This window comes from Streptomyces sp. Tue6028 (assembly GCF_002300165.1).
GTDB classification, from domain to species: domain Bacteria; phylum Actinomycetota; class Actinomycetes; order Streptomycetales; family Streptomycetaceae; genus Streptomyces; species Streptomyces siamensis.
In genome coordinates this window covers 1-57,097 of sequence record NZ_MLCE01000018.1, presented here as the reverse complement: position 1 = coordinate 57,097, position 57,097 = coordinate 1, and the positions used below count along the sequence as shown (strand labels likewise).

Sequence of the window (57,097 nt, the reverse complement as noted above, 5' to 3'; positions counted from 1 at the left end):
TGGGGACCTTGTAGGCCCAGGTGAAGTAGGAGAAGGGCTGGCCGTGCGAGGCGACGGCGAGGATGTCGCCGTCGGGGGACCAGCCGCAGACCTTGGTGTCCGAGCTGCCCCAGTAGGTGAGCCGTCTGCCGGGGCCGCCGGCGACCGGCGCCAGGTGGATCTCCGGCACGAGGCTGCGCCAGCTCGTGTACGCGATGTGCCGGCCGTCGGGGGAGAAGCGGGGGTGGCCGACCTTGGTGCGGTCGACGGTGACCCGCCAGGCGCGGCCGGGACTGTCGAGGGGCGCCACCCACAGGTCGTCCTCGGCGACGAAACAGAGCAGGTCGCCGCTGATGTGCGGAAAGCGCAGGTAGCCGGGCGCGTTGCCGTCCGGGGCCGACGTCTGGGACTGGTCCTCGTACTCGTCGCTCACGTCCCCATGCTTTTCCGCTCGGCGACCCCCGGCAACTCGTGCAATCGGAGACGTGACCCAGCACACGTACGAAACGGTTTCGTTTCGCTTGCGTTGAGGGTATCTTCATGGACGTACACAGAAGATGTACGCGCAGTCTTTCGGAGCAGGGAAGGTGAGTGGGATGGCTGAAGCCGCGACGGTGCGCCGCAGTCGGATCACGCCGGAGCGCGAGGCCGAGCTGTACGGCGCCGTGCTCGACCTGCTCCGCGAGGTCGGCTACGACGCCCTCACCATGGACGCCGTGGCCTCCCGCACCCGGTCCAGCAAGGCCACCCTCTACCGTCAGTGGGGCGGAAAGGCCGAGCTCGTCGCCAAGGCGATCCGGCACATGAAGACGTCTGCCGGCGATGTCGACACCGGGTCCCTGCGGGGCGACTTCCACGCGATGGTGACGCGTGAGGACGACTGTCAGATGGAGCAGAACTCCGCGCTCATGCGGGGCCTGGCCATGGCACTGCACGGAAACCCCGATCTCCTGCAGGCCTTCCGGGAGCTCATCATCGATCCCGAGACCGAGGAACTGCGCGCGGTACTGCGGCGCGCCGTCCAGCGCGGCGAGATCCGCCCGGACAACCCCGCGCAGGACTACGTGCTGCACATGCTGATCGGTGCCTTCGCGGTCCGCGGAATCATCGACCAGCGACCGCCCACCCAGGAGTTCCTCGCCTCCTACGTCGACGCCGTGATCCTCCCCGCTCTCGGCGCCTGACTCACCACTTACCGATCTGTCCCTGCCAGCGCACCTGACGCGACCGCTCACGTCGTCGGGCTGATCACCCCTGCCCCACCGGGCGATCACACCAGCCCCTGCCATCCCACGACCTGACCGGGAGAACGCCCTCGTGGCCACGTTCCTCTACAAACTCGGCCGACTCGCCTTCCGGCGACGGCACTTCGTCGCCCTGATCTGGGTGGCGCTGCTGACGCTCGCGGGCGTCGGCGCCGCCTCCGCGCCCGCACCGGGCCCGTCCTCCTTCTCGATCCCCGGCACCGAGGCGCAGAAGGCCTTCGACCTGCTGGAGAACCGCTTCCCCGGCATGAGCGCCGACGGAGCGACCGCGCGCGTCGTCTTCAAGGCGCCGAGCGGCGAGAAGATGACGGACAAGGCCAACAAGGCCACCGTCAAGAAGACCGTCAAGGAGCTCGCGAGCGGTTCCGAGGTCACCTCGGTCGCCGACCCGTTCAAGGCGAAGGCCGTGAGCAAGGACGGCTCGGTCGCCTATGCGGCGGTGAAGTACACGGTCTCCGGCATGGAGCTGAAGGACTCCTCGAAGGACGCCCTGGAAACGGCCGCGCAGGACGCGCGGCACGCCGGGCTGACCGTCGAGGTGGGCGGTGACGCCCTGCAGGCGACGCCCGAGACCGGGTCCACCGAGATCATCGGCATCGCGATCGCCGCGGTCGTCCTCGTCATCACCTTCGGTTCGCTGATCGCGGCCGGACTGCCGCTGCTGACCGCGCTGATCGGCGTGGGCATCGGCGTCTCCACCATCGCCGCCCTCGCGAACGCCCTCGACCTGGGCACCACCACGTCGACCCTGGCCATGATGATCGGCCTCGCCGTCGGCATCGACTACGCCCTCTTCATCGTCTCCCGCTACCGGGCCGAACTGGCCGAGGGCCGCGAGCGCGAGGAGGCGGCGGGACGGGCCGTCGGCACCGCGGGCTCCGCGGTGGTCTTCGCGGGCCTGACGGTCGTGATCGCGCTGGTCGGCCTGTCGGTCGTCAACATCCCGATGCTGACGAAGATGGGTGTCGCGGCGGCGGGCACGGTCGCCATCGCCGTGCTCATCGCGCTGACGATGATCCCCGCACTGCTCGGATACGCGGGCAGGAAGGTGCAGCCCGCGGGCAAGAAGAGCAGGCTGCTCGGTGGCGGGCGCGCCGCCAGGAAGGCGCCCCGGCCGAACATGGGCACCCGCTGGGCGAGCTTCGTGGTGCGCCGTCCGCTCGCCGTGCTGCTCCTCGGCGTCGTGGGCCTGGGTGCGGCGGCGGTCCCGGCGACCTCCCTCGAACTGGGTCTGCCCGACGACGGCTCGCAGCCGACGTCGACCACCCAGCGCCGCGCGTACGACCTGCTGTCGGACGGCTTCGGCCCCGGCTTCAACGGCCCGCTGATGGTCGTCGTCGACGCCAAGTCCAGCGACTCCCCGAAGTCGGCCGTCGACGAGGTGTCCGACAAGGTCAAGGACCTCAAGGGCGTCGTGACGGTGACCCCGGCGGCGTACAACAAGGCCGGCGACACCGCGACGATCACCGTGATCCCCGACACCAAGCCGTCCTCGGTCAAGACCGAGGACCTGGTGCACTCCATCCGTGACGCGGGCGGCGAGATCAAGGCGGACACCGACGCCAGCGTCCTGGTCACCGGCTCGACGGCGATGAACATCGACTTCTCGCAGAAGCTCAACGACGCGCTGGTGCCGTATCTGGCGCTGGTGGTCGGCCTGGCCTTCCTGCTGCTGATCGTGGTGTTCCGCTCGGTCCTGGTCCCGCTGAAGGCGGCCCTCGGCTTCCTGCTCAGCGTCATGGCGGCCCTCGGCGCGGTCGTCGCGGTCTTCCAGTGGGGCTGGCTGTCCGGCCTCATGGGCGTAGAGGAGACCGGCCCGATCATGTCGATGATGCCGATCTTCATGGTGGGCGTGGTCTTCGGTCTGGCGATGGACTACGAGGTCTTCCTCGTCACGCGGATGCGTGAGGCGTTCGTCCACGGGGAGAAGCCGAGCCAGGCGATCGTGACCGGCTTCAAGCACGGCGCGCGGGTCGTCACGGCGGCCGCGGTCATCATGATCGCCGTCTTCTCCGGCTTCATCGGCTCCAGCGAGTCGATGATCAAGATGATCGGCTTCGGTCTCGCGATCGCCGTCTTCTTCGACGCGTTCATCGTGCGCATGGCGATCGTGCCGGCGGTCCTGGCGCTGCTGGGCAAGCGCGCCTGGTGGCTGCCGAAGTGGCTCGACCGCTCGCTGCCCAACGTGGACGTGGAGGGCGAGGGCCTGCGCGACCTCGACGGCGGACGCCGCGACGAGGACGACGACCGGGCGCTGGCCCGGGTCTGATCACCGGTCACCGTCGGGCGGGACGTGTCCCGCGACGGCCTACGGCTGCCGGGCCCACCCCCGTGGTGGGCCCGGCAGCGCGGCTTCTCAGTGGGCGACCGGGGTGCCGGCGACCGTGTAGGTGCGGCGCAGGAAGCGCAGCAGTGCCTTCGAGTCGACCTGCACGAGTGCCACGCCCTTCGCCGAGTGGAACTCCATCACCGCCTGCACCCGGCCGCAGGGCCACACGCGGACGTCGCCGCTGGTGACGGGTCCCCGCAGGCCCTGCTCCAGCAGCTCGCGCTCGAACGTCCACTCATGGGGGCCGGGCAGCGTGATGTGCACCTGGCGGGGGTCGTCCTCGGGGTCGTAGCGCAGGGCCACCGGGACGGTCCGGCGTTCGTCGTCGAGGGAGTCGGCGGTATCGGTGACGATGTGGGCGCGGGCGTACTGTTCAACGGCGTGCATGGACCGACTCCTTACGCTGCGTGCTCGTGAGCGGAATGTGTGAATCCGCCACCACTCCAATGTGCCACATCTCACGGAAATCGCTCTCTGGAGATCCTTGACGGATAGGTTCCGGGAGCGTAAAAGCAGGTCCGCGTTATTCGAGAGTACATCGCTCTTGCAAGCGATTCGCAACAAGGCACTATCATCGAACGGTGCATGTACCTGACGGATTCATCAACGCCCCGGTCTCCGCGGTCACCGGAGTGGTCGCCGCCGGTGCCGTCGCCGTGAGCCTGCGCGGCGCCCGCCGTGAGCTCGACGAGCGGACCGCGCCGCTCGCCGGCCTGGTCGCGGCCTTCATCTTCGCCGTGCAGATGCTGAACTTCCCGGTCGCCGCCGGGACCAGCGGACACCTGCTCGGCGGTGCCCTGGCCGCGATCCTCGTGGGTCCCTTCACAGGGGTCCTCTGCGTCTCCGTCGTCCTGCTGATGCAGGGCATCCTCTTCGCCGACGGCGGTCTCACCGCGCTCGGCGTCAACATCACGGACATGGCGATCGTCACGACGGTCGTCTCCTACGCCGCCTTCCGCGGCCTGGTGAAGGTGCTGCCCCGCAAGCGGCGGTCCGTGACCGTCGCCGCCTTCGTCTCCGCGCTGCTGTCCGTCCCGGCCGCCGCCGTGGCCTTCACGCTCATCTACGCGGTCGGCGGCACCACCGACGTCCCGATCGCCAAGGTCGCCACCGCCATGATCGGCGTGCACGTCCTCATCGGCATCGGCGAGGCGGCGATCACCGCGCTGACCGTCGGCGCCGTCATCGCCGTACGGCCCGACCTCGTGCACGGCGCGCGCGGGCTCCAGCAGCGGCTCAGGCTGCGGGTGAACGGGGAGCTCGTGGACGCCCCGGCCGCCACCCCCGCCCCGGCGGCCGCCCGCTCCTCGCACCGCAAGGTGTGGATCACCGGCCTGGTCACCTCCCTCGTCCTCGCCGGGTTCGTCAGCTTCTACGCCTCCGCGAGCCCCGACGGCCTGGAGAAGGTCGCCAAGGACAAGGGCATCGACACGAGGACCGAGAAGCACGCGACGGAGGACTCCCCGCTCGCCGGATACGGCGTCAAGGACGTCTCCGACGCCCGGATCTCCGGCGGTCTCGCGGGCGTGATCGGCGTCGGCGTCACCGTCGTCGCGGGCAGCGCGGTCTTCTGGGCGGTCCGCAGACGCCGTACGTCCGACGGCGTGTCCCCCTCGTCCACCTCCCAGGTGGCCTGACGTGGGCGCGGGGCACGCACACCGCCTCTACCGCCACGGGCACTCGCCCGTGCACACACTGCCTCCGCACACCAAGCTCGCGGCGTGCTTCGCCTTCGTGGTCGTGGTCGTCTCCACCCCGCGCGAGGCGATGTGGGCGTTCGCGCTGTACGCCGTGCTCCTCGCGGCCGTCGCGTACGCGGCGCGCGTGCCCGCCGGGTTCCTGCTGAAGCGGCTGCTGATCGAGATCCCTTTCGTCGCCTTCGCGGTGCTGATGCCGTTCGTCGCCGAGGGCGAGCGGGTGGACGTCCTCGGGCTGTCGCTGAGCGTGAACGGCCTGTGGGGCGCGTGGAACGTCCTGGCCAAGGGCACGCTGGGCGTCGCCGCCTCCGTGCTGCTGGCCTCGACCACCGAGCTGCGCGAGCTGCTGCTCGGCCTCCAGCGGCTCAAGCTCCCGCCGCTCCTCGTGCAGATCGCCTCCTTCATGATCCGGTACGGCGACGTCATCACCGACGAGATGCGGCGGATGCGCATCGCGCGGGAGTCGCGCGGCTTCGAGGCCCGTGGCGTGCGGCACTGGGGTGTGCTCGCCAAGTCGGCGGGCGCGCTCTTCATCCGGTCCTACGAGCGGGGCGAGCGCGTGCACCTCGCCATGGTGAGCCGCGGCTATGCCGGCTCCATGCCGGTCATCGACGAGGTGACCGCGTCCCGGGCGCAGTGGTCCCACGCGCTCGCCCTGCCGTTCGCCGCCCTCGTCGTATGTCTGCTGGGATGGACGCTGTGACAGCTTCTCTGGAGGTCTCCGGCCTCGCCTTCGCCTACCCCGACGGCCACCAGGCCCTGTTCGGCGTGGACTTCCGCATCGGGCGCGGCGAACGCGTCGCGCTGCTCGGCCCGAACGGCGCCGGCAAGACCACGCTCGTCCTCCACCTCAACGGCATTCTGACCGGCGGCGCCGGCACGGTGACCGTGGCCGGTCTCCCCGTCGACAAGCGGAACATGGCGGAGATCCGCCGCAAGGTCGGCATCGTGTTCCAGGACCCGGACGACCAGCTGTTCATGCCGACGGTGCGCGAGGACGTCGCCTTCGGCCCGGCCGCGGCCGGGATCAAGGGAGCCGAGCTGGAGGAACGGGTCCGCACGGCGCTGGAACTGGTCGGCATGGCGGCGTTCGCCGACCGCCCCCCGCACCACCTGTCGTTCGGACAGCGGCGCCGGGTGGCGGTCGCGACCGTCCTCGCGATGGAGCCGGAGATCCTCGTCCTGGACGAGCCCTCCTCCAATCTCGACCCGGCCTCCCGGCGCGAACTCGCCGACATCCTGCGCTCGTTGGACGTCACCGTCCTCATGGTCACGCACGATCTGCCCTACGCCCTCGAACTGTGCCCCCGCGCGCTCGTCCTGAGCGAGGGCGTGATCGCCGCCGACGGGAGGACCGGCGAACTGCTCGGTGACGACGAGCTGATGCGCACACACCGCCTGGAGCTGCCCTTCGGGTTCGACCCGCGCTCCGTGACAATGGGCGCGTGACGAATCGACAGGACCCCGAGGCAGCAGCGCCCGCAGCGCCCACCGGGTCCCTGCTGCTCGGCGACCAGCTGTGCTTCGCGTTGTACGCCGCGCAGCGGGCGGTGACCGCCGCGTACCGTCCGCTGCTCGACGAACTCGGCCTCACCTACCCGCAGTACCTGGTGATGCTCCTGCTGTGGGAGCACGGCGAGGTCACCGTGAAGGAGCTGGCGACCGCGCTGCACCTCGACTACGGCACGGTGTCGCCGCTCCTCAAGCGTCTGGAGTCGGCGGGGCTGCTGCGCCGCGAGCGTTCGGAGCGCGACGAACGCTCCGTGCTCGTCGCCCTCACCGGGCGTGGGGAGATGCTCCGGGAACGTGCTGCGGACGTGCCGCAGGCGCTGCTGGAGGCCACGGGGCTGTGCGGCGCGGAGGCCGGGCGGCTCCGGGAAGAGCTGGGCCACCTGGCGGAGCGGGCCGGGAAGGCGGCGCGGGCTCGCTGATCCCGGCGGTCGCCCGCCGGGGTGCGGCGCCGTGATCCCGGTGATCGCTCCGCCGGGCCCCGGCACGTGCCGGGTTACCCGCGGTTTCCACCCCCTGGCGGCACGCCATGGCCTACCGGTCGGTATCTTGTGCGCGATGCATTTGTGCGCAGCTGTATTGCCTGCCATGACGCCTGCCCCGCTGCCCGGCGTCGTGCCCGCCGTGTCGCCCGTCGTGTCGTAAACGCTCAGGGGGAGGTCCCGCGATGATCGATGGCAGCGCTGTCGACACCCGCCCGACGAAGATCATGTACGTCGCCGAGGCCACCGCCCACGGTGGCCGCAACGGCTATGTGACCAGCCAGGACGGCCAACTCGACCTGAAGGTCGCGATGCCTCCTGCCCTCGGCGGCGACGGCGACGGAACGAACCCGGAGCAGCTGTTCGCGGCCGGTTTCAGCGCCTGCTTCCACAACGCGCTGGTCCTGGTGGGCCGCCGCGCCGGATACGACCTCTCCGGCTCCACGGTCGCCGCGAAGGTCGGCATCGGCCCGAACAAGCAGCGGGGCTACGGACTCGCGGTCGCCCTGAGCGTCTCGCTCCCCGTCGTCGACCAGGAACTCGCGACGAAGCTCGTCGACGCGGCCCACGAGGTCTGCCCGTACTCGAACGCCACCCGCGGCAACATCGAGGTCACGATCCTGCTCGGCTAGGACGCCGAGCGCCCGGCCCAGGAATCGGAGCCGGTACGTGCGTGTTGCACTCACCGTCGGCAGTGGTACGAGTGGGTGACAGGAGCGCGGGCGTGGACGTGAACGGCACAGTGGCCGAGGGCTTCGAGCCGGTCAGGGAGGCGTTCGTACGCAACTTCGAACTCCTCGGGGACCGGGGCGCCGCCGTCGCCGTGTACCGCGACGGCCGGCGCGTGGTCGACCTGTGGGGCGGCACCCGCGACGTCGACGGCACCGAACCCTGGCAGCACGGCACCGCGCAGATCGTGCGCTCCGCGACGAAGGGCGTCGCCGCCGCCGTACTGCTGCTGCTCGCCCAGCGCGGCGAGCTCGACCTGGACGCCCCCGTCGGCCACTACTGGCCGGAGTACAAGGCGCACGGCAAGGAGCACACGCTCGTCCGGCACCTGCTCGCGCACCGGGCCGGGGTGCCCGTCCTCGACCGCCCGCTCACCCCCGCCGAGGCCGGCGACCCGGACCTCGCCGCCGCGGCCGTGGCCCGGCAGGCACCGGCGTGGGAGCCGGGGGCGGAGCACGGCTACCACGCCCAGACCTACAGCTGGCTGACCGGCGAACTGGTCCGGCGGGTGACCGGGCGCACGATCGGCGCGTGGATCGCGGACGAGATCGCCGGGCCGCTGGGGCTGGACCTGTGGGTCGGGCTGCCGGACGCGGAGACCGGACGGGTCGGGCGGGTCGCGCAGGTCGCGGCCCCACCGGCGCCGGGCGGCCTGCGGACCCGCCCCAAGCGGGCCGTCTCCGAGGCGTACGCCGACCCGGAGAGCCTCACGAGCAGGGCCTTCACGGCCATCACCCCGCTGCCGGACGAGAACGCCCCGGCCTACCGGGCGGCGGTGCTGCCCGCCTCGAACGGCATCGCCACGGCGGACGGCCTGGCCCGTTTCCACGCCGCGCTGATCGGCGAGGTGGACGGCGTCGGGCTGTTCTCCCCGGACACGGTGTCGGCCGCGCGCACGGAACAATCGGCGGGCCCCGACCGTGTCCTGGTCGTGGGCACCCGCTTCGGCCTCGGCTACATGCTGCACGGCTCGGCCTCGCCCCTGCTGTCCCCGGGATCCTTCGGCCACCCCGGCCGCGGCGGACCCCTCGGCTTCGCCGACCCCGAGTCGGGCATCGCGTTCGGCTACGTCACCAACGGCTTCCGCAAGAGCGTGACCGCGGACGCGCGGGCACAGGCACTGGTCCGGGCGGTCCGCGCGTCGATCGACGCCTGACGCCCCAGGGGCGCGCGCCCCGGCCGGGTCCTCGTGGGCCCTAACCGGTGTGCAGCATCAGGCCGATGCCCACGACCAGCAGACCGGCCGCCGCGATCCGGGGCGCCCCGAACCGCTCCTTGAAGAAGACGGCGCCGATGGCCGCGCCCACGATGATCGAGGACTCCCGCAGAGCGGCGATCGGCGCGAGCTCCGCGCGGGTCTGCGCCCACAGGACCAGTCCGTACGCCGCGACGGAGAGCGCCGCGCCGAGGAAGCCGACCGCCGCGAACGGCCGCAGCACGGAGACGAGTTCGCCGCGCCAGCGGTGGAGGGCGTACGCCGGGATCACCACGCCCTCGATGGCCATCAGCCAGGCGATGTACGCGAGGGAGGAGCCCGAGGCACGCACGCCCAGACCGTCCACGACGGTGTACGCGGCGATCGACGCGCCCGTCGCCAACGCCGCCCCGATCGCCGCCCAGTTGGGCCGGCGCCCGCGCAGCCCCCACAGGGCCACACCCGTCAGTCCCGCGCAGGACAGCGCGATGCCCGCCGCCGCCCAGCCGTCCGGCACCTCGTGCGCGAAGACCGCCGCGAGCGCGGTGACGATCAGCGGGGCGGTGCCGCGGGCGATCGGATAGGCCTGCCCGAAGTCACCGAGCCGGAACGAGCGCATCAGCAGCACGTAGTACGCGACATGGATCACGGCCGACGCGATCAGGTACGGCCAGGCCCCGGACGCGGGGAACGGCACGAACGGCACCAGGGCGAGGCCGATCAGCATGCCGCCGCCCGCGATCAGGGTGAAGCCGACGAGCTTGTCGCTGATGCGGTGCGCGATCGCGTTCCAGCAGGCGTGGGTGACCGCGGCGAGCAGGACGGCCGCGGTGACGACAGGGGTCACGCGGTCTGCTCGCGCACGTCCGCCAGCGTGGCCCCGGCGTGTGCGACCAGGCTCTCGGGGTCCATCGGGAAGACGACGTACGGGGTGCCCGCAGCGGCCCACACCGTGTCGTGGGCGAGCAGCGAACGGTCGGCCAGGACACGGGTCCTGGTGCGGTGGCCGAACGGCGGTACGCCGCCGATCGCGTACCCCGTGGTCTCCCGCACCACGGCGGCCTGGGCCCGGGTCACCTTCTCGGCTCCGAGCTCCTTGCGGACGAGCTCCACGTCGACCCGGGACGCGCCGTCCATGAGCACGAGCACCGGCACGCCGTCCGCCGCGAAGATCAGCGACTTGCAGATCTGGCTCAGCTCGCAGCCGATCGCGGCGGCCGCCTCGGTGGCGGTACGGGTCGCGTCGGGGAAGCGGCGGATGCGTGCGTTCAGCTCGTCCAGCCCCAGCTCCGTGAGGGCCTCGGCGAAACGTGGGTGGGCGGCGTTGTCTTCCGTGGCGGTCATGAGCAGCACGCTAGCGGTCGGTGTACGCGGCACGCGAACGACTTCCGGCCGCCCCCGTGTGCGGACCGGGCCGCACCGGGGCCCGGTCCGTCGCCGGGCAGACGGGAACGGTCGGACAGGGCCTAGTCCCACCAGAAACGCCACAGCGGGGCGCCGACGAGGGACTGCGCGTACCGGGGGAACGGCGTCGGCGGATCGTCCACGATGTTGTCGGCCGTGGTCAGGAGGTGTTCCAGGGCGACGCGATCGGCCTGTTCCCGGGTGCGCGGCGGGCTCGCCACGGAGACGTACAGCGTCGCCCCCACCAGGGTGAGGACCCGGGCCCCGAAGCGGTCCTCCCAGCTGCGCAGCAGGGCGCACAGCAAGGTCTTCGGAGCGCCGCCGTACCAGTCGAGGAGCGCGGGGATGTCGGCGCTCCGCTCCGCGGCGACCAGACCGAGGCGGGCTTCGGTCAGCGCGTACGGGTCGTCGTCCACGAGGTGCGCGAAGGCGGCCCGGGCGGCCTCGTCCGGGTCGACGCCGCTGCCGGGCAGGGTGGCCGGGGCGAGTCCCGGCCACTGCTCGAAGGGCGGGCCGGGGTCGTCCTCCCACGGCTCGACGTCCTCGGGGCAGTCGAACGGCTCCGGCGGCACGTCGGGCACCGCGAACCTGCGCCGCCGGTACTCGGCCCAGTTCTTGGCCAGTTCGCCTTCGAGGTCGAAGGCGTCGACGTCCGCGGGGTCGAAGGGGGTCGGGCGGACGTCGGAGTAGCAGAGGACCGGCAGCAGACCAGTGGCGGCCTGCTGACGCTGGTGGCCGGTCCAGGCCGCATACGGGTCGGCCGGGGGTCTCTCGGAGCACCACAGGACCGGGGTGCCGTCCGGGGTGCCTATCAGGCGGCCGGCGGGCAGTCCGTCGGGGAGCGGGAACGTCATGCCCGGAGCGTAGGGCCGGCCACTGACAGCGCTCTTCAGGCCGGTCTAGCTTCCGCTCTTGAGCAGGGCCGCCACGATCGGTCCGGCCGTGTCGCCGCCGTGCCCGCCCTGCTGCACGACGCCCGCCGCCGCGAGGTCGCCCTTCCATGCGGTGAACCAGCCGTTCGGCTTCTTCTGGCCGTCCACCTCGGCGGAGCCGGTCTTGGCGCCGTAGTCCGGGCCGAGGCCGGACATCGCCTCCGCGGCGGTGCCGTACCCCGCTGTGTACTGCATGACCTCGCGCAGCTGCGAGAGGGTCGAGGCGGACATGGTGCGGCTCGCCTTGGCCAGCGTGCGGTGGTCCACCGACGGGGCGACCAGGTAGGGCTGGTGGAAGGTGCCGGCCTTGACGGTCGACGCGATCGAGGCCATGTTCAGCGGGTTCATCCGGACGCCGCCCTGGCCCATCAGCTCGGCCGCCATCTGCGCGGCGCTCTGCACCGGCACGGCGCCGTCGAAGGACGGCACACCGATGGACCAGTTGTTCAGCCCGATCCCGAAGACCTGTTGGGCCTGCTTGGTCAGGTCGTCGTTCTCCAGCTCCTTCGCCTGGGTGATGAAGGCCGTGTTGCAGGACCGCGCGAAGCTCGCCTTGAACGTGCCGTTCTTGATCTCGAAGTCGTCGTCGTTGTGGAACTTCCAGCCGCCGTACGTCGCGGTCTTGGGGCACGGGTGCGGCTTGTCGGCGGAGGCGAGCCCCTTGTCGAACAGCAGCGATGCCGTGATGACCTTCATCGTGGAGCCGGGTGCGAGGGAGCCCTGGAAGGCGGTGTTGAAGCCGTGACTCGTGTTCGCGACGGCGAGGATCTCACCCGTCGACGGGCGCATCACGACCACCGACGCCTTCTCCTTGGCGGCCACCTGGCGCTCGGCGGCCGACTGGAGGGCCGGGCTGAGCGTCGTCTCCACGGTGCCCGGCGTGCCCTCGCTCAGCGTCAGCAGGGTCTTGTCGGGGGTCTTCTGCGTGCCCTTCTTCGCGGCCTTGCGGACCACGCGCAGCTCGATGCCCGCCTTGCCGCCGGCCGTCTTGCCGTACTTCTCGCGCAGCCCGTCGAGGACGGTGCCCAGCGAGGGGTACTTCGCGGCGGTCAGCTCCTTGCCCTCACGGTCGAGGGCCCTGACCGGGGGCGTGCCCGACTCGCCGGTGACGAGCCGGTCGCCGTCCTGGAGGTCCGGGTGGACGACGGACGACGCCCAGCCGACCAGCGGAACGCCGTCCTTGGCGCGCCGCACGACCGTCAGTTTCGACTCGTACGCGAGGGGCTTGGTCTTGCCCTTGTAGGTGACGGTGGCCTTGACGGAGAACGGGACGGCGGCGCCCGACCGCGTGCCGCCGGTCAGCGTCACACCGGTGATGTGCGCCTCCTTGGCGTAGCCGGTCAGCGTGGTGGCCGCGGAGGCAGAGTCGTCGGTGGCCGCGGCGGCCTTCGCGACGTCGCCGCTCTGCCAGGCGGTGAGGAAGGCCGTCGAGGCCTTGTGCACCTCGGCCGCCGACAGCGGGCCCGTCTTCACGGCCTTGCGGGTGGTGGCCTGCGATCCCTCGTCGGCCGCCGCTCCGCCGTCGTACAGGCTGTAGACGCCGAACGCCCCGCCGACCACGACGACGGCGATCACCCCGCCGAGCACGGCGGGCTGCTTCGTCTTCCGCCGCTCGGCGACGCGTCTTCTCTTGCCCACAGCTACTCGTCCTCCGCTGAATACCCTGGTGCCCCCGTGGCCTCATGTTTCCAACGATGACCACCACCCTAGGGTCCCGCTCCGTCCGGGGTGACTTCAGCCACCGGTTCGTAGCACAGCTGCGACGATCGGACCGGCGGCGTCGCCCCCGTGACCGCCCTCCTGGGTCATGGCGGCCGCCGCGACGTCGTTGCGGTAGCCGGTGAACCAGCTGTTCGACTTCGCCTGGCCGTCGACCTCGGCGGAACCGGTCTTGGCGCCGTAGTTCGGGCCGAGCCCGGCCATCACCTGGGCGGCGGTGCCGCTGATCGCGGTGCGGTTCATCATGGCCCGCAGCTGGGCGACCGTGCCCGCGGACAGGCCCTTGGCCTTGGCCAGCTCACGGTCGTCGAGGGCGCGCGGCACGATGACCGGCTGCCGGAAGACGCCCGTCACGGCGGTGGCCGTCACCGACGCCATGTTCAGCGGCGACATCTGGACCTGACCCTGGCCGATCAGGTTGGCGGCCGTGTCCGGGCCCCCGGAGGCGGGGACGGAGCCGTCGAAGGACGGGATCCCGGTCTTCCAGTTGTTCTGGCCGAGGCCGAAGTTCTGCTGCGCCTCGTTCGTGAGCCAGTCGACCTTGAGATCGTCCGCGTACTTCACGAACGCCGTGTTGCAGGAGCGCGCGAACGATTCGGACAGCGTGGCGTTCTCGTTGGGCGGCATGTTCTTCAGGTTGTGGAAGGTCTGGCTCTGCCACACGGCCTCGGGCGGGCAGGGCGCGGGACCGGTCGCCGTCGTGACGCCGCGGTCGATGAACATGGCGGCGCTGATGATCTTCATCGTGGAGCCGGGGGCGAGCTTGCCGAGGAAGGCCGCGTTGAAGCCGTCCTCGCGGTGGTTGGCGACCGCGAGGACCTCGCCGGTGCTCGGCTTCACCGCCACCACCGACGACTCGTCGTACTGGCGGACGGCCTTCTCCGCGGCGGCCTGCGCGTTCGCGCTGAGCGTGGTGCGGACCTTGCCCGCGCGCCCCTTCGCGAGCGTCACCAGCGGGGTGTCCGGGCTCTGGTCGCCGTGCCGGACGGCCAGTTCGATCCCGGGCGAACCGCCCGCCGTGTCACCGTACTTGTCGCGCAGCGCGTCCAGGATCGGCCCCAGAGAGGGGTACTTCTCCTTCGTCAGGACAACGTTGTTCCGGTCCACGGCCTCGATCGCCGGGCTCGCCGACTCGCCCGTGACCAGCGTGTCCCCGTCCTTCAGCTCGGGGTGCACGACGGACGGCTTCCAGCCGACCAGCGCCTTCCCCGTCGTCTCGCCCCGCACGACGCTCAGTTCGGAGTCGTACGAGAAGGGCTTGCTCTTCCCCTCGTACGACACCGTCGCGCTCACCGAGAACGGCACGGTCGTGCCGGACGGCGTGCCCGGTGTGATCCGTACCTTCGTCAGGTGGGCCTCGGCGCTGTAGGAGGCCAGCAGCGACTCGGCCGCCGTCGCGTAGTTGGTGTACCGCGCCGCCTTGGCCGCGTCGCCCTTCTCCCAGGCCGCGAAGAAGGCGCGGCTGGTCTCCTTGACCTCCGCGCCGCTCGGCGGGCCGGTCTTCACGGGTGCCGGCCCGGCCGTGCCCCCGTCCCCGCTGACCGCGGTCACCAGGTTGTACGCGCCGTACCCGGCGCCCCCCACCATCACCGTGAACACGCTGCCGATGACGACAGCCTTCGCCCCTCTGCGCATTGCGCCGCCCCTCCCCGTAAGCCTTCGCACTGTAGGCCCGGGCAGTGACGGCCGTGACCGGAGTTTCCAGATGTTGTCCGAAGAGAGATCAGAAACAGGACCGAACCGGACAACGGGCCACAACCTTGAACGCTGTTCATTCATGGGTTTGTGCGAACGGTGCGAGAGCGCGGCGGTTCGCCGCGCCCTCGCACCGGGTCGGAGAGTCGGAGGGTCGGGGGTGAGGGACGGATCATCCGCCGCCGGCCGGCTGCACCGCGCCCGGGGCGGGTTCGCGCCCGCCCGCGTCCAGCCGGAACGGCGGGTACCGGTCGGTCATGAGGAACACGTAGACGATCACGCGCAGCATCCAGCGCACCAGGCCCATGAGGAGATCGAACAGGCCGCGCGGGTAGGTCCCGGTGAACGCCAGGATCACCGCCGCGATCAGGGAGAGCAGGCCGATGACTCCGAAGGAGAGGGGGCCGTAGTGCTGTAGGTACCGGTAGGTGGTCAGACCGCCGCCCACCAGGACCGCGATCACCAGGAACTGCGGGATGGCCAGCAGCCACTTGACCAGGACCAGCCCGCGTGAGAGCCGCGCGGGATAGGCGACGTCGACGTGGACCGGGTAGCCGGGCACGTCCTTGAGCGTGAACGGCGGGTACTCGTCCGTGCCGAGCACCACGGAGGCGTAGTAGTCGACGCGCGTTTTCCAGCGTATGACCCCGACGTTGAAGTCGAAGAGCGGCCGGGGATAGCGCCCGGTGATGAGGATGCTGAAGAACGCGACGACGCTCACCAGCAGGAACGCGATCTGCAGGAAGAACAGGACGACGTAGTGCGGGACGGCGAGGAGCCACTTCACCAGCCACATCCATCGGGTGAGCCGGGGGTCCAGCGTCGCTTCGACGCGCAGGGGGTGGGGGGAAGCTGGGGGCATGACAGCCACCGCCTTTCGTGCGGGGGAGGGGGAACGCGTCCCGTGCGCCGCATCGCCGAGGCTGTGCCGGACGGTGCGGGCGGGCCACTTGCTCCGTATGAGCCGTATGACCCATTAGCACCCGCTGTGCGGAGATCGTCATGCCCCGTGATCGCGTGGCAGGGGAACCCGTGACTTGACGGACCGCGGCGCACCGGTGGCTGCGCGTCCGCAGCCCGGCCGGTGATCGCCGGCGCCCCCAACTCGCCCGCGCCTCCGGACGATTGGCCGGCCGAGTCGCCCTCGCCGGACCGGGGGACGGAGGGTCGTGGCTGTGATGCGACTGTGACGTACGGTGGTGCCGCTCGATGCCATGCTGCGCACATGTCTGATGAATCAGTCGACGGCGGGGTCGCTCCGCCGCCTGCCTCGGCGCCGGCACGGCCCGGGCCCACACGGGGGCGTCGGTTCCGGGGCGCCCTGGTGGCGTCGGCGGCTGCCGGGCTCGTGGTCGGTTCGGGTGCCGTCGCGCTGGCATGGAATCTGTCCGGATCCGACGACGACCGGCCGTTCACGCTGGTGGGACAGGCACGCGCCAAGGGCAACCCCGGAGCCACGGGGTCCTGCGTAGGGAGTCACGAGTTGAGCGACATCGACAAGGGCGCACTGGTGACCGTCTACGACTCGGCGGGCCGGGTCGTCGCGACCGGGTCGCTCGGAAGCGGCGCCTACGACAGCTCCTCGAGGTGTGTCTTCCCGATCGCCGTGCGCGGGGTGCCGGGCGGATCGGCGTCGTACTCGGTGCAGGTCGGCTGGCACGGGAAGCACCGGATCACGAACGAACAGGCACGGACCGGAGGCCTGGTCGTGACGCTCGACTAGCCCGGGCGGGCCGCGGGGCGTACGAGAACGGCACAGGACAGCCGGCGTACGACGCGGCCCGCGACAGCCGGAAACGACCGACGGCGCGGCAGTCCGCCGCGCCGTCGTCGTATGTCCGCCGTCGTATGTCCGAGCGGCTAGACCCAGGTGTCCAGCCACATCCTCGATCTCCAGTCGTCTATGGGGATCGAGGTGCCGGTGTACAGGGGCCAGAAGTAGATGAAGTTCCACGCGATCAGCAGGACCAGGACGCCGGCGCCGGCCGCGCCGATCACGCGGCGGCGTTCTCCGCAGCCGGGTGGGCCGAGGATCGCGCCGATCAGCATGGCGACGGCCAGGCAGAGGAACGGCACGAAGACGACGGCGTAGAAGAAGAAGATCGTGCGTTCCTGGTACATGAACCACGGCAGATAGCCGGCCGCGATGCCGCAGGCGATCGCGCCCGCGCGCCAGTCGCGGCGGAACGCCCAGCGCCACAGCACGTAGAGGACCGCGAGGCAGGCCGCCCACCACAGGAGCGGGGTGCCCAGCGCCAGCACCTCGCGGGCGCACTTGTCGCCCGCGTCGGCGGGGCAGCCGTCCTTGCCGGGCAGCGGGGACTCGTAGAAGTACGAGACCGGGCGGCCGAGGACGAGCCAGCTCCACGGGTTCGACTGGTAGGTGTGCGGCGAGGACAGCCCGACGTGGAACTTGTAGACCTCGTGTTCGTAGTGCCACAGGCTGCGCAGCCAGTCGGGCAGCCAGGTCCAGTGACCGCCCCTGCCGTCGGTCACCGCCCAGTTGCGGAAGTAGCCGCCCCTGCCGTTGTCCGGGGACAGGATCCAGCCGAGCCAGGAGGTGAGGTAGACGGCCAGCGCGACCGGGACCGTCGCGAGGAACGTGATGCCGGTGTCGTGCCGGAGCGCCGCGAGGTAGGGGTGGCGGGCGCCCGCCACCCGGCGCGAGGCCGCGTCCCACAGGACCGCCATGACGCAGAACGCGGCGAGGATGTAGAGGCCGTTCCACTTGGTGCCGATGGCCAGGCCCAGCATCAGGCCCGCGCCCCAGCGCCAGGGGCGCCATCCGAGGCGGGTCGTCTCGGCGATGTGCGCGTCGGGACGCACCACCCCGTCCCCGTCGGTGGGCAGTGCGGCCGCGAGCCGGGCGCGGGCGTGGTCGCGGTCGACGACCAGGCAGCCGAAGGCGGCCAGCACGAAGAACATGAGCACGCCGTCGAGCAGCGAGGTGCGGCTCATCACGAAGTGCAGCCCGTCCACCGCCATCAGCGCGCCCGCGAGGCAGCCCAGGAAGGTGGAGCGGAACAGCCGTCGCCCGATCCGGCACAGCAGCAGCACCGACAGCGTGCCGAGCAGCGCGGTCATGAACCGCCAGCCGAAGGGGTTGAACCCGAACATCCACTCGCCGAGCCCGATGACGTACTTGCCGACGGGCGGATGCACGACGTACGCGGCGTCGCTCGGGACGGTCACATGGCCGTTGCCCTGGAGGATCAGGTCGTTGGCGTCCTTCGCCCAGTTGACCTCGTAGCCGCGGTGGATGAGCGCCCAGGCGTCCTTGGCGTAGTACGTCTCGTCGAATATCACCGCCTTCGGGCTGCCCAGGTGCCAGAACCGCATCAGCCCGGCCATCAGGGTCACCAGCAACGGGCCGCCCCAGCCGGACCAGCGCGTGATGCGCTCCGCGACCTCGTGGCGCAGCCCGAGCGTGGCCCAGATGCGAGGGCTGGGCTCGGAGTACGGCGGTACGAGCCGGTCGCGCACATCGCTTCTGGGCGGCGCCGTGTAGCCGAAGCGGCGCAGCCGCAGCTGCCACGACGGCCACTGCGCGTCGATGGCCTGCCCCTGCCGGGTGTCCGTGGAGGACGCGGTACTGGTCACCGCGCCATCGTAGGGAACAGGTCTGTGGGAGTCCCGTGCACCGGCCGTAAATGGGTGGAAGCCGCTGTCCGGGCGGACACCCGAGCCCGATTCCGGCCGCACACCCGAGCCGGATTCCGCGCGGGCGCCGGAGCCGGATTCCCGGGCGGGTGCCCAGCGCGGATCTCCGGGCGGGGCGGCGGCAGGGCGGGCGGCGACCGAGGCAGGGCGGGCGGCGACCGACGCCGCCGGGCCCTGCGAGGATGGAGCCGTGACAGGAACCCTTGTGTTGGCAGGCACCCCCATCGGCGACATCGAGGACGCGCCGCCGCGGCTCGCCGCGGAACTGGCCGGGGCCGACGTGGTCGCCGCAGAGGACACCCGCCGGCTGCGCCGGCTCACCCAGGCGCTGGGCGTGCAGCCCGCCGGACGCGTCGTGTCCTACTTCGAGGGGAACGAGGCCGCCCGCACACCGGAGCTGGTCGAGGCGCTGGCCGGCGGAGCGCGGGTGCTGCTGGTGACCGACGCCGGCATGCCGTCCGTGTCGGACCCCGGCTACCGGCTGGTCGCCGCCGCCGTGGAGAAGGACATCAAGGTCACCGCCGTACCCGGCCCCTCCGCCGTGCTCACGGCGCTGGCGCTGTCGGGGCTGCCCGTCGACCGCTTCTGCTTCGAGGGCTTCCTGCCGCGCAAGGCGGGCGAGCGCCTGTCGCGGCTGCGCGAGGTCGCCGACGAGCGCCGCACCCTCGTCTACTTCGAGGCTCCGCACCGGCTCGACGACACGCTCGCCGCGATGGCCGAGGTGTTCGGGACGGAGCGGCGCGCCGCCGTCTGCCGGGAGCTGACGAAGACGTACGAAGAGGTCAAGCGGGGTCCGCTGGGCGAGCTCGCGGCCTGGGCCGCCGAGGGCGTGCGCGGGGAGATCACCGTCGTCGTCGAGGGCGCCGCGCAGAAGGGCGCCGAGGAGCTGGACGCCGCCGAGCTGGTGCGCAGGGTGCGGGTGCGTGAGGAGGCGGGGGAGCGGCGCAAGGAGGCGATCGCTGCGGTGGCCGCGGAAGCAGGCATTCCCAAACGTGAGGTCTTCGATGCCGTCGTCGCGGCAAAGAATGCCGAACGAAGCGCCCCATAGAAGGGCAAAGGGCTGTGCCGCAAGGCAAAGCCCAGGCCGGGTGGCGGGACCTTTCCGACAAGGAACGGCCAAAACGCATCCAACAGTCGACAGGCCTGATGCGTTCGCGTGCGCGAAAGCGTCCACTGGTTGAAGGGACGCACCCGTCCCTCGCCCCCGTTCGCCGGGGGTGCTCGTCCAGCGGACAACAGGAGCTGGCATGAGTGAGATCGCAGGACAGACCGGGCATCGCAGCGCGGCGACCGCCGTCGTCCATGAGTCGTACTCCTTCGCCTGCATGCGCTGCGGGCACGGCTGGGAGCAGTCGTACGAGATAGAGCACCACCTCGACGCCGAGGGCAGTGAGTTCGTGATGTACGTGGCGAACGGGCACGTCGTGCCGTCGCCGCTCAGCCGGCCCACCTGCCTCAACTGCGACAGCCATGTGGTGCGCATCATGCGCGCCGGTCAGGTGTCCTCCGCTCTGAACTCCATGCACGCCGCGCACCCGCACCGCGCGGTGCCCCGGCAGCCCGAGCAGGCACCGCGGGGGCAGGGCGGCGACGGCGCGGCCCCGGCGGAGCCGAGGGAGCCGCACCACTGGCACCTCTCGGACCTGCTGCACCCGTTCCAGCACCGCAAGGCGGGATGACCTTCCTCGGGTGAGGGCCGGCATGCCCCTTTCGTAGGATCGGGGCATGCCTTCCTCCGCCTCCGACAAGAACGCCGCACCCCCGCTCCCCGAGCCCCTGCGGGTGCCCGTCGCCGACTCGCACACCCATCTCGACATGCAGTCCGGCACCGTCGAGGAGGGCCTCGCCAAGGCCGCGTCGGTCGGAGTGACGACGGTCGTCCAGGTCGGCTGCGACGTGAAGGGCTCGCGCTGGGCCGCCGAGACGGCCGCCGCGTACGACGCCGTCCACGCGACGGTCGCCCTGCACCCCAACGAAGCGCCGCGTATCGTGCACGGCGACCCCGACGGCTGGTCCCGGCAGGGCGCACGGCGCCCGGGCGGCGAGGCCGCGCTGGACGAGGCGCTCGCCGAGATCGACCGCCTCGCGGCGCTGCCGCAGGTCAAGGGCGTCGGCGAGACCGGGCTGGACTACTTCCGTACGGGCCCCGAGGGCAAGGCCGCGCAGGAGCGCTCCTTCCGTGCCCACATCGAGATCGCCAAGCGGCACGGCAAGGCCCTCGTCATCCACGACCGCGACGCCCACGCCGACGTGCTGCGCATCCTCAAGGAGGAGGGCGCGCCCGAGCGGACCGTCTTCCACTGCTACTCGGGTGACGCGGACATGGCCGCGATCTGCGCCGGCGCCGGCTACTTCATGTCCTTCGCCGGCAACATGACCTTCAAGAACGCCCAGCCGCTGCGCGACGCGCTGGCGGTGGCGCCGCTGGAGCTCGTGCTCGTCGAGACCGACGCGCCCTTCCTGACGCCCGCGCCGTACCGCGGACGGCCCAACGCGCCGTATCTCATTCCGGTCACGGTGCGCGCCATGGCCGAGGTGCGCGGTATCGACGAGGACGCGCTGGCGACCTCGATCTCCGCCAACACTGCGCGCGCGTTCGATTACTGACGGATAACGGTTCCCGGGGTTCTTCCTGGTCACGCGCGGGTCGTTCGCGGGGGAGTGTCGCGACACAGCGTAGTCGCGTTGCTTGGGAGAGTGACGATCGCTCCGCTAGGTTCTGGTCGCCCATTCCGGACCCTGGAGCGTGTCGTCGTGAGCAGCTCGCAGTACGAGACGTATGGAACGACTGGTGTCACCACCGATGCGACGGGAGCGCCGCACCCGGACGAGACGCCGCCGTACGCGCCGCCGTACGACGACGAGACACCGCCGTACCCGGACGCCACGGCGCCGCAGGGGAGCGAGGAGCCGTACCGCCCCGCCTTCCCGGACACCTACCGGCCCGCGTACGAGTCGCCCCGGGTGCCCCGGCATGAAGCGCCGACCGAGCCCCTGCTTCCCCGGCACGAGGCACCGACGGAGCCGTTGCTGCACCGCCATGAGGCGCCGACGGAGCCCCGGCTGCCCCGGCACGAGGCGCCGACCGAGCCCCGACTGCCCCGGCAGGGCCCGGACGCAGGCGCCGGCCGGCCGCCGGCAGCCGTGGGGGCGCCGCGGCCCGGCGGGCGGGCCGAGGTGCGGCGCGCGGCCCGGCGCAAGCGGATCGCCGAGCGCCCCGACCCGCTCCGGCGGCTGCTCCCGCAGGCACTCGTCGTCGCCTTCCTGGCCGGCGGCACCTCGGCGTTCGTCGCCAGCGACAAGGCGATCGAACTCACCGTCGACGGGAAGTCGCGCACCCTGCACACCTTCGCGGACGACGTCACCGAGCTGCTCGCCGAGGAGGGCGTGCGGGTGGGCTCGCACGACGTGGTGGCGCCCGCCCCGGGCACACCGCTCGCCAGCGGCGACGAGGTCGCCGTCCACTACGGGCGTCCCGTGGAGCTCACCCTCGACGGGCAGCGGCGCCGGGTGTGGACGACCGAACCCACCGTGGACGGGGCGCTCAGACAGCTGGGGGTGCGCGCCGAGGGCGCGTACCTGTCGGCGTCGCGGTCGCGGACCATCGGACGCGCGGGCCTCGACCTCGCCGTCCGCACCGAGCGCATGGTGACGATCATGGCGGACGGCCGGGCACGGACCATCCGCACGAACGCGGCGAGCGTCCGGGAGGCCGTCGAGGAGGCCGGTATCACCCTGCACGGGCAGGACACGACCTCCGCGCCGCCCGGCAGCTTCCCGCGCGACGGTCAGACGGTCACCGTCATGCGGATCACCGGCAGCCGGGAGGTCCGCGAGGAGGCCATCCCGTACGGGGTGCGGCGGACCCAGGACCCCTCGCTGTTCAAGGGCACCGAGGTCGTCGAGCAGGCCGGGCGGCCCGGGGCGCGCCGGGTCACCTACGCCCTGCGGACCGTCAACGGCGTGCGGGAGCGGCCGCGCCGCATCGAGGCCGAGACGGTGCGCGAGCCGCGGGCGCAGCTGGTGAAGGTCGGCACGAAGCCGCTCCCGATGTCCGTCGACGGCGCCGACGGCCTCGACTGGGCCGCTCTCGCGGCCTGCGAGTCCGGGGGCCGGCCCCACGCGGTCGACCCCTCCGGCACCTACGGCGGGCTCTACCAGTTCGACAACCGCACCTGGCACGCCCTCGGCGGCAAGGGCCGTCCCCAGGACGCTCCCGCCACCGAGCAGACCTTCCGGGCGAAGAAGCTGTACGTGCGGCGGGGAGCCAGTCCCTGGCCGCACTGCGGGGCCCGGCTGCACGGGTGAGCGCCCGGCCCGCGGCCCTGCGGCGGGGGCGTGAAAACGGTGGGGCCCGCCGCCCCCGTACCCTTGGTCCGTGACCAGCCCCACCCCCGACGCCCTCCTCGGCCCCGCCGACATCCGCGAACTCGCGGGAGCCCTCGGCGTACGCCCCACCAAACAGCGCGGCCAGAACTTCGTGATCGACGCGAACACGGTGCGCCGGATCGTCCGCACCGCCGAGGTGCGCGACGACGACGTCGTGGTGGAGGTGGGACCCGGACTCGGCTCACTGACGCTCGCCCTGCTGGAGGCCGCCGACCGGGTCGTCGCCGTCGAGATCGACGACGTGCTGGCGGGGGCGCTGCCCTCGACCGTCGCGGCCCGCATGCCGGAGCGCGCGGACCGGTTCGCGCTGGTCCACTCCGACGCGATGGACGTCCAGGAGCTGCCCGGACCGCCCCCCACCGCGCTGGTCGCCAACCTCCCGTACAACGTCGCCGTGCCCGTCCTGCTGCACATGCTCGACACCTTCCCGACCATCGAGCGCACCCTCGTGATGGTCCAGGCGGAGGTCGCCGACCGGCTCGCGGCCGGGCCCGGCTCGAAGGTGTACGGCGTCCCGTCCGTCAAGGCGAACTGGTACGCCGAGGTGAAGCGGGCCGGGTCCATCGGCCGCAACGTCTTCTGGCCCGCGCCCAACGTCGACAGCGGACTGGTCGCGCTCACCCGGCGCGCCGAGCCCCTCAAGACCTCGGCCTCCAGGCGCGAGGTGTTCGCCGTGGTGGACGCCGCGTTCGCGCAGCGCCGCAAGACCCTGCGGGCAGCCCTCGCCGGCTGGGCCGGCTCCGCGGCGGCCGCCGAGGCCGCGCTGGTCGCGGCCGGTGTCTCGCCGCAGGCCCGCGGGGAGTCGCTGACCGTGGAGGAGTTCGCCCGTATCGCGGAGCACCGTGCCGCCCCCGGCGGCACCGAGACCAACGAGAACACCGAGACCACCGAGAACGAGGAGTCGGCCCAGTCGTGACGCAGACGGTGACGGTACGCGTCCCTGCCAAGGTCAACGTCCAGCTCGCGGTCGGCGGCGCCCGCCCCGACGGCTTCCACGACCTGGCGAACGTCTTCCTCGCGGTCGGCCTGTACGACGAGGTGACGGTCACCCCGGCGGACGAGCTGCGCATCACCTGCGCGGGCCCGGACGCCGCCGAGGTGCCCCTGGACCGCACGAACCTGGCGGCCCGTGCCGCCATCGAACTCGGCCGCCGCCACGGCATCGACCCGGCCGTCCACATCCACATCGCCAAGGACATCCCCGTCGCCGGCGGCATGGCGGGCGGCAGCGCGGACGGCGCGGGCGCCCTGGTCGCCTGCGACGCGCTGTGGGGCACCGCGGCCTCGCGCGACGAACTCCTCGGCATCTGCGCCGACCTGGGCAGTGACGTGCCGTTCAGCCTGGTGGGCGGGGCGGCGCTCGGCGTCGGCCGGGGCGAGCAGCTGCGGGCCCTGGAGGTCGGCGGGACGTTCCACTGGGTCTTCGCGATGGCCGGGCGCGGCCTGTCCACGCCCGCGGTGTTCCGGGAGTTCGACCGGATGAACGAGGGGCTGCGGGTGCCCGAGCCGGTCGCCTCGCAGGAACTGCTGGACGCCCTCGCGAAGGGCGACGCCGGGGCTCTCGCGCGCGCCGTCTCCAACGACCTCCAGCCGGCCGCCCTTTCGCTCTTCCCGGAGCTCGCCGACACCCTCGCCGCGGGCCGGGCGGCCGGCGCGCTCGCCGCGCTCGTCTCCGGGTCCGGTCCGACGACCGCGTTCCTCGCGGCGGACCCGGAGTCGGCGGACGCGGTCGCGGAGGCCCTGCGCGCCTCCGGCACCTGCCGGTCGGTGCGTACCACCGAGAGCCCGGCACCGGGCGCGACGGTCCTGTAGCGCGCCGCTCTCCCGGACACCGCCCGGTGCCCGGGGACGACCCCCGCCCGTCCGGGGCGGGTGCGGAGGTGCGCTCCGCCTGGTGACCGGGGTTCGGGTGCGTCCCGTCAGGGGCGCGGGGAACTGCGCGCTCAGCCCCTGCGGAGGCGCGGGCGCGTCTGCGGGCGATTGGTTCTCGGCGGGTGCGGCTTGTCGTGGGTTGCTCGCAGTTCCTGGCGCCCCCGGCGGCGCTCCTGTCGGCGGCGCGGGGGCGTGTGTGCTCGGCGCGTGCTCGGAGCGAAGGGGGCGGCGGCCCCGCGTCCCGGGAACGCGCAGCGCGACGGGGACGGGGGAAGCCTTGGCTCGGCCCCTTCGCCGCGCGGACTACCCTTGAGGGTCGATCGTCCCCCTTGGCAGGAGAGAAATGGCCGTCAACCTGGTCAATGTCGAGTCCGTCAGCAAGGTGTACGGCACCCGTGCACTGCTCGACGGAGTCTCCCTCGGCGTCAGCGAGGGCGATCGGATCGGCGTCGTCGGACGCAACGGCGACGGCAAGACCACCCTCATCCGGATGCTCGCCAAACTGGAGGAGGCCGACACCGGACGCGTCACCCACTCCGGCGGCCTGCACATCGGCGTCCTGACGCAGCACGACTCCCTCGACCCCGCGGCCACCGTCCGCCACGAGGTCATCCGGGACATGGCCGACCACGAGTGGGCGGGCAACGCCAAGATCAGGGACGTCCTGACGGGCCTGTTCGGCGGGCTGGACCTGCCCGGCTTTCCGCAGGGCCTGGACACGGTCATCGGCCCGCTGTCCGGTGGCGAGCGCCGGCGCATCGCGCTGGCCAAGCTGCTCATCGAGGAGCAGGACCTGATCATCCTCGACGAGCCGACCAACCACCTCGACGTCGAGGGCATCGCCTGGCTCGCCCGGCACCTGCGCGAGCGCCGCTCGGCACTGGTGTGCGTGACCCACGACCGCTGGTTCCTCGACCAGGTCTGCACCCGCATGTGGGACGTGCAGCGCGGCGCGGTGTACGAGTACGAGGGCGGATACTCCGACTACGTCTTCGCCCGCGCCGAGCGCGAGCGCATCGCCGCCACCGAGGAGGTCAAGCGGCAGAACCTGGTGCGCAAGGAGCTCGCCTGGCTGCGCCGCGGTGCCCCCGCCCGCACCTCCAAGCCCCGCTTCCGCGTCGAGGCCGCGAACGAGCTGATCGCCGACGTGCCGCCGCCGCGCGACAAGAGCGAGCTGATGAAGTTCGCCGGCTCCCGGCTCGGCAAGACCGTCTTCGACCTGGAGGACGTGACCGTGCAGGCCGGGCCCAAGGTGCTGCTCAAGCACCTGACCTGGCAGCTCGGTCCCGGCGACCGGATCGGCCTGGTCGGCGTGAACGGCGCCGGCAAGACCTCGCTGCTGCGCGCGCTGGCCGAAGCCGCCCGCAGCGACGGGGAGCGTCAGCCCGCGGCCGGCCGGATCGTCACCGGCAAGACCGTGAAGCTCGCCTACCTCTCCCAGGAGGTCGCCGAGCTCGATCCGAACCTGCGTGTCCTGCAGGCCGTGCAGCAGGTGCGCGACCGCGTCGACCTCGGCAAGGGACGCGAGATGACGGCAGGTCAGCTGTGCGAGACGTTCGGCTTCAACAAGGAGAAGCAGTGGACGCCGGTCGCCGACCTGAGCGGTGGTGAGCGGCGCCGGCTCCAGCTGCTGCGGCTGCTGATGGACGAGCCCAACGTCCTCTTCCTCGACGAGCCCACCAACGACCTCGACATCGAGACGCTCACCCAGCTGGAGGACCTGCTCGACGGGTGGCCCGGCTCGATGGTCGTGATCTCCCACGACCGGTTCTTCATCGAGCGCACGACGGACAACGTGTTCGCGCTGCTCGGCGACGGCACCCTGCGCATGCTGCCCCGTGGCATCGACGAGTACCTGGAGCGCCGCCGCACGATGGAGGAGGCCGCGGCCGCCGCCATGCTCGCCGCCGCGCCCGCGCCCGCGAAGACGGCGTCCGCCGCCGACGCCCGCGCCGCGAAGAAGGAACTCCAGAGGATCGAGCGGCAGCTGGACAAGATCTCCGAGAGGGAGACCAAGCTGCACGCCCAGATCGCCGACAACGCCACCGACTTCGGGAAGGTGGCCAAACTCGACGCCGAACTGCGTGAGTTGGCGGGCGAGCGCGAGGACCTCGAAATGCGCTGGCTGGAGCTCGCCGAGGACGCCTGACCGGGGGGCGTGCGGGGCGCCGCCGTGCTGTGCGGCGGCGGCGCGCGCTCGGCGTGAAGGGCGCGTGAAGGCGCGTAACGACGGCATCACAGGCCGGTTCTCCCTTGGGAACAGGGGCCGGACCAGCCCCCTGCGTGTACGCGACAGAGTGATAGAAAGGGCCGTCTGAGAACACTCTGAGATCCACCGGGACAGAGCGGAAATCCAGCGCCGCCGGTGGGGCGCCACATCAGTGAAGAGGGGGAAGCGCTGATGAGTCAGCCGCCTGGTCAGCCGCCGCAGGGTGGTTTCGGAGCACCACAGGATCCGCCGCCGCAGGGCGGTTTCGGCGCTCCGCAGGACCCACGCGCACAGGGCGGCTTCGGTACGCCTCCGCCGCCCGCGCAGCCGCCCGCGTCTCCACCGACTCCGCCGGCCGGTGCTCCGCAGCCCGGCTACGGATACCCGCAGCAGCCCGGGCCGTACACCCAGCCGGGACCGTACGGCCAGCCGCAGCAGCCCGGGCCGTACACCCAGCCCGGCCCCTACGGGCAGCCGCAGCAGCCCGGTTACGGATACCCGCCCCAGGCGCAGTACCCGGGCGCGCCCGGCACCCCGCCGCCCGGCGGAGGCTCCAAGAACCCCTTCAAGGGCAGGCCCGCCGTCGTCATCGGCGCCGCGGTGGCCGCGCTGCTCGTCGTCGGCGGCACCGTCTGGGCCGTGAGCGCCGGCGGTGGTGACGACGGCAAGAAGCCCGTCGCCGACAAGAGCCACAGCCCGAAGCCCACCGTCTCCGACGACCCGGTCAACCCCGGGGACGGCAGCGGTGACGGCGGCGAGGACTCGGAGAACCTCAACGAGGGCCGAAAGCCCGGCGAGGCCAAGGTGCTCTGGTACAAGTCGGCGCCCGACGCGCCCGGTTCCGGTGCCGACGCCCCCGGCCTGTGGGTCACCGACAAGGCGGCGGTGAAGGCCGCGTACAAGCAGGTCTTCGCCTTCAACGTCACCGACGGCAAGCCCACTTGGGACGCGCTGACCATGCCGCAGAAGATCTGCGCGGTCAGCCCGCAGAAGACGTCCGACGACAAGGCCGTCATCGCGTACATGAGCGGCCCCGGCAGCAGCGCCAAGTGCAACCAGCTCCAGCAGATCGACCTGAACACCGGCGCCAAGGGCTGGAGCGGCAAGGTCCCCGACGGCGAACTCTTCGACAGCACCATCTCGGTGGAACTGTCCATCACCGGCGACACGCTGATGGTCGGCCGCTCCATGTCCGGCGTGGCCTACGACGTCGGCAGCGGCAAGAAACTCTGGGAGAAGAAGAAGTACGGCACGGGCTGCTACCCGGCCGGCTTCGCGGGCGGCGCCAAGCTCGTGGCCGTCTCGTCCTGTTCGGTCGGCAGCGACAACAAGCACGACGAGGTGCAGGAACTGGACCCGGCCACCGGCAAGGTCAAGTGGACCACGAAGATCCCCAAGGGCTGGACGGTCGAACGCGCCTACTCCGTAGCCCCCGTCGTCCTCTACATGACCAACGACGACAAGAAGCGGGTCAACGTCACCGCGCTGAAGAACAACGGTGGCCTGCGCTCGCAGCTGGAGAGCAAGGACTCCTTCGCGCCCGAGTGCGGATACGCCGTCCTCGACCGCGATCTGACGGGCTGCTTCGGCACCGCCGCCGACGCCAACACCCTCTACCTGCCGACCGAGGCGAAGACCGGCGCCAACGAGGTCGTCGCGTTCAGCCTGGAGACCGGCAAGGAGAAATGGCGCGTCAAGTCCCCGGCGGACGAGACGATGCTGCCCATGAGGATGGAGGGCACCAACCTCATCGCGTACGTCGAGCCGTCGTACGACGGCGGGGGAAAGATCGTCTCGATCCCCACGACCGGGACCGGCCACCGGCCCACCACGCTGCTGCAGAACCCGCAGGGCACCGCGGACATCGAGAACGGCTTCTTCTCGAAGGCGGTCGACTACGTCGACGGGCGTTTCTACATCTCCACCACCCGGCTGACGGGCCAGGACGACGCGAAGGAGAAGTTGATGCTGGCGTACGGCAAGTGAGCCGGCCACCGCTCCCACCCGTCCAGGCCCCCCACTCCTTCGTCCCCTTCGCATCCGAGGTACACACGCCATGAGCCAGCCGCCGCCCCCGCCGCCGAACCAGCCCCCTTCGAACGAGCCCCCGCAGGGCGGTTTCGGCGCGCCCCAGGACCCGCCCCCCGGCGGTTTCGGGGCGCCTCAGGACCCGCCCCCCGGCGGCTTCGGCGCCCCGACGCCCCCGCCGCCCGCGCAGGGCCCCGGCTACGGCTACCCGCAGACGCCCCCGCCGCCGCAGACCGCGCCGCCCGCCGCGCCGCAGCAGCCGTACGGCTATCCGCAGACGCCGCCCCCGGCCCAGCCCGGTTACGGCTACCCCGGACAGCAGCCGCAGTACGGTGCCCCGGGCCAGCAGGCCCCGTACGGATACCCGCAGCAGCAGACCATGCCGATGCAGCCGCAGGCCCCGCAGGGCGGTGGCGGCGGCCGGAAGGTCAACAGCCAGCTGGTCATCATCGTGGCCGCCGTGGTCGCGGTCGCGCTGATCGTCGGCGGCGGGGTCTGGTACGCGTCGTCCTCCGGCAAGGACGACAAGAACACCGCGAGCACGTCCGGCGGCAGCAAGGGCGACAAGGGCGACAAGGGTGACGGCACGTCCGGCGGTTCCACCGGCGGCAAGGAGAAGGTCCCCTCCGACACCAGCGCCGAGCTGCTCTTCCAGGTGCCCGCGCCCGCCGTCAAGAACGACAGCAGCGTCACCACCGTCGGCTCCTGGCTCACCGACAAGGTGTACGTCAAGAGCGGCAACGCCGAGGTCGACGGCTACGACCCCAAGACCGGCGCCAAGGTGTGGACGATCAAGCTGCCCGGCCCGGTGTGCCAGGCCAGCCGCCACGCCACCGAGGCCAACCGCACGGCGATCACTTACGAGCCCGCCATGCCGACCAAGGAGGACCCGTCGCACGGCTGCAGCCAGCTCGCCGCCCTCGACCTCGACGCCGGCAAGAAGCTGTGGACCAAGACGCTCAAGTCCGGTGACCAGCTGGTCAACATCGACAACGTCACCGTGAGCGGGAACACGGTCGCCGCGGGCAGCACCAGCGGCGGCGGCGCCTTCGACATCTCCACCGGAAAGGCGCTGTGGGCGCCCAAGCCGACCGACAGCTGCTACGACTCCGGCTACGGCGGTGGCGAGAAGCTCGTCGCGGTCCGCAAGTGCGGCGAGTACGGCAGCACCCGCCAGCTGCACATCCAGAACATCGACCCGAAGTCCGGGAAGGTGCTCTCGGAGTACAAGATGTCGCCCGGTATCGAGTACGCGAGCGTCGTCTCCACCGACCCGCTGGTCGTCGCCGCCGACGTCGGCGACTCCGCCGGGGACGGCAGCGGCATCTCGGACTTCTTCTCCATCGACAACAAGACCGGCAAGCTGCGCACGAAGATCTCCGCGCCGGGCAAGACGTACGCGGCCCGCTGCGACGGCATCAGCCGGATCGAGTACTGCTCCGGCCTCACCGTCGGCAACGACAAGCTCTACATCCCGACCGAGGAGCACGACGGCACGGGGGAGTACAGCCGCACCAACGAGATCGTCGCCTTCGACCTCTCCACCGGCAAGCAGACCGGCCAGCGCGGTGACGCCGGTGACGGCTACACCATCACCCCGCTGCGCATGGACGGCACCGACCTCCTCGCCTACAAGCGTCCGCCGTACGACAAGGGCGGGCAGGTCGTCTCCTTCGACGGCACCTCCTTCAAGGAGACCAAGCTCCTGGAGAACCCGGCGAGCGAATCGGTCCGCGACGCGGAGTCCAGCATGCTCCCGGAGTACGCCGAGTTCATCTACCGCGACGGCCGCCTGTACATGTCGCAGGTCTACGCCCACAAGCCGTCCTCCGCGGACGACAAGGAGTACCTGGTGGTCGCCTTCGGCGCGCAGTAGCCGAGCCGGTCCCCGCCGTGCGGCCCCGTCCCTGCTCAGGGGCGGGGCCGCACGCGTACCCCTCATCACTCCCGAATGGGAGAGATTTCGATATTCCGGGGCACATCTCTCCAGTAGGGGAAGCGCAACGTCGAACAAGCGTGTAGCTTCCGGGGGATGGAGAGCCGGGGGGCTCCTAATCCACGGGGAACCAGTGGGGATGCTTGGGGGGACTGGGGGGTTGCCTGATGGGAGTGCGGCTCATGGTGGTCGACGACCACCGATTGCTCGCCGAGGCGTTGGCCTCGGCCTTGAAGCTGCGCGGGCACCGGGTGCTCGCCGCGGCGGCGCCCGCCGCGGGGGCGGCGGAGCTGGTGATCACACGGGCACCCGAGGTGTGCCTGCTCGGCACGGCCGCACCGGCCGAGCCGGGGATCTTCGACCCGGTGGTGAAGATCAAACGGGAACGGCCGCAGGTGGCCGTCCTCGTCCTGGGTCCGGTGCCGAACCCGCGGGGCATCGCCGCCGCGTTCGCCGCCGGCGCGTCGGGCTACGTACGCCACGACGAACGCATAGAGGGCGTCGAGCGCGCGATCATGAAGGCGCGGGCGGGTGAGGCGGCCGTGGCCCCGCAGCTGCTCCAGGGCGCCTTCAGCGAACTGCTCAACCCGGCCGCCCAGCCCGACGACGAGGGGCAGCGGCTGCTCCAGATGCTCACTCCGCGCGAGGTGGAGGTGCTCGTGCGGGTCGCGGACGGCGAGGACACCCGGCTCATCGCGGCCGGGATGGGCATAGCCCCGTCGACGGCGCGCACCCATGTGCAGCGGGTGCTGATGAAGCTGGGTGTGGGATCGCGTCTGGAGGCGGCGGCGCTGGCCGCCCGCACCGGTCTGCTGGACCGGGCGGGGCCGGTGCCGGCCCCGCCCGGCGGGACGGAGGAGCCCCTGTGAGATCCGGGGCCTACGCGGAGGGCCGCCGCTCGTCGAAGCTGGCGAAGTAGGCGGCGGCCATGTCCTCGTCGGCGTGGCCCTGGGCGGCGGCGCGGCCGAAGCGTTCCGCGGCCGCGGCGGCCACGTCGAGACGGACGCCGTTGTGCTCTCCGGCCCGGACGATCAGACGGGCGTCCTTCTCGGCGGTGGCGACCGCGAAACTCGCCGGTGTCAGCCGGTCCTCCAGGACCAGGTCGGCCTTGGCGCGCAGATAGACCATGTCGAGCGGGCCGCCGGCGATCAGGTCGAAGAAGCCGTGCGGGTCCACGCCCAGGCCCTGCGCCAGGGCGAGGACCTCACCGCTGGCGGCGGTGGCCGCGAGGACCCAGCTGTTGGCGACGAGCTTGAGGCGCGTCGCGCTGCCGGCCGCGCCGTCCTCGCCGGTCCACACGGTGCGTGAGCCGACGGCGTCGAAGACCGGCGTCACGGTGTCGCGGCTCCCGGACGGGCCGGCCGCCAGCACGGTCAGCTGCCCCGCCTCGGCGGGCTGACGGGTCCCGAGGACCGGCGCGTCGAAGAAGACCAGCCCGTGCTCGCGGGCGAAGCCGGCCAGCTCGGGGACGGACTCGATGCCCGCGGTCGTCGACTGCACCCAGGCGGCGCCGGGGCGCAGACCGGGCACCGCCTGCCGCATGACGTCGAGGGCGGCGGCACCGTCGTACAGCACGGTGAGGACGACCTCGGCGTCCCGGACCGCCTCGGCGGGAGTGCCGGCGACCTGGATGCCGTCGGCGGCCAGCGGCTCGGCCTTGTCGCGGCTGCGGTTCCAGGCGCGGACGGTGTGTCCGGCCCGTGCGAGGCTGCGCGCCATCGCGGCTCCCATGATCCCGGTGCCGAGGACGCTGACGGTGAGCTTCACGGGCCGGTCGGTGGCGTTCGGCGTGGTCATGAGGGGTGCGCTCCTTCTCGATGGACGGGGCAGGGGGTGCCTACAGCGGTACGGGGCCGGAGTCCCGAAGAACTCCAGCCCCGTACGCGGACGCTACTCGTTGTCCTGCTCCTCGGGCAGGACGTGGGGTGTCGGCGGCGGTGTCGGACGCAGCTTCAGCCAGACGAGGAAGAACAGGCCGAGGAGCAGCATGCCCAGGCCGGTCCACAGGTTGATGTTGACGCCCTGGGCCTTCTCGATGGCGGCGTCGGAGTCGGTGAGCCCGGTGATCCCGACGATGAGGCCGTAGAGCACGAACAGGAGTCCGATGATGCGGCGCAGGTCGAAGATGCGGGCGGCGGTGGCGGACTTGCCCTCCAGCTCGGTGACTTCCCGCTGGACGTCCTTCTCGGAGAACCCGGAGTGTCCGGAATGCTCGGTCATGGTTTCTCAATCCTCCCGCGATCAGAGCGAGAACGGGATGTAGCAGGCTGCCGCGATGATCACTGCGCCCCAGCCCAGCAGGGCCGGCTTGCGGTACCAGGCGTCGTCCCCGGGGGCGGGCGGTTCCTCCATGCCGGGGGAGCGGGTGCCGTAGACCAGGCCCTGGAGCTCCTCCTCCGGCTTCGGGGCGGTGAACAGCGACACGACGACCATGACGACCGCACCGGCGACGAAGCCCGCGATCGCGGAGACGAAGTTGGCGCCCTGGTCGGTGGGGATGTCGATGATGCCGCGCTTGTAGAGGACGAAGTAGTTCACCATCGCGGTCACGGTGCCGGCGAGCAGGCCCCAGAAGCCGGACTTGGTGGAGGCGCGCTTCCAGAACATGCCGACGATGAAGACCACGAACATCGGCACGTTGAAGAAGGAGAAGAGCGTCTGGAGGTAGCTCATGATGTTCGAGAACGACGACGCCAGGAACGCCGTGCCCACCGAGGCGGCCACGCCGATCGCGGTGATGAGGCGGCCGAAGCGCACGTAGTACGCGTCCTCGCGGCCCCGGACCACGTACTTCGCCCAGATGTCGTTGGTGAACACCGTGTTGAAGGACGAGACGTTGGCGGCCATACCGGCCATGAAGGCGGCGAGCAGACCGGTCACCGCGATGCCCAGCACGCCGTTGGGCAGCAGCTCCTGCATCAGGTAGGGGATGGCGTCGTTGTACTGGAGGTCGGAGCCGGGGGTGCCGATCTTGGGCACGAGGACGGCGGCGACCAGGCCCGGGATCATCACCAGGAAGACGATGAAGATCTTCGGGAAGGCGGCGATCAGCGGGGTGCGCTGGGCGGCGGAGAGGTTCTTCGCGGACAGGGCGCGCTGCACCTCGGCGAAGTTGGTGGTCCAGTAGCCGAAGGACAGGACGAACCCGAGGCCGAGCACGATGGTCAGCCAGTTGGCACCGAGCGGGTTGGCGCTGCCGATGCCGGTGCCGCCCCAGGCGGTGACGAAGTCGTGGCCGTGGGTCTTGGAGAGGGAGTCGGTCAGTCCGTCCCAGCCGCCGACCTTCTTCAGGCCGAGCACGACGATCGGGATGAGGGCCGCCAGGATCACGAAGAACTGGAGCACCTCGTTGTAGATCGCCGAGGACAGGCCGCCGAGCGTGATGTAGGCGAGCACGAAGAAGCCGGCGACCAGGATGGCCACCCACTGCGGCCAGCCGAGGAGTGCCTCGACGACGATCGCGAGGGCGTAGAGGTTCACGCCGGCGATCAGGATGGCCGCGAAGGCGAACAGGATCGAACTCAGCAGGTGGGCCGACTTGTCGAAGCGGAGCAGCAGCATCTCCGGGACGGAGCGGACCTTGCTGCCGTAGTAGAAGGGCATCATCACCAGGCCGAGGAAGACCATGGCGGGGATGGCGCCGATCCAGTACCAGTGGACGGTGTAGGCGCCGTACTGGGCGCTGTTCGCGGCCATGCCGAGGATCTCGGTGGCGGCCAGGTTGGCCGAGATGAAGGCCAGGCCGGTGATCCAGGCGGGCAGTGACCGGCCCGACAGGAAGAAGTCCAGGGTCGTCTTCACCGAGCGGCGGGCGGCGAAGCCGATGCCGAGAACCACGGCGAAGTAGATCGCCATGATCGCGTAATCGAGCCCGTTGGTGGGGAGCCGTAGCCCCGCCGCCAGTTCTGTGGGGGTATGTGTGGGGGTTTGCATGCGTACTCGCTTCGTTGCGCGAACTGAACCTGAGCGGAACCTACGCCTCCGTGTTCAGTAATTGAACACTTCTGATGATGGTCTTTGTTTGATTGTGATGTTGACGGCCGTGGTGACTTGTGTTTTGGTATGTTGGGTTCTGTTTGAAGGTTCGGTGGCTCGACTGGGGAGTCCGAAGTGAAGAAGACCTCGACCCGACTGGCCGACGGTCGTGAGCTCGTCTACTACGACCTGCGCGACGACACCGTGCGCGACGCGGTCGACCGGCGTCCTCTGGAGCGCACCGTCACGACCTCCGAGATCCGCCGCGACCCGCTGCTCGGCGACAGCGTCGCCGTCGCCTCGCACCGCCAGGGCCGCACCTACCACCCGCCGGCCGACGAATGCCCCCTGTGCCCCTCCCGGGGCGAGCGGCTGAGCGAGATCCCGGACTCCTCGTACGACGTCGTGGTCTTCGAGAACCGTTTCCCCTCCCTGGCCGGCGACTCCGGACGCTGCGAGGTCGTCTGCTTCACCTCCGACCACGACGCCTCCTTCGCCGATCTGACCGAGGAGCAGGCGGGGCTCGTCCTGGAGGCGTGGACGGACCGCACGGCCGAGCTGTCCCATCTCTCCTCCGTCGAACAGGTCTTCTGCTTCGAGAACCGCGGCGCCGAGATCGGCGTCACCCTCGGCCACCCGCACGGGCAGATCTACGGCTACCCCTTCACCACCCCGCGTACCGCCCTGATGCTGCGCTCGCTCGCCGCGCACAAGGAGGCGACCGGCGGCGAGAACCTCTTCGACGAGGTCGTCGCGCGTGAGCTCGCCGACGGCTCCCGGGTCGTCCTGGCGAGCGACCACTGGGTCGCCTTCGTGCCGTACGCGGCGCACTGGCCCTACGAGGTCCACCTGTATCCGCGCCGTCGTGTGCCCGACCTGCTCGGCCTCGACGCGGACGCGCGCAAAGAATTCCCCCAGGTCTATCTGGAACTCTTGAGGCGCTTCGACCGGATCTTCGGTGAAGGTGAGCCCCCGACGCCGTACATCGCCGCATGGCACCAGGCGCCGTTCGGCCCGCTGGAGGAGTTCGACGGCGTCAACCGGGACGACTTCGCGCTCCACCTCGAGCTTTTCACCATCCGCCGCACTTCCGGCAAGCTGAAGTTCCTCGCGGGTTCCGAATCCGGCATGAGCGTGTTCATCAACGACGTGCCGCCGGAGACCGCGGCCCAGCGACTGCGAGAGGTAGCGAGTTCATGAGTGGGAAGTACCTGGTCACCGGCGGCGCGGGCTATGTGGGCAGCGTGGTCGCGCAGCACCTGGTCGAGGCCGGGCACGAGGTCACCGTCCTCGACAACCTCTCGACCGGGTTCCGCGAGGGCGTGCCCGCCGGGGCCGCCTTCGTCGAGGGCGACATCCGCGACGCCGCCAAGTGGCTGGACTCCTCGTACGACGCCGTGCTGCACTTCGCCGCCTTCTCGCAGGTCGGCGAGTCCGTCGTGAAGCCCGAGAAGTACTGGGACAACAACGTCGGCGGCACGATGGCGCTGCTCGCCGCGATGCGTGAGGCGGGCGTCCGCAAGCTGGTCTTCTCGTCCACCGCCGCCACCTACGGCGAGCCGGAGCGGACCCCGATCGTCGAGACCGCCCCCACGCGGCCGACCAACCCGTACGGCGCCTCGAAGCTCGCCGTCGACCACATGATCACCGGTGAGGCGGCGGCGCACGGACTCGGCGCGGTCTCGCTGCGCTACTTCAACGTGGCGGGCGCCTACGGCTCCTGCGGCGAGCGGCACGACCCCGAGTCGCACCTCATCCCGCTCGTCCTCCAGGTCGCCCAGGGCCGCCGCGACGCCATCTCGGTCTACGGCGACGACTACCCGACGCCGGACGGCACCTGCATCCGCGACTACATCCATGTCGCCGACCTCGCCGAGGCCCATCTGCTGGCGGTCGCCGCCGCCACCCCCGGCGAGCATCTGATCTGCAACCTCGGCAACGGCAACGGCTTCTCCGTCCGCGAGGTCATCGAGACGGTGCGCCAGGTCACCGGCCACCCCATTCCCGAGGTCGTGGCGCCGCGCCGCGGCGGCGACCCGGCGGTGCTGGTCGCGTCGGCCGAGGCCGCCCGGGAGCGCCTCGGCTGGAATCCGTCCCGCGCGGATCTCGCGGGGATCGTCGCGGACGCGTGGGAGTTCGCACAGAACAGGTCGAAGGAGCAGTAGGTGGGGGTTCGCGAGGGCTTCGAAGAGCTGTACGGCGCCGTACCCGAGGGTGTCTGGGCGGCGCCCGGCAGGGTCAACCTGATCGGCGAGTACACGGACTTCAACGAGGGGTTCGTCATGCCGCTCGCGCTGCCGCACACGGCCGTGGCGGCCGTGTCGCGGCGCGCGGACCGGGTGTTGCGGCTGCACTCCGCGGACATCGAGGGGCCGGTCGTCGAGCTGGACATCGAGGCGCTGGTCCCGCTGTCCGACACGGGCTGGGCCGCGTACCCGGCCGGTGTGGTGTGGGCGCTCGGCCAGGCGGGGCACGTGGTCGGCGGCGCCGATCTGCATCTCGCCTCGACCGTGCCCACCGGGGCGGGCCTCTCCTCGTCCGCGGCGCTGGAGGTCGTGACGGCGCTCGCCCTCAACGACCTGTACGAACTCGGTCTCACCGGACCGGAGTTGGCGCGTCTCGCGCAGCGGGCCGAGAACGACTTCGTGGGCGTGCCCTGCGGGATCATGGACCAGACGGCGTCGGCCTGCTGCACCGAGGGGCACGCCCTGCACCTCGACTGCCGGGACCTGTCGATCCGCCAGGTCCCGTTCGACCTGGCCGCCCAGGGGCTCGAACTCCTGGTCGTCGACTCCCGGGTGAAGCACGCCCTGGGCGACGGGGCGTACGCCGAGCGGCGTGCGGGGTGCGAGGAGGGCGCGCGGCAGCTGGGTGTCTCCCATCTGCGGGACGTGCCGTACACCGGCCTCGACGCGGCGCTGGCGCGGCTGTCGGACGAGCGGGTCCGCCGCTACGTCCGGCACGTCGTGTCCGACGACCACCGGGTGGAGCAGGTCATCGCCCTGCTGGACGCGGGTGACGTCCGGGCGATCGGGCCGGTCCTCACCGAAGGTCACGTCTCCCTGCGGGACGACCTGCGGATCTCCTGCCCGGAGCTGGACCTCGTGGTGGCGACGGCCAACGCGGCCGGAGCTCTGGGCGCCCGCATGACGGGAGGCGGCTTCGGCGGGTCGGCGGTCGTCCTCGTGGAGTCGGCCGACGTGGACACGGTCACCAAGGCGGTGGCCGAGGCCTTCGCCGCCGCGGGGTACACCGCCCCGCGTGTCTTCCCGGCGGTCCCGTCCGCGGGGGCGCGCCGCCTGGTCTGAGCGAGGACGCCGGGCGGGCCGCGCGAAGCGGTCCGCCCGGCCGGAACCCGCCGCCGTCAGGCCAGTTGCTTGGTCAGGGTGTACTCCGTGACGCCCGGCGGATAGTCCGGGATCACGCAGACCACGTCGTAGCCGTGGCGACGGTAGAAGCCGGGGGCCTGGAAGTCCCAGGTCTCCAGACGGGCGGCGCGGCAGCCGCGCTCGTCGCCGGCCAGCCGCTCGGCCTCCGCGAGCAGGCGCGAGCCGAGTCCGGCGCCGCGGTGCCGGTCGTCGACCCACAGGTAGGTCACGTGCAGCCACGTCGTCCAGGTGTGGCCGACAAGTCCCCCGGCGAGTGCGCCGTCGGCGTCCAAGGCCCATACGTGGAGCGGAACTTCCCGTTCACCAGGGGTTCCGCGCAGGGCGCGGAGGACGGGAGACGCCCGTGTGTTGGTGTCGAGCAGACTTCGGCGGAGCAGATCCCGCCGGTCTTTGTCGTCTCCTGTCTCGATACGAAACATAAGGCTCACCATAAACGCGCTGGCCAACCAGTTCTGCGATTTACCTTCCGCTCCGGGCCCTTCGCCTTACCCTGATGAACAGCGCCGGTGGGGGCCGGTGCTGATCAGGGGGCGAGACAGTCGGGTACGACGCCCGAAGTGGGGGTAGCACTTCCAGCACGGCGGCGGCCGTGCGGCTGAGGCACCCTGCTTTCCGGACCGGAAGCGGTCCGGGATCACTTCGGGCGCCGTACCCGCACCGGTCGTCCCCCGACAGTGGGGGTTTCAGTGGTTCGCATCCGAGTACTGGTCGTCGACGACCATCGCATCTTCGCCGAGTCGCTCGCTGCCGCACTCGCGGCCGAGCCCGACGTCGACGTGTCCGCCGCGGGCAGCGGCCCCGCCGCGCTGCGCTGCCTGGAACGCGCGGCCGCGGAGGGACGCCGGTTCGACGTGCTGCTCGTCGACGCGGACCTGGGCGGCAATCTGCCCGGGATGCGTCCGGCGGTGCAGGTCCAGGAGAGCAACGAGGACGGCATCGTCGACGGCATCTCGCTCGTGGCCGGCGTGCGGTCCGGGCAGCCGAGCGTCCGCACCGTCGTACTGGCGGAGAAGGACGATCCGCGTCGCGCCGCGCTCGCGCTCCAGGCGGGCGCCTCGGGGTGGGTCGCCAAGGACTGCTCCCTGTCGCGTCTGCTCACCGTCATCCGCGGAGTGCTGCGCGACGAGACGCACCTGCCGCCCGCCCTGCTCACGGGCGTGCTGCGGGAGCTGACCGCGGCGCGCAAGCACCGGACGGAGAGCGAGCGGCTCGTCGAGTCGCTCACGCCCCGGGAGCGGGAGGTGCTGCGCTGCATGGTGGCCGGGCTGGGGCGCAAGGCCGTGGCCGAGCGGCTGTTCCTGTCGCCGCACACCGTCCGGACGCACATGCAGAACGTCCTCGGCAAGCTGGGCGTGCACTCGACGCTGGCCGCGGTGGCACTCGCCCGCCGGGCCGGCGTCGGGCCCGTCGACCTAGCCGGGGATGTTGTCGAACGGGGCGGTCAACTGGCGTAGCAGTCCGGCCAGTTCGCCGCGCTGGGTCCTGCTGAGCTCCGCCAGGATCGCGCGCTCCTGCTCCAGCAGGCCCGCCAGCGCCTGGTCCGCCCGGTCGCGGCCCTCGTCCGTCAGGCGTACCAGCACACCCCTGCGGTCGCTCGGGTCGGGGAGGCGCTCCACCAGGCCCTTCTTCGTCAGCCGGTCGATGCGGTTGGTCATCGTGCCCGAGGTGACGAGGGTCTGGGTGAGCAGCTGTCCGGGGGAGAGCTGATAGGGCGATCCGGCGCGCCTGAGCGCGGTCAGGACGTCGAACTCCCAGGGCTCCAGGCTGTGCTCGGAGAACGCCAGGCGGCGTGCGCGGTCCAGGTGCCGGGCCAGTCTGCTCACCCGGCTGAGTACTTCCAGCGGCTCCACGTCGAGGTCCGGGCGCTCCCGGCGCCACGCTGCGACCAGCCGATCGACCTCGTCCTCCATGACGATCAGTGTAGTGGTTGTGTCGACATGAAGTCTCTTGATGTGAAGTCTCTTGACGTCGAGATATCTTAGGTGTGAGGGTGGAGGCAGGCGGCCGGGCGCCCCGCGGTGCCGCACGGCCCCGCGGCCGCGGCGATCGGGGGTCCGCCGCGGGCCCGGCCGCCGGGTCCGGCCGCTTGTTCTTGCGACCGTCGTTCCGAGGAGGCCCTCATGACTGCCGGCACCACCCCCACCTGGGACCCCAGCCAGTACCTGCGTCACGCCGAGCACCGCGCGCGGCCCTTCGCCGACCTCCTCGCCCGGGTCCCGGCCCTCCCGCACGAACCGGCCCGCATCGCCGACCTCGGCTGCGGCCCCGGCAACGTCACCGTCCAGCTCGCCGAACGCTGGCCGGACGCGCACATCACCGGCTACGACAACTCCCCGGAGATGCTCGCCAGGACGAAGGAGTACGCGGGCGCCACGGCCGGCGGCGGCCTGCTCGACTTCGCCCACGCGGACCTCACGGACTGGGCGCCGACCCAGACGTACGACATGATCGTCTCGAACGCGGCGCTCCAGTGGGTGCCGGGCCACCTCGACGCGTTCTCCGGCTGGCTCGACGCCCTCGCCCCCGGGGGCGTCCTCGCCTTCCAGGTCCCGAACAACCTCGACGCGCCCCTGCACGCCCTGCTGCGGGAACTCGCCGGCACCGCCCGCTGGAAGGAGCACCTCGGCGGCCTCCTGCGCCCCGACGACTCCGTCCACGACCCGCTCGTCTACCTGGACCGGCTGGCCCGCCTCGGCTGCGCGGTGGACGTCTGGGAGACGACGTACATGCAGCAGCTGACGGGCGAGGACCCGGTCCTGGACTGGGCGAAGGGCACCGCCCTGCGTCCCGTGCTCACCGCCCTCGCCGACGAACCGGAGGCGCGGGACGCCTTCGTCGCCGAGTACCGGGAGCTGCTCCGCGACGCCTACCCGGCCGAGCCCTACGGCACGGTCCTGCCCTTCCGCCGTCTGTTCGCCGTCGCCCGGACGGCCCGCTGATGCTCGTCGCCGTCGACCACGTCCAGCTCGCCGCCCCGCCCGGCTCCGAGGACCGGCTGCGCGCGTACTACGTCGGTGTCCTCGGGATGACCGAGGTGCCCAAGCCGCCCGTCCTCGCCGCCCGCGGCGGCTGCTGGTTCACGGCCGGGCCGGTGCGGCTGCACCTGGGCGTCGAGGAGGACTTCCGGCCGGCCCGCAAGGCCCACCCCGGACTCCGGGTCGCCGGCATCACGGCGTACGCCGCCCGCCTGGAAGCCCTGGGAGCGGTCGTGACCTGGGACGACGACCTCCCCGGCCATCGGCGTTTCTACTCCGAGGACCCCGTCGGCAACCGCCTGGAGTTCCTCGAACCCCGTTGAGCGGGACCGGGGCGGGGGCGCTGACTCCCACCCGGTCCCCTCTAGGACTTGCGGTGCCCGATCAGGCGGGGCTTCGGCTCCAGGCCGTCCAGACCGTGCCAGGCGAGGTTGACCAGGTGCGCCGCGACCTCCGCCTTGCGGGGCTTGCGGACGTCCAGCCACCACTGGCCCGTCAGGGCGACCATGCCGACCAGCGCCTGCGCGTACAGCGGCGCGAGCTTCGGGTCGAAACCGCGGCTCTTGAACTCCCGGCCCAGGATGTCCTCCACCTGGGTGGCGATGTCCGAGATCAGGGACGCGAACGAGCCCGTCGACTGCGGGATCGGGGAGTCACGGACGAGGATGCGGAAGCCGTCCGTGTACTCCTCGATGTAGTCCAGCAGGGCGAAGGCGGCCTGCTCGCACAGCTCCCGCGGATGCCCTGCGGTCAGCGAGCTGGTCACCATGTCCAGCAGCCGCCGCATCTCGCGGTCCACGACCACCGCGTACAGGCCCTCCTTGCCGCCGAAGTGCTCGTACACCACCGGCTTGGAGACACCGGCCTTGGCCGCGATCTCCTCCACCGACGTGCCCTCGAAACCCTTGGCCGCGAACAGGGTGCGGCCGATCTCCAGCAGCTGCTGACGACGCTCGGCACCGGTCATGCGGGTGCGGCGCGCACGCCGCGGCTTGTCGTTGCTGCTCGGAGTGCTGGAGTCGGTCGCCACGCCGTCAATCATGCCGCGTCGGCGGTTTCCGTCTTGCGCCGGGAGCCCGTCCCGTCCGTATTCCGGCGGGAATCGATACGGGAGCGTGACGGCCAGCGCACGTCGTACGCCCAGCCGAGCTGCTCGAACCAGCGGATGATCCGCGCCGAGGAGTCCAGCTGCCGGCGCTCCACGCCGTGCCGCGCGGACGTCGGGTCCGCGTGGTGGAGGTTGTGCCACGACTCGCCGCAGGAGAGCACGGCCAGCCACCACACGTTCCCGGAACGGTCACGCGACTTGAACGGGCGCTTGCCCACCGCGTGACAGATCGAGTTGATCGACCACGTCACGTGGTGCAGCAGCGCCACCCGCACCAGCGAGCCCCAGAAGAAGCCCGTGAAGGCGCCCCACCACGACATCGTCACCAGACCGCCGATCAGCGCCGGCAGGGCCAGCGACAGCGCCGTCCAGAAGACGAACTGCCGGGAGATCGCACGGATCGCCGGGTCCTTGATCAGATCCGGCGCGTACTTCTCCTGCGGGGTCTGCTCCTCGTCGAACATCCAGGCGATGTGGGCCCACCACAGGCCCTTCATCAGGGCCGGGACCGTCTCCCCGAAACGCCACGGCGAATGCGGGTCGCCCTCCGCGTCGGAGAACTTGTGGTGCTTGCGGTGGTCGGCCACCCAGCGCACCAGAGGCCCCTCGACCGCCAGCGAACCCATGATCGCCAGAGCGATCCTCAGGGGCCGCTTCGCCTTGAAGGAACCGTGCGTGAAGTAGCGGTGGAAACCGATCGTGATGCCGTGGCAGCCGAGGTAGTAGAAGAACACCAGCAGACCGAGGTCCAGCCAGCTCACCCCCCAGCCCCAGGCCAGGGGCACCGCCGCGAGCAGCGCGAGGAACGGGACGGTGATGAAGAGAAGAAGCGTGATCTGTTCGAGTGACCGCTTCTGCTCGCCGCCCAGGGTGGCGGACGGGAGCGGGGAGTCGTTCGCCTCCGGGGCGTCGTCGATCACATCGGAGCTCGTGGTCATGGGCGTCCCCTGTGGGGTTCGAGGGTGAGGAGAGGAGAAGAGCCGGGTCCGGCATCCGAGAGTCCCCCCGCCGTCTGACGGGAGTCCCTACGGTTGCGTAACCTACGGCGTCGTAAGTATGGCAGCGCGTAGCCCGGCGGCAAGAGCCCGTGAGCCTGCGCGTCCGCATGGACACCTATCCTTGGAGTCGGTCGGACAGCGCGGTCCGTTCTGTTTTCTTCCCGGATGCCACGTCCCTAAGCGGCACCCGCCGCGCGGTCGCCACCCGGGTTCCCTCCCAGACGAGCTTCGAACGAGATTCCCCACTCTTCAGACGAGCTTCAACACTGCAAGGAGCCGCACCTGTGAGCAGTGCCGACGACCAGACCACGACGACCAGCAGCGAGCTGCGCGCCGACATCCGCCGACTGGGTGACCTCCTCGGTGAGACGCTTGTCCGCCAGGAAGGTCCCGAGCTGCTGGAACTGGTCGAAAAGGTCCGCCGACTGACCCGCGAGGACGGCGAGGCCGCCGCCGAGCTGCTGCGCGGCACCGAACTGGAGACCGCGGCCAAGCTGGTCCGCGCCTTCTCGACCTACTTCCACCTCGCCAACGTCACCGAGCAGGTCCACCGCGGCCGCGAGCTCGGCGCCAGGCGGGCCGCCGAGGGCGGTCTCCTCGCCCGCACGGCCGACCGGCTCAAGGACGCCGACCCCGAGCACCTGAGGCAGACCGTCAAGAACCTCAATGTGCGCCCGGTCTTCACCGCCCACCCCACCGAGGCGGCGCGCCGCTCCGTCCTGAACAAGCTGCGCCGCATCGCGGCCCTCCTGGAAACCCCGGTCATCGAGTCCGACCGCCGCCGTTACGACATCCGGCTGGCCGAGAACATCGACCTGGTGTGGCAGACCGACGAGCTGCGCGTGGTCCGCCCGGAACCCGCCGACGAGGCCCGCAACGCGATCTACTACCTCGACGAGCTCCACGCGGGTGCCGTCGGCGACGTCCTGGAGGACCTCACCTCCGAGCTGGAGCGCGTCGGCGTCGTCCTCCCGGACGAGACCAGGCCCCTCACCTTCGGCACCTGGATCGGCGGCGACCGCGACGGCAACCCGAACGTCACCCCCGCCGTCACCTGGGACGTCCTGATCCTCCAGCACGAGCACGGCATCAATGACGCCCTCGACCTCATCGACGAGCTGCGCGGCTTCCTGTCGAACTCCATCCGCTACACCGGCGCCACCGAGGAGCTCCTGGACTCCCTGCGGAGCGACCTCGAACTCCTCCCGGAGATCAGCCCCCGCTACAAGCGCCTCAATGCCGAGGAGCCCTACCGCCTCAAGGCCACCTGCATCCGGCAGAAGCTGGAGAACACCAAGCAGCGCCTCGCCAAGGGCACCGCGCACGAGCCGGGCCGCGACTACCTCGGCACCGCCGAGCTGCTGCGCGACCTCACCCTCATCCAGACCTCGCTGCGCGAGCACCGCGGAGGCCTGTTCGCCGACGGCCGGATGAACCGCACCATCCGCACCCTCGCCGCCTTCGGCCTCCAGCTCGCCACCATGGACGTGCGCGAGCACGCGGACGCCCACCACCACGCGCTCGGCCAGCTCTTCGACCGCCTCGGCGAGGAGTCCTGGCGCTACGCCGACATGCCGCGCGACTACCGCGCCAAGCTCCTCGCCAAGGAGCTCAGGTCCCGGCGCCCGCTCGCCCCGACCCCCGCGCCGCTCGACGCCGCGGGGCAGAAGACCCTCGGCGTGTTCGAGACGGTCAAGAAGGCCCTGGAGATCTTCGGCCCCGAGGTCATCGAGTCGTACATCATCTCGATGTGCCAGGGCGCCGACGACGTGTTCGCCGCCGCCGTCCTCGCCCGCGAGGCCGGTCTGCTCGACCTGCACGCCGGCTGGGCGAAGATCGGCATCGTGCCGCTGCTGGAGACCACCGACGAGCTCAAGGCCGCCGACACCATCCTGGAGGACATGCTCTCCGACCCGTCCTACCGCCGTCTGGTGGCGCTGCGCGGGGACGTCCAGGAGGTCATGCTCGGCTACTCCGACTCCTCGAAGTTCGGCGGCATCACCACCTCGCAGTGGGAGATCCACCGCGCCCAGCGCCGGCTGCGCGACGTCGCCCACCGCTACGGAGTGCGGCTGCGGCTCTTCCACGGCCGCGGCGGCACCGTCGGCCGCGGCGGCGGCCCCTCGCACGACGCGATCCTCGCGCAGCCCTGGGGCACCCTGGAGGGCGAGATCAAGGTGACCGAGCAGGGTGAGGTCATCTCCGACAAGTACCTCGTGCCCTCGCTGGCCCGCGAGAACCTGGAACTCACCGTCGCCGCCACGCTCCAGGCGTCCGCCCTGCACACCGCGCCGCGCCAGTCCGACGAGGCGCTCGCCCGCTGGGACGCCGCCATGGACGTCGTCTCCGACGCCGCCCACTCCGCCTACCGGCGGCTCGTCGAGGACCCCGACCTGCCGACGTACTTCCTCGCCTCCACGCCGGTCGACCAGCTCGCCGACCTGCACCTGGGCTCGCGGCCCTCCCGCCGCCCCGGCTCGGGCGTCTCGCTCGACGGACTGCGCGCCATCCCGTGGGTCTTCGGCTGGACCCAGTCCCGGCAGATCGTGCCCGGCTGGTTCGGTGTGGGCTCCGGCCTGAAGGCGCTGCGGGAAGCGGGCCTGGACACCGTGCTCGACGAGATGCACGAACAGTGGCACTTCTTCCGCAACTTCCTCTCCAACGTCGAGATGACGCTGGCCAAGACGGACCTGCGGATCGCCCGTCACTACGTCGACACCCTCGTGCCGGACGAGCTCAAGCACGTGTTCGCCACCATCGAGGCGGAGCACGACCTGACGGTGCGCGAGGTGCTGCGGGTCACCGGCGGCGAGAAGCTGCTCGACACCAACCCGGTGCTCCAGCAGACCTTCTCCATCCGCGACGCCTACCTCGATCCGATCTCCTACCTCCAGGTCGCGCTGCTCAAGCGGCAGCGCGACGAGGCGGCGGCCGGTGAGGAGCCGGACCCGCTGCTGTCGAGGGCGCTGCTCCTGACCGTCAACGGTGTCGCGGCGGGGCTGCGCAACACCGGCTGACCGCACCCGTGCACGAAGGGCGTCCCCACGCGTGCGTGGGGACGCCCTTCGGCGTTCACCGGACCAGGACCGGGGGCGGCTGTGCGCTCACAGGAGGAGGGCCGGGCGCCCGGACGTTCACAGGCAGGAGGGGGACCGGGCGCCCCGGACGTTCACAGGAGGAGGAAGGTGACCGTCAGCAGGGCGACGCCCGTGCCCGCCATCGCCCACGCCGCACGCGTCAGGCGCAGACCGCCCGCGACCACGACCGAGGCGAGCAGCAGCGCACCCGCGAGCGGCACCCAGGAGTAGAGGAGACCGGCGGGGCCGCTGCGGACGACGTCGTCGCTGCCCGGCTTCACGGTGACCGTGTACGTCCGGCCCTTCTTCACCGCGACCGACTGGTCGATCGTCACGCGCGCGCGGGCCCTCGAACCCGCCGACACCGGCGTGTAGGGGCCCGAACAGCGCCCGTCCGAGCAGGTCCTCACGACCATCGTGCCCTGCTCCCGGCCCTTGCCGAGCATCACGTGCTGAGCGGTGCCCCAGGAGGCCCACACGCCCGCGACGAGGATCAGCCCGGCGACCGTGCCCATCGCCGCGAGCCGCCCGAACCGCAGCGCGGCGAACGCGCTCTGACTGGAGGTGACGGCAGGCATGGCGGGGATCATTGGCCATGGCCGCGCGCTCGGTCAACTCCGCTGGGGGACAAGTCGGCAGTTGTGCGCGTACATCGGCCGCTCGCGTCGGCCGGTGCGTGCGGACGGCGGTCCGGCGGGCGAGCGTCCCGGCGGTCCGGCGTGCGAGCGTCCCGGCGGTCCGGCGTGCGAGCGTCCCGGCGGTCCGGCGTGCGAGCGTCCCGGCGGTCCGGCGTGCGAGCGTCCCGCCCGGGCGGCCGCGGGAGCCCGGCCGGGCCCGGGTCCGAGGCCCGCGTCCGCTCAGGAGTTGTACGTGCCCTGCGCCCGCTCCAGGCCCTCGATCACCAGGCACTCCACGGCGTCCGCCGCGCGGTCCACGAAGTAGTCGAGCTCCTTGCGCTCCGCCGACGCGAAGTCCTTCAGCACGAAGTCCGCGACCTGCATACGGCCCGGCGGCCGGCCGATCCCGAACCGCACCCGGTGATAGTCCGGGCCCATCGCCTTCGTCATCGACTTCAGCCCGTTGTGGCCGTTGTCGCCGCCGCCCAGCTTCAGGCGCAGCACCCCGTAGTCGATGTCCAGTTCGTCGTGGACGGCGACGATGTTCGCCACCGGCACCTTGTAGAACTCGCGCAGCGCGTTCACCGGGCCACCGGACAGATTCATGTACGACATCGGCTTCGCCAGTACCACCCGGCGGTTCGCCGGTCCCGGCGGGCCGATGCGCCCCTCGATCACCTGCGCCTGGGCCTTGCCGGCCCGCTTGAACTTCCCGCCGATCCGCTCCGCCAGCAGATCGGCCACCATGAAGCCCACGTTGTGGCGGTTCATGGCGTACTCGGGGCCGGGATTGCCGAGGCCCACGATCAGCCAGGGGGCATTGGCGTCGGTCGTCACGTCCGTGTCTCCCATGTGTCCTTGATACGCGCCGGGTCCCGGCGACGGATACCCGGCGGGTCCTGCCGGCGCGCCGTGCTCTCGATACGCGGCAGCCGCCGCTCCACGAGGGAGCGGCGGCTGACGGAAGAGATCCCGGCGGGGATCAGGCCTCGGCGCCGGCCTCGGCGGCGGCCTCTTCCTCGCCCTCGGCGGAGGGCTCCTCGGCCTGCGCGGCCAGGACCTGGAGGACGACCGCGTCCTCGTCGATCGCCAGCGTGGTGCCCTTGGGCAGCGTGATGTCCTTGGCGTGGATGGAGGCACCGGCCTCCAGGCCCTCGACGGAGACCGTGACCGACTCCGGGATGTGGGTGGCCTCGGCCTCGACCGGCAGGGTGTTGAGCACGTGCTCGAGCAGGTTGCCGCCCGCGGCCAGCTCGCCCTCGGCGTGGACCGGGATCTCGACGGTGACCTTCTCGCCGCGCTTCACGATGAGCAGGTCGACGTGCTCGAGGAAGCCCTTGATGGCGTCGCGCTGGACGGCCTTCGGGATCGCGAGCTCGTTCTTGCCCTCGATGTCCAGGGACAGCAGGACGTTCGGGGTGCGCAGCGCGAGCAGCAGCTCGTGGCCCGGCAGCGTCACGTGGATGGGGTCGGTGCCGTGACCGTAGACGACGGCGGGAACCTTGTTCTCGCGGCGGACGCGGCGGGCGGCACCCTTGCCGAACTCGGTACGGGTCTCGGCGGTGAGCTTGACCTCGGACATCTTCACTCCTCGTAGATCTCGGGGTTGGGGTCACCCGGCCAAACCATCGGCCTGCTACGAAGAGCGCGTCGATAACGGACCGCCGTGTCCGCATCTGAACGCGGAACGGCCTCCCTCGCCGAGCAACTGTGACAGCTTACGCGGCGGGGAGGCCGTATCCGAAATCGATCTAGCCGGACCGGGGCCGGCCCGGTCCGTCGACCGGTGCGGGCGAGGCCTACTGCTCCTCGAACAGGCTCGTCACCGAGCCGTCCTCGAACACCTCACGCACCGCGTTCGCGATCGTCGGCGCGATCGAGAGGACCGTGATCTTGTCGAGCTCCAGCTCGCCCGGGGTGGGCAGGGTGTCCGTGAAGACGAACTCGCTGACCTTGGAGTTCTTCAGGCGGTCGGCCGCCGGGCCGGACAGCACGCCGTGCGTGGCCGTCACGATGACGTCCTCGGCGCCGTGCGCGAACAGCGCGTCCGCGGCGGCGCAGATGGTGCCGCCGGTGTCGATCATGTCGTCGACCAGGACGCAGACGCGGCCCTTCACGTCACCGACGACCTCGTGCACGGTGACCTGGTTCGCGACGTCCTTGTCACGGCGCTTGTGCACGATCGCCAGCGGCGCGTCCAGACGGTCGCACCAGCGGTCGGCGACCCGCACCCGGCCGGCGTCCGGCGAGACGACCGTGAGCTTGGACCGGTCGACCTTGGCGCCCACGTAGTCCGCGAGGATCGGCAGCGCGAACAGGTGGTCCACCGGGCCGTCGAAGAAGCCCTGGATCTGGTCGGTGTGCAGGTCGACCGTGAGGATGCGGTCCGCGCCCGCCGTCTTCATCAGGTCCGCGATCAGACGCGCCGAGATGGGTTCACGTCCGCGGTGCTTCTTGTCCTGGCGCGCGTAACCGTAGAACGGCACGATCACGGTGATGCTCCGCGCGGAAGCCCGCTTCAGAGCGTCGATCATGATCAGCTGTTCCATGATCCACTTGTTGATCGGAGCCGTGTGGCTCTGCATCAGGAAGCAGTCGGCGCCGCGGGCGGACTCCTGGTAGCGGATGTAGATCTCGCCGTTCGCGAAGTCGAAGGCCTTCGTCGGGACGACCCCGACACCCAGCTGGTGGGCGACCTCCTGGGCAAGCTCGGGGTGGGCGCGGCCGGAGAAGAACATCATCTTCTTCTCGCCGGTCGTCTTGATCCCGGTCACAGCACTGTCTCCTCAGAGGTGTCTCAGCTGGGTGATGAGAGGTGGTCTCAGCTGGGGATGCGGGTGCACGGTGCGGATGTGCACTTATCACGGTACGCCGTGTCAGACGTGCCTGTTTCCGGTCAGGCTTCGCCGTCCTGCTCCCGGGAAGCCGCTTCGGCCGCCTTCGCGGCCGCGCTTCCCGGACGCTTGCGGGCCACCCAACCCTCGATATTCCGCTGCTGGCCACGGGCCACGGCCAGTGAACCGGGCGGCACGTCCTTGGTGATCACCGAGCCCGCCGCGGTGTACGCGCCGTCCCCGACCGTGACGGGAGCCACAAACATGTTGTCCGAACCGGTGCGACAGTGTGAGCCCACCGTCGTGTGGTGTTTGTCCTTTCCGTCATAGTTCACGAAGACGCTCGCGGCGCCGATGTTCGAGTACTCGCCGATCGTCGCGTCTCCCACGTACGACAGGTGCGGCACCTTGGTGCCCTCGCCGATCGTGGAGTTCTTCGTCTCGACGTACGTGCCCACCTTGGCCTTCGGGCCCAGGCGCGTGCCCGGCCGGAGGTAGGCGAACGGGCCGACCGAGGCCTGCGGGCCGACCTCCGCGCCGTTCGCCACCGTGGTGTCGACGCGTGCTCCCGCGCCCACCGTGGTGTCCGTCAGACGGCAGTTGGGGCCGACCTCGGCGCCCTCGCCCAGGTGCGTCGCGCCCTGGAGCTGCGTGCCCGGGTGCACGATCGCGTCCTGCTCGAACGTGACCGTGACGTCCACCCACGTCGTCGCCGGGTCGACGACCGTCACCCCGGCGAGCATCGCCTCGGTGAGCAGCCGGTCGTTGAGGATCCGGCGCGCCTCGGCCAGCTGTACGCGGTTGTTGATGCCGGCGATCTCCCGGTGGTCGCCGGCCACGGCCGCCCCCACGCGGTGCCCCGCCTCGCGCAGGATCCCGAGGACGTCGGTCAGGTACTCCTCGCCCTGGCTGTTGTCCGTGCGCACCTTGCCGAGCGCGTCCGCGAGGAGCTGCCCGTCGAAGGCGAACACCCCGGAGTTGATCTCGCGGATCGCCCGCTGCGACTCGCTCGCGTCCTTGTGCTCGACGATCGCGGTGACCGCGCCGCTCGCGCCGTCCCGCACGATGCGGCCGTAACCGGTGGCGTCCGGGACCTCCGCGGTCAGCACGGTGACCGCGTTGCCGTCGGCGCTGTGGGTGTCGGCGAGCTCGCGCAGCGTCCGGCCGCTCAGCAGCGGGGTGTCGCCGCAGACCACGACGACGGTGCCGTCCACCTGGCCGCCCAGCTCCTCCAGGCCCATCCGCACGGCGTGCCCGGTGCCGTTCTGCTCGGCCTGCACCGCCGTCCGTACGCCGGAGTCGGTCCCGGCGAGGTGCGCGGTGACCTTCTCGCGCGCGTGACCCACCACGACGACCAGATTCTCGGGCTCCAACTCGCGGGCTGCGGCGAGTACATGACCCACCAGGGAACGGCCGCACAGTTCGTGCAGGACCTTGGGTGTGGCCGACTTCATACGGGTGCCCTCACCCGCTGCGAGGACGACGACGGCTGCCGGGCGATTGGCGCTCACGGGATTGCCCTTCGGCTTCGGATGACTGCGGGGTCTTCGGGGTCTTCGGGGGGTGTGGACATCCGCAGGATACCGGGGCGTATCAGGAGCGACATGAGAGTGGGCCCTGACGATGCCGTCAGGGCCCACTCGGTGCCGGCTCCCGGGGAAGGAATCGAACCCTCATTCAATGGACCAAAACCATTTGTCCTGCCATTAGACGACCCGGGATGGATCGCGCGCCATGTCCGTATTGGTTGATCGGCGCAGTGCGCGGACAACACTATGCCGTACCGGGCGCCTTCGGTGCGACGGTGCGAGTGCGTGCTTCGGCGAACTTCGGCGAACTTCCGTGAACTTCGGCGAGCGGGTGGCCCGGCTTCGGTGAGCGGGCGGGTGGTCCGGTTCCGGTGAGCGGGTGGTCCGGTTCGGCTGGGCTGGTGGTTCGGCCTGGGTGGGCCGGCGGTCAGGCCTGGGTGGGAGGGAGTGCTCCGGGCATACCGGCCGGGCGGAATGTGGCGTTCCGTGGTCGAACGGTGATCGATTCAGCAGTTCGAGGGATAACGGGGAGTTTCGCTTCTGTTCGATTTCACGGTGTGGTGTAGGCCAGTAGCCGAAACTCACCGGAAAAGGGGCGGGGCACGCCCGTAGGCTGGAGACATGACCACGACGGGGGAAGAGCACACCACGGCCGGGACCGGGCCGTGGTGGTGGGTCAGGTGGCGCAGTGCGGTGCTCGACGGAGGCCTCGCGCTGGCGTCGGCGGCCGAGTGCGCGGGAGAAGGAGTCCGGTTCGCGAACGACGCGGGACTGCCCGTTCCGGTGGGAGTCGCGTTCGGGGCGATCGCCGGGTCGGTGCTGCTGTTGCGGCGGAAGTGGCCCATCGCCGTCGTCCTCGTGTCCATCGCCATCACACCCGCCCAGATGGGGTTCCTGATGGGACTCGTCGGGCTGTACACACTCGCCGCGTCCGAACTGCCGCGGCGCATCATCGGGGCGCTGGCGGGGATGTCCTTCGCCGGCATGCTCATCGTCACGTTCGTGCGTGCCCACCAGGGGGTGGTGCGCGGCGACGTGACCATGGGGGACTGGTTCGTCCCCTTCATCTCCATCACGACCGCCATCGGCATGACCGCTCCGCCCGTGCTCCTCGGGCTCTACGTGGGGGCGCGGCGCAGGCTCATGGAGAGCCTGCGGGAGCGCGCGGACTCGCTGGAGCGGGAGCTCCAGCTGCTCGCCGAGAGGGCCGAGGAGCGGGCCGAGTGGGCCCGCAACGAGGAGCGGACGCGGATCGCGCGGGACATGCACGACGTGGTCGCGCACCGGGTGTCCCTGATGGTCGTGCACGCCGCCGCCCTCCAGGCCGTGGCCCGCAAGGATCCGGAGAAGGCCGTGAAGAACGCGGCGCTCGTCGGGGACATGGGGCGGCAGGCGCTGACCGAGCTCCGCGAGATGCTCGGCGTGCTGCGGACCGGGGAGGGCGCGGACGCGCGGGCCTCGTCCGCGGCGGTGGCCCCCGTGCCCTCCGTGCCGCTCGCGGCTGTGGGGGCGGCGGCCGCGGCGGCGGCGTCGCGGGCGGCCGACGACTCCGTGGACGGGCCCTGTCTCGCCGAGCTGGACGAGCTCGTGGGGCAGTCGGCCGCGGCGGGGATGGTGGTCGAGCTGTCGGTGCACGGGGACGTACGGGACTACGCGCCCGCGGTGGAGCAGACCGCTTATCGGGTGGTGCAGGAGGCGCTGACGAACGTGCACAAGCACGCGGCGGGCGCGAAGACGCACGTCCGGCTCGCCCACCGGGTCTCGGAGATCGCCATGCAGGTGGAGAACGAGTGCCCGCCGGAGCCGGGGGACGTGTCGTCCGTGCGGCTGCCCAGCGGGGGGAACGGGCTGCTGGGGATGAAGGAGCGGGTGGCCGCTCTGGGGGGTGTGTTCGTGTCGGGGCCGACGGATGCGGGCGGGTTCCGGGTGTCGGCCGTCATCCCGGCGTAGGCGTCGGGCCCGCCGGGCCGTGGCCGTTTCGCCGCCGGTCCGGTGGGTGGGGCGCCGCCGGTCTGGTGGGTGGGTTGCTGCCGGTCCGGTGGGTGGGCCCCGCCTCTGGTCCGGTGGGTGGGTCGCCGTTTGTCTGGTGAGTGGGTCGGGGCCGTGCGCGTTCCGCCGGTGGGTGGTTCGGTCGCCTTCGGTCCGGTGGGTGGGTCGGGTCCGTGCCGGTGATCCGCCCGTTGCAGCCCTTGTGTTTTCCGGTGTGTCAGTGCGGTGGGTTCGTGTTGCCGTCCGCAACGGGCATGTGATGCACCGGCACGGCCCCTTCGGTGAGATGGCGAGTGCGGGTGCGTCCATCGCGGGTTCCCGCCACATGCCATCTGTGCGGCACCGTCTGCCCGCCCCCGCCTCGCATTGAGGGCAGGGAGCCACCTTTCAGCCCGTCCGGCGGCAGCTCCCGTCCCGTCCCGGATTGAGGGCAGGGAGCCACCTTTCAGCCCGTCCGGATTGCGGGCAGAGGGCCACCCTCAGCCCGTCCGGCGTTTGAGGACGAGGCCGTTCAGGCCGATCTCGTCCGGTTGCGGGCGGCTTACGGGGGGCGGGTGCGTCCCCCTTCCCCTCCCACCCGAGCGGCACCGTCTGCCCCGCCCCGCATTGAGGACAGAGAGCCACCTTCAGCCCGTCCGGCGTTTGAGGACGAGGCCGTTCAGGCCGATCGGGGGTGCGGGGGCGGAGCCCTGGGGTGCTGGACGGCTTGTGGGGGCCGGTGTAGGGGGGCTTACACCGCTGTCAGGCGGGTGGGTTCCGTGCCGGAGAGCAGGGTGGTGAGGGCGGTGTCGATGTCGGGGCCGAGGTACCAGTCCCCGGTGTGGTCCAGGGTGTAGACACGGCCCTCCGCGTCGATGGCGAGGAGGGCACGCGAGTCGGCCTCCTCGCCCAGTGGGCACACCACGGTGTCCAGGGCGCGCCCGAGATCACCGAGCGTGCGCGCCATGTGGAGCCCGTGCAGCGGGTCGAGATGCACCGCGGCCGGGGCGAGCTGCCGGCCCGGCCCCGACGCGGCGACCCGCAGGCCCCCGAACTCCGCCCATGCCTCCACCGCGGCCGGGAACACGGTGTGCCGGTGCCCGGCGGGCGACTCGTGCCCGCGCAGCGCGTCGGCCCAGTACTCGGCCTGCTTTATGTCCCAGCGTCCGGGCTGCCACCCCGCGGAGCGGAGCGCGGCGTCCACGGGGACGGAGAAGCGTGTGGAGGAGCGGTCGGCGTGCATCTGCCCTTCGTTCGTCGAGGGTCGGGACATCGGCGTGGGGGGACGCCGTCGTACGGGGTGGCGGAGTTCACTCGTCCGGTGTCGTCGGGTCGACGATGCGGACGCCGAAGTGGTCGCTGAGCGCCGTGCAGGAACGGCAGGGCTCGGCGAAGCTGCCGTGCAGCGGGTCGCCGTCCTCCCGGATGCGCCGGGCGGTGAGCTTGGCCTGCTTGAGCGCCTTGCGTGCCTCGCCGTTGGTCATCGGTTTACGTGCCGCGCGCTTGCTGCGGGTGGCGTCGATGGACGCGATGTGCCGGGAGATGAGGATCGCCTCGGCGCAGCGGCCGGTGTAACGGTCGCGTTGGGCGCTCGTGAGGGTGTCGAGGAAGTCCTGGACGAGGGGATGCAGCGAGGGTGGCTGGTCGCCGCGGGCCGCCGTGCCGGTGAGCGTGGCGCCGCGCACGGAGAGCGCGGCGGCGACGGTGGGGAGTATTCCGTCGCGCCGGTGCAGGAGGGCGGGGGCCTGAGGCGCCTCGGCGCTGCTCCAGCCGACCCGAGGGTCCCCGGACGTGCCCGTATGCGTCGCGTTCATGATCGTTCTTCCCTCCCATGCATCCCCCGGTGCGGAGACAGACTGCCAAATGGCGTGGCAGGTGCGGAAGCTGGGGCGGTGCGACACGCCCGGGCTTCGTCGTACGGTCACGGCGGGGTGACGGCAGGTCACGGAACCGGAGGCCCGGTGACCGGTGTCGTACAACCGCATAGGCTGTCGACATCCGCGATCCATCCAGCTACTGAGAACGCCGCAGGGGGCAACCGCCATGACGACAGGTCGGCTCGGGCAGCAAGCCGCGCCGCCGAACGCGGCCTACGCCGGGCAGGTCGTGCATTTCCCGGACCCGGTCCGGGCCGCTCGCCATCCCAGAGGCGTTCGGGTCGACGCGCACGGCTACCCCGACTTCTCGCTCTACGCGCGTGCCGCGGCGGAGATCGCCGAGCCCCCGGAGGGCTTCGGTGTCGACGAGTTGAGGCTGACGGACTACGTGTCCGCGAACGCCGCGCTGGCCGCGACCGGCCATGACCTGTGGGACACGATCCCGGCGGTGGCCACCCCGCACGGCTGGACCTGGCACCACGTGGTGGGCACCCGGCGGCTCGAACTCGTACCGGTCGAGGTCAAGGCGCTGCTGCGGCACCACGGCGGCATCGCGACCGCCATGGTCGACCACGACAAGCGGGGCACGCGGCCGTTGCAGGAGACCCGTCCGGCGCACTTCGGGCTGCCGAAGTCGTCGGTCGCGGTGACCGAACAGCAGGTGCTGGGTGTCGAGGAGGACCTCGGCTACCGGCTGCCGGGCGCCTACCGGTCCTTCCTGAAGGCGGCGGGCGGCTGCGCGCCGGTGGGCGCCGCGCTCGACGCGGAGCTCGGACTGCTCGTGGACCAGCCGTTCTTCACGGTGCGCGACGAGGCCGCCGTCAACGACCTCGTCTACGTCAACAAGTGCCTGCGCGACCATCTGACCAAGGACTACCTGGGCGTCGGATTCGTGCAGGGCGGTCTGCTGGCGGTGAAGGTGAAGGGCGAGGGGATCGGCTCGGTCTGGTTCTGCGCGTACGACGACGCCCGCGACCAGGACGCCTGGCCGCCGGCCGAGCGGGTGCAGCGTCTGCTGCTGCCGTGCGGCGCGGACTTCGACCAGTTCCTGTCCCGGCTCGCCGGCAATCCGCCGGAGCTCCAGACGGTGGCGAACCTGATGGTGGACGGCGGTTTCGCACGCGCCGTGCCCGTCTCTTCAGTGTCTTCGGTGGGGGAGTGAACGTCCGATGGTGACCTTCGCGCAGGCGCAGGAGCGCGCGGAAGAGTGGATCAACGGGGACGTGGCCGCGTACCAGCACCGTGAGGTGCGGGTGCGGGAGTTCGAACTCGGTTTCGTGGTGTGGGGCGAGGACCGCGCCGACGGCCCCCGCTCCGACGGGGGCGCGCAGCGGCTGGTCATCGCGCGTGACAGCGGTGAGGCGACGCTGTGGCCCGCGCTGCCGGTGGGTGAGGTCATCCGCCGGTTCGAGGAGGAGTACGGGGTGGCGGACGCCTCCCCGGAACCGGCACCGGCGCCTCCGGCCCGGGTCGACCTGAACCAGACGTCGTTCCTGCTGAGCCCGCCGGAATGGCTGCAGGAAGCCGCGGACAAGCTGGGTATTCCGGACCGGCGTTCGGGGTCCGGGGGCTCCGAGGGGTCCGACGGGGCGGGGGGCCGGCCGGCCGCCGCTTCCGCGCCCGGTGCGCCGTCGACGCCGGGTGCGGGGACGCCGTGGCCCGCCGCGGCGGCCGACGAGCCTGCCCCGCCGCGGGACGCCGTGCCGGCGGGCGCGCCCGCC

General features: G+C 71.4%; 51 protein-coding genes, 1 tRNA gene and 1 pseudogene (1 of these 53 cut by a window edge). 29 read left to right on the top strand and 24 right to left on the bottom strand.

Going from position 1 to position 57,097, the window contains the following annotated elements:
- Positions 1–412: the beginning of a S41 family peptidase gene (locus BKI49_RS15715; RefSeq protein WP_095934907.1), read on the bottom strand. Its footprint begins 2,873 nt before the window's first position; 412 of the gene's 3,285 nt are visible here — the first part of the coding sequence; it begins with the start codon at positions 410–412; its stop codon lies beyond the left edge, outside the window.
- Positions 413–575: 163 nt separating this feature from the next.
- Here BKI49_RS15715 and BKI49_RS15710 point away from each other — a divergent pair, with 163 nt between their 5' ends.
- Both BKI49_RS15710 and BKI49_RS15705 read left to right on the top strand, forming a co-directional pair.
- Entirely contained in the window at positions 576–1,163 is a 588-nt protein-coding gene (locus BKI49_RS15710; protein ID WP_095934906.1) for a TetR/AcrR family transcriptional regulator, read from the top strand.
- A gap of 133 nt (positions 1,164–1,296) precedes the next feature.
- Complete coding sequence (locus tag BKI49_RS15705) at positions 1,297–3,513, top strand: MMPL family transporter (RefSeq protein WP_095934905.1); 2,217 nt, start codon at positions 1,297–1,299, stop codon at positions 3,511–3,513.
- A gap of 87 nt (positions 3,514–3,600) precedes the next feature.
- Here BKI49_RS15705 and BKI49_RS15700 read toward each other — a convergent pair whose 3' ends face one another.
- Entirely contained in the window at positions 3,601–3,960 is a 360-nt protein-coding gene (locus tag BKI49_RS15700; protein WP_028804874.1) for an SsgA family sporulation/cell division regulator, read from the bottom strand.
- Positions 3,961–4,154: 194 nt separating this feature from the next.
- On the opposite strand from BKI49_RS15700, the gene BKI49_RS15695 reads away from it, so the two are divergent.
- The 6 genes from BKI49_RS15695 (at position 4,155) to BKI49_RS15670 (ending at position 9,146) form a co-directional block, all read left to right on the top strand.
- Positions 4,155–5,210, top strand: a complete 1,056-nt coding sequence (locus tag BKI49_RS15695) for an energy-coupling factor ABC transporter permease (RefSeq protein WP_095934904.1) — start codon at positions 4,155–4,157, stop codon at positions 5,208–5,210.
- Between the two features lies 1 nt (position 5,211).
- Complete coding sequence (gene cbiQ, locus BKI49_RS15690; RefSeq protein ID WP_095934903.1) at positions 5,212–5,973, top strand: cobalt ECF transporter T component CbiQ; 762 nt, start codon at positions 5,212–5,214, stop codon at positions 5,971–5,973.
- A complete protein-coding gene (locus BKI49_RS15685) occupies positions 5,961–6,719 on the top strand; it encodes an energy-coupling factor ABC transporter ATP-binding protein (RefSeq protein ID WP_179332462.1) in 759 nt (252 codons plus the stop codon). The genes cbiQ and BKI49_RS15685 overlap by 13 nt, the downstream gene beginning before the upstream one ends.
- A complete protein-coding gene (locus BKI49_RS15680) occupies positions 6,716–7,201 on the top strand; it encodes a MarR family winged helix-turn-helix transcriptional regulator (protein ID WP_095934901.1) in 486 nt (161 codons plus the stop codon). Before BKI49_RS15685 ends, BKI49_RS15680 begins: the two co-directional genes overlap by 4 nt.
- A 245-nt stretch (positions 7,202–7,446) precedes the next feature.
- Positions 7,447–7,893: an organic hydroperoxide resistance protein gene (locus tag BKI49_RS15675; protein WP_095934900.1), complete on the top strand. Its 447-nt coding sequence runs from the start codon at positions 7,447–7,449 to the stop codon at positions 7,891–7,893.
- Between the two features lie 92 nt (positions 7,894–7,985).
- Complete coding sequence (locus tag BKI49_RS15670; RefSeq protein WP_095934899.1) at positions 7,986–9,146, top strand: serine hydrolase domain-containing protein; 1,161 nt, start codon at positions 7,986–7,988, stop codon at positions 9,144–9,146.
- Positions 9,147–9,186: 40 nt separating this feature from the next.
- Here the strand turns inward: BKI49_RS15670 and BKI49_RS15665 are convergent, their stop codons facing one another.
- From BKI49_RS15665 to BKI49_RS15640, 6 genes are all read right to left on the bottom strand, one after another.
- Positions 9,187–10,032 carry a DMT family transporter gene (locus BKI49_RS15665; RefSeq protein WP_095934898.1) on the bottom strand — a complete coding sequence of 282 codons (846 nt, stop codon included), beginning with the start codon at positions 10,030–10,032 and terminating at the stop codon, positions 9,187–9,189.
- Positions 10,029–10,529, bottom strand: coding sequence for a YbaK/EbsC family protein (locus BKI49_RS15660; RefSeq protein WP_095934961.1), 501 nt, complete (start codon positions 10,527–10,529; stop codon positions 10,029–10,031). Before BKI49_RS15660 ends, BKI49_RS15665 begins: the two co-directional genes overlap by 4 nt.
- 122 nt (positions 10,530–10,651) lie before the next feature.
- On the bottom strand, positions 10,652–11,443 hold the full coding sequence (locus BKI49_RS15655; RefSeq protein ID WP_095934897.1) for a DUF4253 domain-containing protein: 792 nt from the start codon (positions 11,441–11,443) through the stop codon (positions 10,652–10,654).
- A 45-nt stretch (positions 11,444–11,488) separates the two neighbouring features.
- Entirely contained in the window at positions 11,489–13,159 is a 1,671-nt protein-coding gene (locus BKI49_RS15650; RefSeq protein ID WP_095934896.1) for a penicillin-binding transpeptidase domain-containing protein, read from the bottom strand.
- A gap of 96 nt (positions 13,160–13,255) precedes the next feature.
- On the bottom strand, positions 13,256–14,875 hold the full coding sequence (locus BKI49_RS15645) for a penicillin-binding transpeptidase domain-containing protein (protein WP_095934895.1): 1,620 nt from the start codon (positions 14,873–14,875) through the stop codon (positions 13,256–13,258).
- 232 nt (positions 14,876–15,107) lie between these two features.
- Positions 15,108–15,797, bottom strand: coding sequence for a DUF4389 domain-containing protein (locus tag BKI49_RS15640; RefSeq protein WP_095934894.1), 690 nt, complete (start codon positions 15,795–15,797; stop codon positions 15,108–15,110).
- A 363-nt stretch (positions 15,798–16,160) separates the two neighbouring features.
- Between BKI49_RS15640 and BKI49_RS15635 the strand changes: the two genes are divergently transcribed.
- Positions 16,161–16,658 (top strand): hypothetical protein, encoded by a 498-nt coding sequence (locus BKI49_RS15635; RefSeq protein ID WP_143658451.1) that lies wholly within the window; start codon positions 16,161–16,163, stop codon positions 16,656–16,658.
- Between the two features lie 137 nt (positions 16,659–16,795).
- Here BKI49_RS15635 and BKI49_RS15630 read toward each other — a convergent pair whose 3' ends face one another.
- The gene (locus tag BKI49_RS15630; RefSeq protein ID WP_095934892.1) at positions 16,796–18,535 is read right to left on the bottom strand and encodes a dolichyl-phosphate-mannose--protein mannosyltransferase; all 1,740 of its coding nucleotides are present in this window, start codon (positions 18,533–18,535) and stop codon (positions 16,796–16,798) included.
- Positions 18,536–18,785: 250 nt separating this feature from the next.
- Between BKI49_RS15630 and rsmI the strand changes: the two genes are divergently transcribed.
- The 10 genes from rsmI (at position 18,786) to BKI49_RS15580 (ending at position 31,898) form a co-directional block, all read left to right on the top strand.
- Entirely contained in the window at positions 18,786–19,643 is an 858-nt protein-coding gene (gene rsmI / locus BKI49_RS15625) for a 16S rRNA (cytidine(1402)-2'-O)-methyltransferase (RefSeq protein ID WP_095934891.1), read from the top strand.
- 199 nt (positions 19,644–19,842) lie between these two features.
- Entirely contained in the window at positions 19,843–20,274 is a 432-nt protein-coding gene (locus BKI49_RS15620; RefSeq protein ID WP_095934890.1) for a hypothetical protein, read from the top strand.
- Between the two features lie 46 nt (positions 20,275–20,320).
- A complete protein-coding gene (locus BKI49_RS15615; protein ID WP_095934889.1) occupies positions 20,321–21,202 on the top strand; it encodes a TatD family hydrolase in 882 nt (293 codons plus the stop codon).
- A gap of 147 nt (positions 21,203–21,349) precedes the next feature.
- On the top strand, positions 21,350–22,903 hold the full coding sequence (locus BKI49_RS15610; protein ID WP_373557553.1) for a ubiquitin-like domain-containing protein: 1,554 nt from the start codon (positions 21,350–21,352) through the stop codon (positions 22,901–22,903).
- A gap of 70 nt (positions 22,904–22,973) precedes the next feature.
- A complete protein-coding gene (rsmA, locus tag BKI49_RS15605; protein WP_095934888.1) occupies positions 22,974–23,900 on the top strand; it encodes a 16S rRNA (adenine(1518)-N(6)/adenine(1519)-N(6))-dimethyltransferase RsmA in 927 nt (308 codons plus the stop codon).
- Positions 23,897–24,796, top strand: a complete 900-nt coding sequence (locus BKI49_RS15600) for a 4-(cytidine 5'-diphospho)-2-C-methyl-D-erythritol kinase (RefSeq protein WP_095934887.1) — start codon at positions 23,897–23,899, stop codon at positions 24,794–24,796. Before rsmA ends, BKI49_RS15600 begins: the two co-directional genes overlap by 4 nt.
- Positions 24,797–25,199: 403 nt before the next feature.
- Positions 25,200–27,005 carry an ABC-F family ATP-binding cassette domain-containing protein gene (locus BKI49_RS15595; RefSeq protein ID WP_095934886.1) on the top strand — a complete coding sequence of 602 codons (1,806 nt, stop codon included), beginning with the start codon at positions 25,200–25,202 and terminating at the stop codon, positions 27,003–27,005.
- A gap of 252 nt (positions 27,006–27,257) precedes the next feature.
- Entirely contained in the window at positions 27,258–29,051 is a 1,794-nt protein-coding gene (locus BKI49_RS15590) for an outer membrane protein assembly factor BamB family protein (protein ID WP_095934885.1), read from the top strand.
- Positions 29,052–29,121: 70 nt separating this feature from the next.
- A complete protein-coding gene (locus tag BKI49_RS15585; RefSeq protein ID WP_095934884.1) occupies positions 29,122–30,969 on the top strand; it encodes an outer membrane protein assembly factor BamB family protein in 1,848 nt (615 codons plus the stop codon).
- Between the two features lie 227 nt (positions 30,970–31,196).
- On the top strand, positions 31,197–31,898 hold the full coding sequence (locus BKI49_RS15580; RefSeq protein WP_095934883.1) for a helix-turn-helix transcriptional regulator: 702 nt from the start codon (positions 31,197–31,199) through the stop codon (positions 31,896–31,898).
- Positions 31,899–31,908: 10 nt separating this feature from the next.
- Here the strand turns inward: BKI49_RS15580 and BKI49_RS15575 are convergent, their stop codons facing one another.
- The 3 genes from BKI49_RS15575 to BKI49_RS15565 all read right to left on the bottom strand — a co-directional run bounded on the left by BKI49_RS15575 (position 31,909) and on the right by BKI49_RS15565 (position 34,962).
- Positions 31,909–32,826, bottom strand: a complete 918-nt coding sequence (locus tag BKI49_RS15575) for an NAD(P)-dependent oxidoreductase (RefSeq protein ID WP_095934882.1) — start codon at positions 32,824–32,826, stop codon at positions 31,909–31,911.
- Between the two features lie 93 nt (positions 32,827–32,919).
- Complete coding sequence (locus BKI49_RS15570) at positions 32,920–33,249, bottom strand: hypothetical protein (protein ID WP_095934881.1); 330 nt, start codon at positions 33,247–33,249, stop codon at positions 32,920–32,922.
- A 21-nt stretch (positions 33,250–33,270) separates the two neighbouring features.
- Complete coding sequence (locus BKI49_RS15565; protein ID WP_095934880.1) at positions 33,271–34,962, bottom strand: sodium:solute symporter family protein; 1,692 nt, start codon at positions 34,960–34,962, stop codon at positions 33,271–33,273.
- A 177-nt stretch (positions 34,963–35,139) separates the two neighbouring features.
- Between BKI49_RS15565 and galT the strand changes: the two genes are divergently transcribed.
- The 3 genes from galT to galK are packed head-to-tail and all read left to right on the top strand — an operon-like array spanning position 35,140 to position 38,312.
- Positions 35,140–36,204: a galactose-1-phosphate uridylyltransferase gene (gene galT, locus BKI49_RS15560; RefSeq protein ID WP_095934879.1), complete on the top strand. Its 1,065-nt coding sequence runs from the start codon at positions 35,140–35,142 to the stop codon at positions 36,202–36,204.
- Positions 36,201–37,169: a UDP-glucose 4-epimerase GalE gene (gene galE / locus BKI49_RS15555; RefSeq protein WP_095934878.1), complete on the top strand. Its 969-nt coding sequence runs from the start codon at positions 36,201–36,203 to the stop codon at positions 37,167–37,169. The genes galT and galE overlap by 4 nt, the downstream gene beginning before the upstream one ends.
- Entirely contained in the window at positions 37,170–38,312 is a 1,143-nt protein-coding gene (gene galK / locus BKI49_RS15550; protein ID WP_095934877.1) for a galactokinase, read from the top strand.
- Positions 38,313–38,368: 56 nt separating this feature from the next.
- Here galK and BKI49_RS15545 read toward each other — a convergent pair whose 3' ends face one another.
- Entirely contained in the window at positions 38,369–38,824 is a 456-nt protein-coding gene (locus BKI49_RS15545; protein ID WP_095934876.1) for a GNAT family N-acetyltransferase, read from the bottom strand.
- Between the two features lie 255 nt (positions 38,825–39,079).
- Between BKI49_RS15545 and BKI49_RS15540 the strand changes: the two genes are divergently transcribed.
- Positions 39,080–39,847 carry a LuxR C-terminal-related transcriptional regulator gene (locus BKI49_RS15540; RefSeq protein WP_028804901.1) on the top strand — a complete coding sequence of 256 codons (768 nt, stop codon included), beginning with the start codon at positions 39,080–39,082 and terminating at the stop codon, positions 39,845–39,847.
- Here BKI49_RS15540 and tamR read toward each other — a convergent pair.
- Positions 39,806–40,303: a MarR family transcriptional regulator TamR gene (gene tamR / locus BKI49_RS15535; protein WP_095934875.1), complete on the bottom strand. Its 498-nt coding sequence runs from the start codon at positions 40,301–40,303 to the stop codon at positions 39,806–39,808. The genes BKI49_RS15540 and tamR overlap by 42 nt on opposite strands.
- Before the next feature lie 210 nt (positions 40,304–40,513).
- On the opposite strand from tamR, the gene BKI49_RS15530 reads away from it, so the two are divergent.
- Together BKI49_RS15530 and BKI49_RS15525 are read left to right on the top strand one after the other, a co-directional pair.
- The gene (locus BKI49_RS15530; RefSeq protein ID WP_095934874.1) at positions 40,514–41,332 is read left to right on the top strand and encodes a trans-aconitate 2-methyltransferase; all 819 of its coding nucleotides are present in this window, start codon (positions 40,514–40,516) and stop codon (positions 41,330–41,332) included.
- Positions 41,332–41,691, top strand: coding sequence for a VOC family protein (locus BKI49_RS15525; protein ID WP_095934873.1), 360 nt, complete (start codon positions 41,332–41,334; stop codon positions 41,689–41,691). Before BKI49_RS15530 ends, BKI49_RS15525 begins: the two co-directional genes overlap by 1 nt.
- 41 nt (positions 41,692–41,732) lie before the next feature.
- Here the strand turns inward: BKI49_RS15525 and BKI49_RS15520 are convergent, their stop codons facing one another.
- Complete coding sequence (locus tag BKI49_RS15520) at positions 41,733–42,410, bottom strand: TetR/AcrR family transcriptional regulator (protein ID WP_095934872.1); 678 nt, start codon at positions 42,408–42,410, stop codon at positions 41,733–41,735.
- Entirely contained in the window at positions 42,407–43,414 is a 1,008-nt protein-coding gene (locus BKI49_RS15515) for an acyl-CoA desaturase (protein ID WP_095934871.1), read from the bottom strand. The genes BKI49_RS15520 and BKI49_RS15515 overlap by 4 nt, the downstream gene beginning before the upstream one ends.
- A 344-nt stretch (positions 43,415–43,758) precedes the next feature.
- On the opposite strand from BKI49_RS15515, the gene ppc reads away from it, so the two are divergent.
- On the top strand, positions 43,759–46,491 hold the full coding sequence (gene ppc, locus BKI49_RS15510) for a phosphoenolpyruvate carboxylase (protein WP_095934870.1): 2,733 nt from the start codon (positions 43,759–43,761) through the stop codon (positions 46,489–46,491).
- Positions 46,492–46,643: 152 nt separating this feature from the next.
- On the opposite strand, the gene BKI49_RS15505 is transcribed toward ppc, so the two are convergent.
- From BKI49_RS15505 to BKI49_RS15475, 6 genes are all read right to left on the bottom strand, one after another.
- Positions 46,644–47,141 (bottom strand): hypothetical protein, encoded by a 498-nt coding sequence (locus BKI49_RS15505; protein WP_095934869.1) that lies wholly within the window; start codon positions 47,139–47,141, stop codon positions 46,644–46,646.
- Between the two features lie 267 nt (positions 47,142–47,408).
- Positions 47,409–48,020, bottom strand: coding sequence for an aminoacyl-tRNA hydrolase (pth, locus tag BKI49_RS15495; RefSeq protein ID WP_037766549.1), 612 nt, complete (start codon positions 48,018–48,020; stop codon positions 47,409–47,411).
- 130 nt (positions 48,021–48,150) lie between these two features.
- On the bottom strand, positions 48,151–48,750 hold the full coding sequence (locus tag BKI49_RS15490; protein ID WP_095934868.1) for a 50S ribosomal protein L25/general stress protein Ctc: 600 nt from the start codon (positions 48,748–48,750) through the stop codon (positions 48,151–48,153).
- 217 nt (positions 48,751–48,967) lie between these two features.
- The gene (locus BKI49_RS15485) at positions 48,968–49,942 is read right to left on the bottom strand and encodes a ribose-phosphate diphosphokinase (protein ID WP_095934867.1); all 975 of its coding nucleotides are present in this window, start codon (positions 49,940–49,942) and stop codon (positions 48,968–48,970) included.
- A gap of 122 nt (positions 49,943–50,064) precedes the next feature.
- Positions 50,065–51,513, bottom strand: coding sequence for a bifunctional UDP-N-acetylglucosamine diphosphorylase/glucosamine-1-phosphate N-acetyltransferase GlmU (gene glmU, locus BKI49_RS15480; RefSeq protein WP_095934866.1), 1,449 nt, complete (start codon positions 51,511–51,513; stop codon positions 50,065–50,067).
- 139 nt (positions 51,514–51,652) lie between these two features.
- Positions 51,653–51,723: transfer RNA gene (locus BKI49_RS15475), tRNA-Gln, on the bottom strand.
- A 429-nt stretch (positions 51,724–52,152) separates the two neighbouring features.
- On the opposite strand from BKI49_RS15475, the gene BKI49_RS15470 reads away from it, so the two are divergent.
- The gene (locus BKI49_RS15470) at positions 52,153–53,481 is read left to right on the top strand and encodes a sensor histidine kinase (protein WP_095934865.1); all 1,329 of its coding nucleotides are present in this window, start codon (positions 52,153–52,155) and stop codon (positions 53,479–53,481) included.
- Positions 53,482–54,250: 769 nt separating this feature from the next.
- Here BKI49_RS15470 and BKI49_RS15465 read toward each other — a convergent pair.
- Positions 54,251–54,742 (bottom strand): SUKH-3 domain-containing protein, encoded by a 492-nt coding sequence (locus BKI49_RS15465; RefSeq protein ID WP_095934864.1) that lies wholly within the window; start codon positions 54,740–54,742, stop codon positions 54,251–54,253.
- A gap of 67 nt (positions 54,743–54,809) precedes the next feature.
- On the bottom strand, positions 54,810–55,313 hold the full coding sequence (locus BKI49_RS15460) for a YwqJ-related putative deaminase (protein ID WP_095934863.1): 504 nt from the start codon (positions 55,311–55,313) through the stop codon (positions 54,810–54,812).
- A 229-nt stretch (positions 55,314–55,542) separates the two neighbouring features.
- Between BKI49_RS15460 and BKI49_RS15455 the strand changes: the two genes are divergently transcribed.
- Both BKI49_RS15455 and BKI49_RS15450 read left to right on the top strand, forming a co-directional pair.
- Positions 55,543–56,538 carry an SMI1/KNR4 family protein gene (locus BKI49_RS15455; RefSeq protein WP_095934862.1) on the top strand — a complete coding sequence of 332 codons (996 nt, stop codon included), beginning with the start codon at positions 55,543–55,545 and terminating at the stop codon, positions 56,536–56,538.
- 7 nt (positions 56,539–56,545) lie between these two features.
- Positions 56,546–57,097: pseudogene (locus tag BKI49_RS15450) on the top strand (SUKH-4 family immunity protein); the annotation flags it as partial.

Bases quoted from the DNA above. Each gene is read 5' to 3' on its own strand.
- BKI49_RS15525 (WP_095934873.1), top strand. From the start codon at position 41,332: ATGCTCGTCGCCGTCGACCACGTCCAGCTCGCCGCCCCGCCCGGCTCC.
- BKI49_RS15515 (WP_095934871.1), bottom strand. From the start codon at position 43,414: ATGACCACGAGCTCCGATGTGATCGACGACGCCCCGGAGGCGAACGAC.
- BKI49_RS15660 (WP_095934961.1), bottom strand. From the start codon at position 10,529: ATGACCGCCACGGAAGACAACGCCGCCCACCCACGTTTCGCCGAGGCC.
- BKI49_RS15645 (WP_095934895.1), bottom strand. From the start codon at position 14,875: ATGCGCAGAGGGGCGAAGGCTGTCGTCATCGGCAGCGTGTTCACGGTG.
- BKI49_RS15710 (WP_095934906.1), top strand. From the start codon at position 576: ATGGCTGAAGCCGCGACGGTGCGCCGCAGTCGGATCACGCCGGAGCGC.
- BKI49_RS15635 (WP_143658451.1), top strand. From the start codon at position 16,161: ATGTCTGATGAATCAGTCGACGGCGGGGTCGCTCCGCCGCCTGCCTCG.
- BKI49_RS15675 (WP_095934900.1), top strand. From the start codon at position 7,447: ATGATCGATGGCAGCGCTGTCGACACCCGCCCGACGAAGATCATGTAC.
- BKI49_RS15505 (WP_095934869.1), bottom strand. From the start codon at position 47,141: ATGATCCCCGCCATGCCTGCCGTCACCTCCAGTCAGAGCGCGTTCGCC.
- BKI49_RS15490 (WP_095934868.1), bottom strand. From the start codon at position 48,750: ATGTCCGAGGTCAAGCTCACCGCCGAGACCCGTACCGAGTTCGGCAAG.
- BKI49_RS15590 (WP_095934885.1), top strand. From the start codon at position 27,258: ATGAGTCAGCCGCCTGGTCAGCCGCCGCAGGGTGGTTTCGGAGCACCA.
- BKI49_RS15545 (WP_095934876.1), bottom strand. From the start codon at position 38,824: ATGGTGAGCCTTATGTTTCGTATCGAGACAGGAGACGACAAAGACCGG.
- BKI49_RS15640 (WP_095934894.1), bottom strand. From the start codon at position 15,797: ATGCCCCCAGCTTCCCCCCACCCCCTGCGCGTCGAAGCGACGCTGGAC.
- BKI49_RS15565 (WP_095934880.1), bottom strand. From the start codon at position 34,962: ATGCAAACCCCCACACATACCCCCACAGAACTGGCGGCGGGGCTACGG.
- BKI49_RS15455 (WP_095934862.1), top strand. From the start codon at position 55,543: ATGACGACAGGTCGGCTCGGGCAGCAAGCCGCGCCGCCGAACGCGGCC.
- BKI49_RS15685 (WP_179332462.1), top strand. From the start codon at position 5,961: ATGGACGCTGTGACAGCTTCTCTGGAGGTCTCCGGCCTCGCCTTCGCC.
- pth (WP_037766549.1), bottom strand. From the start codon at position 48,020: ATGGGAGACACGGACGTGACGACCGACGCCAATGCCCCCTGGCTGATC.
- BKI49_RS15700 (WP_028804874.1), bottom strand. From the start codon at position 3,960: ATGCACGCCGTTGAACAGTACGCCCGCGCCCACATCGTCACCGATACC.
- BKI49_RS15575 (WP_095934882.1), bottom strand. From the start codon at position 32,826: ATGACCACGCCGAACGCCACCGACCGGCCCGTGAAGCTCACCGTCAGC.
- BKI49_RS15620 (WP_095934890.1), top strand. From the start codon at position 19,843: ATGAGTGAGATCGCAGGACAGACCGGGCATCGCAGCGCGGCGACCGCC.
- BKI49_RS15580 (WP_095934883.1), top strand. From the start codon at position 31,197: ATGGGAGTGCGGCTCATGGTGGTCGACGACCACCGATTGCTCGCCGAG.
- tamR (WP_095934875.1), bottom strand. From the start codon at position 40,303: ATGGAGGACGAGGTCGATCGGCTGGTCGCAGCGTGGCGCCGGGAGCGC.
- BKI49_RS15520 (WP_095934872.1), bottom strand. From the start codon at position 42,410: ATGATTGACGGCGTGGCGACCGACTCCAGCACTCCGAGCAGCAACGAC.
- BKI49_RS15615 (WP_095934889.1), top strand. From the start codon at position 20,321: ATGCCTTCCTCCGCCTCCGACAAGAACGCCGCACCCCCGCTCCCCGAG.
- BKI49_RS15530 (WP_095934874.1), top strand. From the start codon at position 40,514: ATGACTGCCGGCACCACCCCCACCTGGGACCCCAGCCAGTACCTGCGT.
- BKI49_RS15570 (WP_095934881.1), bottom strand. From the start codon at position 33,249: ATGACCGAGCATTCCGGACACTCCGGGTTCTCCGAGAAGGACGTCCAG.
- BKI49_RS15465 (WP_095934864.1), bottom strand. From the start codon at position 54,742: ATGCACGCCGACCGCTCCTCCACACGCTTCTCCGTCCCCGTGGACGCC.
- BKI49_RS15460 (WP_095934863.1), bottom strand. From the start codon at position 55,313: ATGAACGCGACGCATACGGGCACGTCCGGGGACCCTCGGGTCGGCTGG.
- BKI49_RS15595 (WP_095934886.1), top strand. From the start codon at position 25,200: ATGGCCGTCAACCTGGTCAATGTCGAGTCCGTCAGCAAGGTGTACGGC.
- BKI49_RS15585 (WP_095934884.1), top strand. From the start codon at position 29,122: ATGAGCCAGCCGCCGCCCCCGCCGCCGAACCAGCCCCCTTCGAACGAG.
- galE (WP_095934878.1), top strand. From the start codon at position 36,201: ATGAGTGGGAAGTACCTGGTCACCGGCGGCGCGGGCTATGTGGGCAGC.
- BKI49_RS15655 (WP_095934897.1), bottom strand. From the start codon at position 11,443: ATGACGTTCCCGCTCCCCGACGGACTGCCCGCCGGCCGCCTGATAGGC.
- BKI49_RS15470 (WP_095934865.1), top strand. From the start codon at position 52,153: ATGACCACGACGGGGGAAGAGCACACCACGGCCGGGACCGGGCCGTGG.